The sequence below is a fragment of the Hamadaea sp. NPDC051192 genome, assembly GCF_040682475.1.
GTDB lineage: Bacteria > Actinomycetota > Actinomycetes > Mycobacteriales > Micromonosporaceae > Hamadaea > Hamadaea flava.
Genome location: NZ_JBFBAZ010000007.1, coordinates 1 through 57,671, shown reverse-complemented (window position 1 = coordinate 57,671; position 57,671 = coordinate 1). Strand labels below are relative to the sequence as shown.

Annotated in this window: 48 protein-coding genes and 1 pseudogene (1 of these 49 running past the window's edge); 32 read left to right on the top strand and 17 right to left on the bottom strand. The window is 67.0% G+C overall.

Going from position 1 to position 57,671, the window contains the following annotated elements; genetic code table 11:
• The 9 genes from fxlM to AB0M47_RS04850 form a co-directional block, all read left to right on the top strand.
• Positions 1-455: the end of a methyltransferase, FxLD system gene (gene fxlM / locus AB0M47_RS04890; RefSeq protein WP_363408479.1), read on the top strand. It extends 775 nt beyond the left edge of the window; only the last 455 of its 1,230 coding nucleotides appear in the window; the start codon falls outside the window, past its left edge; its stop codon occupies positions 453-455.
• Between the two features lie 57 nt (positions 456-512).
• A complete protein-coding gene (locus AB0M47_RS04885; RefSeq protein WP_363408476.1) occupies positions 513-704 on the top strand; it encodes an FxLD family lanthipeptide in 192 nt (63 codons plus the stop codon).
• Positions 705-784: 80 nt separating this feature from the next.
• Positions 785-3,877, top strand: coding sequence for a lantibiotic dehydratase (locus AB0M47_RS04880; protein WP_363408473.1), 3,093 nt, complete (start codon positions 785-787; stop codon positions 3,875-3,877).
• Positions 3,878-3,936: 59 nt separating this feature from the next.
• Positions 3,937-5,046, top strand: coding sequence for a lanthionine synthetase C family protein (locus AB0M47_RS04875; protein ID WP_363408471.1), 1,110 nt, complete (start codon positions 3,937-3,939; stop codon positions 5,044-5,046).
• A complete protein-coding gene (locus tag AB0M47_RS04870) occupies positions 5,028-5,987 on the top strand; it encodes a thiopeptide-type bacteriocin biosynthesis protein (RefSeq protein WP_363408468.1) in 960 nt (319 codons plus the stop codon). Before AB0M47_RS04875 ends, AB0M47_RS04870 begins: the two co-directional genes overlap by 19 nt.
• 4 nt (positions 5,988-5,991) lie before the next feature.
• On the top strand, positions 5,992-7,119 hold the full coding sequence (locus AB0M47_RS04865; protein ID WP_363408465.1) for a hypothetical protein: 1,128 nt from the start codon (positions 5,992-5,994) through the stop codon (positions 7,117-7,119).
• A 368-nt stretch (positions 7,120-7,487) separates the two neighbouring features.
• Positions 7,488-8,150: a helix-turn-helix domain-containing protein gene (locus AB0M47_RS04860; protein ID WP_363408462.1), complete on the top strand. Its 663-nt coding sequence runs from the start codon at positions 7,488-7,490 to the stop codon at positions 8,148-8,150.
• A 236-nt stretch (positions 8,151-8,386) separates the two neighbouring features.
• Positions 8,387-9,346, top strand: coding sequence for a hypothetical protein (locus tag AB0M47_RS04855; RefSeq protein ID WP_363408459.1), 960 nt, complete (start codon positions 8,387-8,389; stop codon positions 9,344-9,346).
• 55 nt (positions 9,347-9,401) lie between these two features.
• The gene (locus AB0M47_RS04850) at positions 9,402-9,854 is read left to right on the top strand and encodes a hypothetical protein (protein WP_363408456.1); all 453 of its coding nucleotides are present in this window, start codon (positions 9,402-9,404) and stop codon (positions 9,852-9,854) included.
• Positions 9,855-10,381: 527 nt separating this feature from the next.
• Here the strand turns inward: AB0M47_RS04850 and AB0M47_RS04845 are convergent.
• On the bottom strand, positions 10,382-11,272 hold the full coding sequence (locus AB0M47_RS04845; RefSeq protein ID WP_363408453.1) for an alpha/beta fold hydrolase: 891 nt from the start codon (positions 11,270-11,272) through the stop codon (positions 10,382-10,384).
• Between the two features lie 336 nt (positions 11,273-11,608).
• Between AB0M47_RS04845 and AB0M47_RS04840 the strand changes: the two genes are divergently transcribed.
• The 3 genes from AB0M47_RS04840 (at position 11,609) to AB0M47_RS04830 (ending at position 15,395) form a co-directional block, all read left to right on the top strand.
• Positions 11,609-12,763 carry a glutamate-cysteine ligase family protein gene (locus AB0M47_RS04840; protein WP_363408450.1) on the top strand — a complete coding sequence of 385 codons (1,155 nt, stop codon included), beginning with the start codon at positions 11,609-11,611 and terminating at the stop codon, positions 12,761-12,763.
• 404 nt (positions 12,764-13,167) lie between these two features.
• Positions 13,168-14,220 carry a hypothetical protein gene (locus AB0M47_RS04835; protein WP_363408447.1) on the top strand — a complete coding sequence of 351 codons (1,053 nt, stop codon included), beginning with the start codon at positions 13,168-13,170 and terminating at the stop codon, positions 14,218-14,220.
• Positions 14,217-15,395 carry an alpha/beta hydrolase gene (locus AB0M47_RS04830; RefSeq protein ID WP_363408444.1) on the top strand — a complete coding sequence of 393 codons (1,179 nt, stop codon included), beginning with the start codon at positions 14,217-14,219 and terminating at the stop codon, positions 15,393-15,395. Before AB0M47_RS04835 ends, AB0M47_RS04830 begins: the two co-directional genes overlap by 4 nt.
• Positions 15,396-15,617: 222 nt before the next feature.
• Here the strand turns inward: AB0M47_RS04830 and AB0M47_RS04825 are convergent, their stop codons facing one another.
• The gene (locus AB0M47_RS04825; protein ID WP_363408442.1) at positions 15,618-16,205 is read right to left on the bottom strand and encodes a hypothetical protein; all 588 of its coding nucleotides are present in this window, start codon (positions 16,203-16,205) and stop codon (positions 15,618-15,620) included.
• A gap of 427 nt (positions 16,206-16,632) precedes the next feature.
• On the opposite strand from AB0M47_RS04825, the gene AB0M47_RS04820 reads away from it, so the two are divergent.
• The 4 genes from AB0M47_RS04820 (at position 16,633) to AB0M47_RS04805 (ending at position 29,782) form a co-directional block, all read left to right on the top strand.
• A complete protein-coding gene (locus AB0M47_RS04820; RefSeq protein WP_363408439.1) occupies positions 16,633-17,148 on the top strand; it encodes a hypothetical protein in 516 nt (171 codons plus the stop codon).
• Between the two features lie 102 nt (positions 17,149-17,250).
• Complete coding sequence (locus tag AB0M47_RS04815; RefSeq protein WP_363408436.1) at positions 17,251-27,957, top strand: LamG-like jellyroll fold domain-containing protein; 10,707 nt, start codon at positions 17,251-17,253, stop codon at positions 27,955-27,957.
• A 185-nt stretch (positions 27,958-28,142) separates the two neighbouring features.
• Positions 28,143-28,571, top strand: coding sequence for a hypothetical protein (locus AB0M47_RS04810; RefSeq protein ID WP_363408433.1), 429 nt, complete (start codon positions 28,143-28,145; stop codon positions 28,569-28,571).
• A 644-nt stretch (positions 28,572-29,215) separates the two neighbouring features.
• Positions 29,216-29,782, top strand: coding sequence for a barstar family protein (locus AB0M47_RS04805; protein ID WP_363408654.1), 567 nt, complete (start codon positions 29,216-29,218; stop codon positions 29,780-29,782).
• Here the strand turns inward: AB0M47_RS04805 and AB0M47_RS04800 are convergent.
• Both AB0M47_RS04800 and AB0M47_RS04795 read right to left on the bottom strand, forming a co-directional pair.
• On the bottom strand, positions 29,735-30,547 hold the full coding sequence (locus tag AB0M47_RS04800; RefSeq protein ID WP_363408431.1) for a transposase family protein: 813 nt from the start codon (positions 30,545-30,547) through the stop codon (positions 29,735-29,737). The genes AB0M47_RS04805 and AB0M47_RS04800 overlap by 48 nt on opposite strands.
• 296 nt (positions 30,548-30,843) lie before the next feature.
• Positions 30,844-30,930: pseudogene (locus AB0M47_RS04795) on the bottom strand (GntR family transcriptional regulator); the annotation flags it as partial.
• Positions 30,931-30,959: 29 nt separating this feature from the next.
• Between AB0M47_RS04795 and AB0M47_RS04790 the strand changes: the two are divergent.
• From AB0M47_RS04790 to AB0M47_RS04775, 4 genes are all read left to right on the top strand, one after another.
• Entirely contained in the window at positions 30,960-31,601 is a 642-nt protein-coding gene (locus tag AB0M47_RS04790; protein WP_363408428.1) for a polymorphic toxin-type HINT domain-containing protein, read from the top strand.
• 54 nt (positions 31,602-31,655) lie between these two features.
• A complete protein-coding gene (locus AB0M47_RS04785; protein ID WP_363408425.1) occupies positions 31,656-32,390 on the top strand; it encodes a hypothetical protein in 735 nt (244 codons plus the stop codon).
• 1,314 nt (positions 32,391-33,704) lie between these two features.
• Complete coding sequence (locus tag AB0M47_RS04780) at positions 33,705-34,052, top strand: hypothetical protein (protein WP_363408422.1); 348 nt, start codon at positions 33,705-33,707, stop codon at positions 34,050-34,052.
• 74 nt (positions 34,053-34,126) lie between these two features.
• Positions 34,127-34,420, top strand: a complete 294-nt coding sequence (locus AB0M47_RS04775; protein ID WP_363408419.1) for a contact-dependent growth inhibition system immunity protein — start codon at positions 34,127-34,129, stop codon at positions 34,418-34,420.
• A gap of 293 nt (positions 34,421-34,713) precedes the next feature.
• Here AB0M47_RS04775 and AB0M47_RS04770 read toward each other — a convergent pair whose 3' ends face one another.
• The 4 genes from AB0M47_RS04770 to AB0M47_RS04755 form a co-directional block, all read right to left on the bottom strand.
• Positions 34,714-35,265, bottom strand: coding sequence for a hypothetical protein (locus AB0M47_RS04770; RefSeq protein WP_363408416.1), 552 nt, complete (start codon positions 35,263-35,265; stop codon positions 34,714-34,716).
• Between the two features lie 27 nt (positions 35,266-35,292).
• Entirely contained in the window at positions 35,293-35,709 is a 417-nt protein-coding gene (locus AB0M47_RS04765; protein ID WP_363408413.1) for a hypothetical protein, read from the bottom strand.
• Positions 35,710-35,831: 122 nt separating this feature from the next.
• Positions 35,832-37,409 (bottom strand): alpha/beta hydrolase, encoded by a 1,578-nt coding sequence (locus tag AB0M47_RS04760; protein WP_363408410.1) that lies wholly within the window; start codon positions 37,407-37,409, stop codon positions 35,832-35,834.
• A gap of 1 nt (position 37,410) precedes the next feature.
• Positions 37,411-37,734, bottom strand: coding sequence for a type VII secretion target (locus AB0M47_RS04755; protein ID WP_363408407.1), 324 nt, complete (start codon positions 37,732-37,734; stop codon positions 37,411-37,413).
• Between the two features lie 291 nt (positions 37,735-38,025).
• On the opposite strand from AB0M47_RS04755, the gene AB0M47_RS04750 reads away from it, so the two are divergent.
• A complete protein-coding gene (locus AB0M47_RS04750) occupies positions 38,026-38,310 on the top strand; it encodes a hypothetical protein (protein WP_363408404.1) in 285 nt (94 codons plus the stop codon).
• A gap of 464 nt (positions 38,311-38,774) precedes the next feature.
• Here AB0M47_RS04750 and AB0M47_RS04745 read toward each other — a convergent pair whose 3' ends face one another.
• Both AB0M47_RS04745 and AB0M47_RS04740 read right to left on the bottom strand, forming a co-directional pair.
• Positions 38,775-38,957 carry a hypothetical protein gene (locus AB0M47_RS04745; protein ID WP_363408401.1) on the bottom strand — a complete coding sequence of 61 codons (183 nt, stop codon included), beginning with the start codon at positions 38,955-38,957 and terminating at the stop codon, positions 38,775-38,777.
• Between the two features lie 79 nt (positions 38,958-39,036).
• Positions 39,037-40,248 carry a hypothetical protein gene (locus tag AB0M47_RS04740; protein ID WP_363408398.1) on the bottom strand — a complete coding sequence of 404 codons (1,212 nt, stop codon included), beginning with the start codon at positions 40,246-40,248 and terminating at the stop codon, positions 39,037-39,039.
• A gap of 406 nt (positions 40,249-40,654) precedes the next feature.
• On the opposite strand from AB0M47_RS04740, the gene AB0M47_RS04735 reads away from it, so the two are divergent.
• From AB0M47_RS04735 to AB0M47_RS04725, 3 genes are all read left to right on the top strand, one after another.
• A complete protein-coding gene (locus AB0M47_RS04735; protein WP_363408395.1) occupies positions 40,655-40,942 on the top strand; it encodes a hypothetical protein in 288 nt (95 codons plus the stop codon).
• A gap of 41 nt (positions 40,943-40,983) precedes the next feature.
• Positions 40,984-41,163, top strand: a complete 180-nt coding sequence (locus tag AB0M47_RS04730; protein ID WP_363408392.1) for a hypothetical protein — start codon at positions 40,984-40,986, stop codon at positions 41,161-41,163.
• Positions 41,164-41,313: 150 nt separating this feature from the next.
• On the top strand, positions 41,314-42,018 hold the full coding sequence (locus tag AB0M47_RS04725; protein ID WP_363408389.1) for a hypothetical protein: 705 nt from the start codon (positions 41,314-41,316) through the stop codon (positions 42,016-42,018).
• Between the two features lie 236 nt (positions 42,019-42,254).
• Here the strand turns inward: AB0M47_RS04725 and AB0M47_RS04720 are convergent, their stop codons facing one another.
• Positions 42,255-43,952 (bottom strand): DUF4127 family protein, encoded by a 1,698-nt coding sequence (locus tag AB0M47_RS04720; RefSeq protein ID WP_363408386.1) that lies wholly within the window; start codon positions 43,950-43,952, stop codon positions 42,255-42,257.
• A 229-nt stretch (positions 43,953-44,181) separates the two neighbouring features.
• Here AB0M47_RS04720 and AB0M47_RS04715 point away from each other — a divergent pair, with 229 nt between their 5' ends.
• From AB0M47_RS04715 to AB0M47_RS04685, 7 genes are read left to right on the top strand one after another with little or no spacing between them, the layout of a single operon-like run.
• Positions 44,182-45,783, top strand: a complete 1,602-nt coding sequence (locus AB0M47_RS04715) for an FAD-dependent oxidoreductase (RefSeq protein ID WP_363408383.1) — start codon at positions 44,182-44,184, stop codon at positions 45,781-45,783.
• Positions 45,784-45,815: 32 nt separating this feature from the next.
• On the top strand, positions 45,816-47,105 hold the full coding sequence (locus AB0M47_RS04710; protein WP_363408380.1) for a sugar ABC transporter substrate-binding protein: 1,290 nt from the start codon (positions 45,816-45,818) through the stop codon (positions 47,103-47,105).
• A gap of 5 nt (positions 47,106-47,110) precedes the next feature.
• On the top strand, positions 47,111-48,076 hold the full coding sequence (locus tag AB0M47_RS04705; protein ID WP_253762364.1) for a sugar ABC transporter permease: 966 nt from the start codon (positions 47,111-47,113) through the stop codon (positions 48,074-48,076).
• On the top strand, positions 48,069-48,968 hold the full coding sequence (locus tag AB0M47_RS04700) for a carbohydrate ABC transporter permease (RefSeq protein ID WP_363408376.1): 900 nt from the start codon (positions 48,069-48,071) through the stop codon (positions 48,966-48,968). Before AB0M47_RS04705 ends, AB0M47_RS04700 begins: the two co-directional genes overlap by 8 nt.
• Positions 48,965-49,738 carry a GntR family transcriptional regulator gene (locus AB0M47_RS04695; protein ID WP_363408373.1) on the top strand — a complete coding sequence of 258 codons (774 nt, stop codon included), beginning with the start codon at positions 48,965-48,967 and terminating at the stop codon, positions 49,736-49,738. The genes AB0M47_RS04700 and AB0M47_RS04695 overlap by 4 nt, the downstream gene beginning before the upstream one ends.
• Positions 49,735-50,673 (top strand): ROK family protein, encoded by a 939-nt coding sequence (locus AB0M47_RS04690; protein WP_363408370.1) that lies wholly within the window; start codon positions 49,735-49,737, stop codon positions 50,671-50,673. Before AB0M47_RS04695 ends, AB0M47_RS04690 begins: the two co-directional genes overlap by 4 nt.
• Complete coding sequence (locus AB0M47_RS04685; RefSeq protein ID WP_363408367.1) at positions 50,670-51,356, top strand: N-acetylmannosamine-6-phosphate 2-epimerase; 687 nt, start codon at positions 50,670-50,672, stop codon at positions 51,354-51,356. Before AB0M47_RS04690 ends, AB0M47_RS04685 begins: the two co-directional genes overlap by 4 nt.
• A 254-nt stretch (positions 51,357-51,610) precedes the next feature.
• Here AB0M47_RS04685 and AB0M47_RS04680 read toward each other — a convergent pair whose 3' ends face one another.
• The 4 genes from AB0M47_RS04680 to AB0M47_RS04665 form a co-directional block, all read right to left on the bottom strand.
• Positions 51,611-52,882, bottom strand: coding sequence for a DUF6596 domain-containing protein (locus tag AB0M47_RS04680; RefSeq protein WP_363408364.1), 1,272 nt, complete (start codon positions 52,880-52,882; stop codon positions 51,611-51,613).
• Entirely contained in the window at positions 52,879-53,298 is a 420-nt protein-coding gene (locus AB0M47_RS04675; protein WP_363408361.1) for a YciI family protein, read from the bottom strand. Before AB0M47_RS04675 ends, AB0M47_RS04680 begins: the two co-directional genes overlap by 4 nt.
• A gap of 40 nt (positions 53,299-53,338) precedes the next feature.
• On the bottom strand, positions 53,339-53,680 hold the full coding sequence (locus tag AB0M47_RS04670; RefSeq protein WP_363408358.1) for a DUF1801 domain-containing protein: 342 nt from the start codon (positions 53,678-53,680) through the stop codon (positions 53,339-53,341).
• A gap of 76 nt (positions 53,681-53,756) precedes the next feature.
• Complete coding sequence (locus tag AB0M47_RS04665) at positions 53,757-54,302, bottom strand: dihydrofolate reductase family protein (RefSeq protein ID WP_363408355.1); 546 nt, start codon at positions 54,300-54,302, stop codon at positions 53,757-53,759.
• A gap of 539 nt (positions 54,303-54,841) precedes the next feature.
• Between AB0M47_RS04665 and AB0M47_RS04660 the strand changes: the two genes are divergently transcribed.
• Positions 54,842-55,396 carry a class I SAM-dependent methyltransferase gene (locus tag AB0M47_RS04660; protein WP_363408353.1) on the top strand — a complete coding sequence of 185 codons (555 nt, stop codon included), beginning with the start codon at positions 54,842-54,844 and terminating at the stop codon, positions 55,394-55,396.
• Between the two features lie 399 nt (positions 55,397-55,795).
• Here AB0M47_RS04660 and AB0M47_RS04655 read toward each other — a convergent pair whose 3' ends face one another.
• Positions 55,796-56,641 carry a PHP domain-containing protein gene (locus tag AB0M47_RS04655; protein WP_363408651.1) on the bottom strand — a complete coding sequence of 282 codons (846 nt, stop codon included), beginning with the start codon at positions 56,639-56,641 and terminating at the stop codon, positions 55,796-55,798.
• 324 nt (positions 56,642-56,965) lie between these two features.
• Positions 56,966-57,671: transposase (locus AB0M47_RS04650; protein ID WP_363408350.1), on the bottom strand; the 706-nt coding region annotated here is incomplete at its 5' end.

Sequence of the window (57,671 nt, the reverse complement as noted above, 5' to 3'; positions counted from 1 at the left end):
AAGCAGTGCTGGCGACCGGCCGGGCCGAGGCGTGGTCTCACGTGACCATCGGGCACGGCATCTCCTTCGCGAGCCTGCATCTGTGGCTCGCCTGGCATCTGGACGGGTTCTGCCGCGTGGCCGCCGAGGAGGGCACCGAGCTGGCAGCGCTCCAGCGGGGGAGTTGGTTCCCGTTCGGGGTCGTCCGGGGCGCAGGGTTCGCCTACCTCGTGGTCCGACCCGTCGCCGACGGCACCGGTGTCGAGTTCGGAGCGCACGCCTACGGCCGTGACCGGCACACCGCGGCCGAAGCGATGGTGCAGCAGATCCAGGCGTGGAACCGGCACGGCCGGACCAGCGAACCGGTGTTCAGCTACTGGCCGCACGGCAGCGATCGCACCGGTATTCCCGACGACGCGACCGTCATGCGCAAGGCGAACGGCGTCGTCACGATCTCCTGGCCCGCCGGCGGCTGACCTTCGCATCGCCTACGGATCAGGTGACAGGAAACCCCCTTCTCACTAAGGAGAGTGATGTCGATGGTTCCGGTGATGGAGCTGCTCGAGAACATCCACAGCGCCGCTGTCGAGGACGACTTCGTCCTCGACATGCGCGTGATCGAGGCAGCCACGCCGATGGTGGAGATGATGTGCAGCACCAGCGACGGCTGCGGCTCCACATGCAGCACCAGCGCCTGCTCCACATCGTCGTACGACCCGGCCTGACCGGCCGCCGACCGGCGCTCTGACGCTGGAGCCCGCGCCGCTGGCGGGCTCCAGCCCACCCCGATCTGGAGGCAATCCCCGTGCCCGCCACCCCCAGCCGCCTACGGCCGCGCGGCCCGGTCCTCGTCCGCGCCAGCACCGCACCCGGCGACCTCGACCTCGACCTCGCCGACATTCCGGTCGACGACGGCCTGCCATGGCTGCACACGCAGTGGGCACGGCCGCAGATCCGCGAGTCGATCACCCTGGCCAGGCCCAACCTGGCCCGCCGTATCGGGCAGCTGCTCGCGCACACCCGGCCCGATCCCGCCGACGTCCGGCGCGCAGTCGCCACTGTCGGCTCCTATCTGCTGCGCTGGCAGAAGCGCAGCACACCGTTCGGCCTGTTCGCCGCCGTCACCACCGCCCGGATCGGCCCCGCCACGGCCACGATCGGCGACCGCCACAGCGCGCTCGCCCGCGTCGACGCGGAGTGGATCGCTGCCATCATCCAGCGTCTGGAACAGGATCACGATCTGCGGTGCGGCCTGCACGTCATCGCCGACAGCGGCGGGTTCGTCCGCGACGGGCGGTATGTCATCGCCGCCCGCCCGACGCCCGGAGCATCAACACCGGGACGTCTGCGGCACGCCTCGATTGCCCGCACGCCCGCCGTGCGACTCGCGTTGTCCCTCGCGCGAACACCGACGAGATTCGACCAGCTGACCACCGACATTGCCGCCGCCTACCCGAGCATCGCCGTCACCCGCGTGCAGGCGCTGCTGCATGGGCTCGTCGACGGCGGTTTCCTGATCACCAACCTGCGACCGCCCACCACGGCAGTCGATCCGCTGGCTCATCTGCTCGACGTCCTTGCCGCCGCACCGACTGCCGGCGACACCGCAGCCGTCGCTCTCGCCGGCCAGCTCCAGCATCTGCACGACGAGCTCACCCGGCACAACCACGCCACCGATCCACATGAAGCCGGGCAACTGCGCGTGCGGCTCGCGGAGGCGATGGCCGGTATCGAGCCATCCACCCAGCATCAGCTCGCCGTCGACCTGCGCCTCGACGCCGACATCACCATCCCGCAACGTGTCATCGACGACGCCACCGATGCGGCGCACGTGCTGCTGCGCCTGTCGACGCAACCGTTCGGATCGGCCGCCTGGCTGGACTACCATGCCCGGTTCCGCCGCCGCTACGGACCGGGCGCCCTCGTACCGGTCCGGGACCTGGTCGCCGACTCCGGCCTCGGCTACCCGACCGGCTACCTCGGCGCGCCCCGCGCCCGGCCCGCCTGGCGGGCGATCACCGAACGCGACGTGTACCTGCTGGCGCTGATCCAGCAGGCGATGATCGACGGCACAGACGAAATCGTCCTGACCGACGCCGACATCGAACGCCTCACGGTCGGCGACCACACCACCGCCGTATCACCGCCCCGAGTCGAGATGGGCTTCGTCATCCAGGCCGCAAGCCTGGCTGAGCTGGAACGCGGCCACTACACGCTGCAGATAACCGGAGTCCCCCGGGTGCCGACCAGCATGGCCGGCCGGTTCGCACACCTACTCGGCGCGGCCGACCGCCAAAACCTGATCCACTCCTACACCGCAGACGGCCAAGAGGGCGACGATCCGCTGGTCGTGCAGCTGTCGTTTCCGCCACGCCGCGTGCACAACGACAACGTCGTCCGCGTCGGCAGGCTGTTACCAGACGTGGTGGCCCTGTCCGAGTACCCGGACATGCCGACGATCACGGTGGACGATCTGGCTGTCACCGCCGACGCCGAGCAGATGTACCTGGTGCACCTGCCGACCGGCCGCAGGGCGATCCCGCACATCCCACACGCCCTGGACATCGTCGCCCAGACCCCGCCGCTCGCGCGTTTCCTGGCCGAGGTCGCCGACGCCCGCAGCGCCGTGTTCGGCCCGTTCGACCACGGTCCGGGTGCCCGGAACCTGCCCTACATCCCACGCATTCGCCACCGGCGGACGATCCTGACCCCTGCACGGTGGCTGCTGACCGCCGCCGACCTGACCGCCACGGCGGATGTCGCCGGATGGTCGAAGGCGCTGGACACGTGGCGGACCCGATGGCATGTTCCCGCGCGGGTCGTGGTCTGCGACGGCGAACTGCGGCAGCCGCTCGACCTCGAGCAGCCGTTCGACCGGCAGCTGCTGCGTACTCGTCTGGCCCGCGCTGGCCGGCTGGAGCTGCGCGAGGACGCCCCAGAGAGCGGGTTTGGCTGGATCGACCGTCCTACAGAGTTCCAGCTCACGCTGGTGCCGGCGGCGCCACCATCGCGGCCGCTGCCGACTACCGCACCGGCCGGACGCACGCTGTACCCCGGCGCGTCCGACGTGCTGCACATGCAACTGGTCGGCAACCCGGCCCACTTCGACCACATACTCACCGAACACCTGCCACGTCTCATAGAGGCGCTGATCCCGGACGGCGGTGTCTCCTGCTGGTGGGTGCGTCGCCACCGCGACGCCATCCGCGTCGAGGCCGACCAGCACCTGTCGGTGTTCCTCCGGCTTACCTCACCCGCGGCCTACGGCGCCATAGCGGCGAAGGTCGGCCAGTTCGCCGCCGGCCTGACCGGGCGCGGCTTGTCCGGCAATCTCCGGCTCGCTGCCTATCACGAACATCCCGGCCGCTACGGGCACGGCCCTGCCCAGCAAGCCATACAACTCGTGTCGTTCGCTGACACCGAGGCTGCGATCTGCCAACTGCGCGCCGCCGCCCACGTCGACACGGCGACAGGTGCGCAGGTGTGGGCGCAGGCGCTCGCGGCGGCGTCGATGACCCGGATCGCCGCCGCACTCGCCGACAACGCCGCGATCGGCTACCGGGCACTGCTGACATTGCTTCACCCAGACAGCGGACCCGCCGCCCGGATCCTCACCGACCTCGCCCGCACGCTCGCCGACCCTGCCGACGATCACCACAACCTCCGAGCGCTGCCTGGCGGCGCCACGGTGGCCGACGCCTGGCAGGCCCGTGACATCATGCTGCGGGCGTACCAATTGAGCCTGCGCCCGCAACGAGAACCACTCAGCGTGCTGCGCACACTGCTGCACGAACACCACATGCGCGCCGTGGGGCTCGAGCCCAGCTTCGAACGCGCCACCAACCACGCCGCCCGCACAGCCGCCCTGCTGTGCCTGGCCCGCATCGAGAAACCATGAACACCCCCGACACCGCGACGCCAACTGTCATCGGCAGCAGCGACGCGCGACGTCAGTCAATGACGAGCGGACCGATCGGCCTCGCGCTGCTGGCGATCGAGCAGGCGCACGACGGCACTGGCGACTGGGCCGCCGTACGGAAACAGATCAGGTTTGTGACCGACGGACCCATTGATGCGGGAACGCACGCCAGCCTCTTCTACGGTGCGCCTGCCGTCCTGTTCGTGCTCCACCAGGCGTCGGCAGACGACCACGGCCGCTACGCCACCGTCCGCACGGCGCTGACCGGGCACGTGCGCCGCATCATCCGTGACCGGCTTGCTGATGCGAGCCAACGGCTGCATGACCGCCGGCCCGCAGCCTTCGACGAGTACGACCTGTTCTACGGCCTCGCTGGGCTCGGCGCACTGCTCCTGCAATGCGCACCCGGCTGTGACGAGCTCGGCGACCTGCTCACCCACCTCGTGCTCCTCACGCAGCCGCGCGTCGACGACCACCAGACCGTGCCCGGCTGGTGGGTCGCCCACGATCCCGACCCGACCTTGCCCACACCCGGCGGCCACGCCAACCTCGGCATGGCCCACGGCGCCGCCGGACTCCTCGCCCTGCTCGCACTATCGATCCGGCACGGCCGACCCGTCGACGGATGCCACGAGGCGATCACCACCCTGACCGGCTGGTTCGACCGGTGGCGGCAGTACAGCCCGCACGGCCCGTGGTGGCCGCAATGGGTCACCCGCGCCCAACTGCGCAGCGGACGCATCGACAACAGCCCACCCGGCCGCCGGTCATGGTGCTACGGCACCCCCGGCATCGCCCGAGCCCTGCAACTCGCAGCCATCACCACCGGCCAAGCAGACCGGCAACGCGAGGCCGAAGCGGCACTGGCCGGCTGCCTGACCGGCCTCCGCCCCCATCCAGCAACCGACCTCGGGATCTGCCACGGCCTGGCTGGGCTCTACCAAACCGCCTACCGGGCCGCCCAAGACGCGCTCACACCCACCATCGGCAGCCGGCTCACAAGCCTGGCCGACCAGCTCACCCACATAAGGCCACCTGACGCGGCCGGCCTCCTGATCGGAAAGAGCGGCTTCGACCTTGTCCACCACAGCGTGCGCACCGGCGCACCGCCCCAATCCAGGTGGGACACATGCTTGCTCATCCACTAGGCCTAACCGCGGACAATGCCGCCGCACTCGTCGAAGCCGTCCTCGCCGGAGCCCCCACCGCCACAGTCGCCGCCGACGCGGGTATCGACGCCGTTGACCTCGACGTCGCCGTGCAGACCTACCGGATCGCCGGAACAGCGGCGCTGCTGAAGGTTCATGACGACCAGTGGTTCCACGCCTATGTCGAACCATCAGATTGGGAAACCGCCGAGGAGGTGCTCGCCAGGGAGCTCGCGCCCCGCCTGGAGCACCTTGACGGCGGCCGCGCACGCTGGTGGTTCCTGCGCAAACACCCGCACTGGCGGCTACGCGTCCACATCAGCAACCACCGCACCGTCGAGGCCACCCTCGACCTGCTCGTCGCGATGCGCCACATCGCCGGATGGCGACCAGGCGTCTACGAGCCCGAGCAGGCAGCATTCGGCGGCCCGACCGGGATGGCCATCGCCCACGACCTGTTCTGCGCCGACAGCCGCGGCCTACTCGCGCACAGCCGCGTCGACCCGGCGCCCAACGGCCGCCACCAACTCTCGCTGCTGCTGATCCGAACCCTTCAACACCATGCGGGGCTTGACTGGTACGAGATCGGCGACGTCTTCGCCAAGGTCGCCCAAATGCGACCCGCCCCAGGCGCCGCCGACCACCCCATCATCGGCCGACTCGCCGTCCAGCTACGGCCACTGCTCGCGCTACCCGACCAAGCCCGAACCGGGCTGTTCACCGCCCCCGGGCCACATGCCAACGCCGAAAGCTGGCATGACGCGTACGCCGTCGCCGGCCGTCGCCTCGCGACCGCGGCAGCGGGACTGCGCCTGGAACGCGGCCTCCGCGCCACCATCGCCCAACTGGTGATCTTCCACTGGAACCGGATCGGCCTGTCCGCCCACGCCCAAACCGTCCTCGCCCACGCCGCGACCACCACCATCCTGCCCCGGAGCTAACCTCGTGGACCACCACACCGCCCTTAACGCAGCCGCCAAACGGTTCCCGCTGCTCGGCCGCCCACGCCCCGACTGCCCACCGCTACGGGATCGCATCGCCGAAGTCACCAGGGCTGCCGACGACGCCGTCGCCCAAGGAGCCGCCGGGTTGCCGGACGCGGCGCACGCCCTCAACAAGGCCGCCCTCATCGCCAGCGACGGCGGCGAAACCGACCTCGCCCACACACTGTGCTGGCAGCACATCAACGCCTACCGCACCACCAACAGGCCGCTCACCACCGCCGAAGCACAATACATGCTCGAACCCGTCCTCAACCTTGCTCGGCTCCGACTCCGCGCTCACCAAGGCGAACCGGCCCTACACCTGCTCCACGACATGCACCAAGCCATCGCCCAGCACACCGACCTCACCATCGACGGAACCGTGCTCCCGATGGCCAACCTCGTCGGGGACCACGCCGACCGCCGGACGCTGCGCACATGGACCTGGCTCCAACTGCTCGGCGAAGGCATCCGCGCCCTCGTTCTGGCCGGTCGATGGAACGACGCCGCTCACCACGCCCACACCCTCAACGGAGTCGGCGCACACCTCATGGACGGACGCCAAGCCGCCATCGTCGCCGCCTGCCTCGACAGCAAACTGCACGACGCGCGGACGCTGCTCGCCGAGGCCACCCCGACCCAGCCCTGGGAAGTGCAGGTCGCCTCCTGTCTGCACGCGATGACCAGCGACCCCGCGAGCAGTCTCACCGCCCACCATCTGGCTATCGCCCGGCGAGGCCTCGACCAGCCCAGCCCCGGCGCCAACTACGCCTCCTATCGCGCCAAGCTCGGCCTCACCGTCGCCATCCTCACCAGTCCCATCGACGCAGGTGGGGCCGGCGAAATCGTGCACCGATTAGCCGTCGAAGCGATCGCCACGGCAGACGGCTACGCAGCCCGCGACGTGCTTCTGTTCCGCGAACCCATCGACGGCATCACCACCGACCAACATGCCGCCCTAGAAGGCATCGTCCAACGGGCAGGACTCGGTAAAGGCCAGTTACGCCCGGCACAGCAGCAGGACCTCGCCAGAGTCGCCGCGACCTCGGCCAACGTCATCCAGTACGCACTCAACGCGGCAGCGCCCTAACCCGGTTCCGCCGCAGCGCACGTTTCCGGGTCTCCTTCCGAGCCGTTCTCTACGTCCGGCTGCTCACCCCGGTTGAGCGCGATGCATTACCCCGTCTTTTGCCTCCGATGTGCAACGCCAGGACCGGCCTGCACAGTGCGGCCGACGCGCACCACTCATCGTGGCAATCGCTGACTGCACCGATCCCGCCAAGACCCATCCAACGACACAGGAGCCGACGTCATGACCGCCCTACCGCTGAACAGGCGGAATCACCGACTCCCAGCCACCCCAACCGTGCGGAGCGTGCTGTGAACCACGAGGAGCCTTCCGCTGGCACAATGGTCGCGACGGCGCGCAGTATGTGGTCGGCATATGTCCAGGCCTGCATGCAGCTTGGCCGGCAGCTGGCCGCTCATCGGAAGCACGCCGGATGGACGCAGAAACACCTCGCCGCCGTGATGCGGCGCAGTATCTCCGCGATCGGCGCCGCCGAGAACGGCCACAACCCCCACGACGCCGGCTTCTGGCGCACCGCCGACCTCCTCCTGGTCACCGGTGGCACCCTCGCCAAAGCCTGGGTTGCTGTCGCGCAACTCAAACAAGCAGCCAACGCCCAGGCCACCACCGAACGACTCCGCAAGCAGGCTGACCTCATGTCCAAGGAACTGGACAAGGAGTGCCGCAACCCAGCCGACTGCCTGTGCCTGGTCGCGGTCGCCTACTGGACCGGCCGCGAGATCCGCGCACTGCGCGTCGCACTGCGACACGGCTTCCCCGACTGGGCGAACCTGTTGGACGCCGATCTGGAGACCGTCTACGGCTGGGAGAAACCCCACGCCACCATGCCACGCCTCGAGCACCAGCTTCTGCTCGACCGGCTGCTCGCCGACGCGCCAGTAGACGCCCGCGCACGATTCCGGCAACTCGTTGCCGCCACCCCGCGACCGCGCATTCAGCCGCAGCAGCCCGGCGTGACCGCCGATCAACGCGCCCAACAACGCCGAGCGGTTCCGTCCGAAGGCGTACCGCACGAGTCGACCCGGCCCTGATCCGAGTCCGTCGCCCCACCCATCTGCGCATTCACTGCACCCGCCGCGAAAGCGCGGCGACGCCAGCACGCGCGTCACTCGCGCCGCCGGCACACGACCCCAACACCCCAGCGAGCTGAGCCGCGCCCACCACAACCTCGAGCGCCACGACGCCACGACGCCACGACGCCCCGGCGCCCCGCCGCTCGGCGGCGGTACTTCCTCATACCCAGCCGTTAACCAAGCCCGGAGTGCCGATGCCCACCGCCAATACGCCACCACCCGACCCTGCCGAGCAGCCACACAACCTCGGCAACCCCACGCCTCCCACCGCGCCCACCGTGTCCGGCTACCGCGTCCTGATCTGGGTACTGGCGGGGATCGCGACGGCTATGAGCGTGCTCGCCACCTGCACCGCGACGATCGCCATCACCCACCCCTGGACGTCCCGAATCACCCCCATCACCGTCGCGAGTCCGACCGTGGCAACCCGCGCCGCTGAATCCGTCCAAGCCGACACCGCTCGTCAGCTCGCCCAGATCATGACCGTCCTGATCACAGCCGCCGACTATCCCCAACCCACAACGGGCAGGGCACATTTCACCACCGCCCCGTGCCGCTACCACACCAGCATCTACCGGATCGCCGGCTTCGACGGCATCCCACTGCCGCTCAACCAGATCCCGACGGCAGCGACCGCCTTCCGCGACGGCATCACACACGCCGGATACATCGTGGACAGCACCACCTGGGGCGACCACAACATCATCCGCATCCACTTCCACACCCGAGGCTTCGAAGCCACCCTCGCCAACGGACCACCCGTCGCCAATATGGCAAGCCTGAGCATCTACCTCATGTCCGACTGCTACCGCAGCCCCGACGGCGTTTTCCCGCTGGTCGTTGGAGCTCCCGCTCGGGGCCGCCGCGCAGAACCGCAGGGTCACCAGAACGCGCCCAAGATTCTGCCGCGTCCGCGTCCGCGTCCGCATCCGACGGCGACGATCGTTGGACGGCAACCCTCGTACCCCGTGGTGCGCGGATCGTCAGCGGCTGCTGGCCGTCTGGATCCGCGACCTCGAATCGAGATGGTCCCACAGCGAGCGCGAAGACGAGCCGGAGGACGCTCGGGTGCTGGGCAGCTACGCCGAATATCGCCAGCTGGCTCGAGGGACACCTCAAGGCTTACATCTTCTGGCCCCAATTCCGGCGTCTGAGGCGGACAGACGAAGCTCTCCCTGATCTCCAAAGACGGATGGCATGATGGCAGCCATGCCGATCCCAGCCGCCGTTCCCATCGCAGGCGAAGGCAGCGACCACCTCGCCGAGCTGGGCCGGCACGCTCGCGGCCAGCATCTGGCCTACGTCGCTCACGGCTACCCCGACGATCACGATGGGGACTACCGGCGCCCAGGCTTCTGGATCGCCACACTCCACACCTTCACCTTTGACGGTGCGCACCTGTCGACCACAGTGATTCCCGTGCCCGCCGGTGAACTCGGACACAAGCGCGCATCCAGTTACGACACAGCGCGTAGCGAACTTGCGACGCTGCTCGAACAGCTCGGTGGACGGGAGAACGGACCAATCGCTGTTCAACCGTTCCTGGGCAGCCGTAGCGGGTTCAGCGTAGGCCTCATCGCGTACCCCGAATACGACTGCGCCGATATCAAGCACCTGGGGATCAGGTTCAGCGATCCGTGGGACGGCGGCTACGACACCTGACAACGGGCCCGCCTTGCCTTCGCGACCCGGTTCCTTTCCGGTGCTGATGAGATGCCGCCCGGAGGAAGCGCCTCATGGCTCGCCGGCTGAAGCGCCCAGCGGGCCATGATCATCCGCGTTGGATTCTTCGTTCCGCGGGTTGCCCTCCAGCAATGGCACACGCGCCCCACGCCGCCGCGTGCGGGTCCGCCGCCTCCGCGAGAAACTCTTCCACTGTCGCCACCGCATGATCTAACCAGTAGGTCTGGCCGTCCTCCATCTGACCTGCTCAGAGACAAAGCTGGACTGCCGTACTGGGGCCAATTGCCTGCGCGGGCCGCGTGTGCTCCGCCTGCGGCCGGTGCGCCTTAACCAGCTTTCAGGGATGCCATCCGGCAGGTGGTGGAGCATCGTTCCGACACCGAAGACGGGGGAGCGGCTGTCCGGCGGCGTCGCGGACCTCGCGGTACTGGCCCGTTTCTAAGGTTCTTCTCAGCCTGACTTTCCGCTGCCCTCGACGACGGTGGTGTTGACGCGGTGAATCGTCGTCAGTAGCGCATTACAGCGCGGGTGAGCTGCGGAAGCTCGTGAGTTCGCTCAGTAACGGAGGCGGTCAAACGCGGGTCGCAGGCTCGCGTGTCTGGCCCGGGTGCCGGCATCGGGTGATCGAGCGCCTGGGTCAGGTTCTCGATGTCGATCAAGTCGAAGTGGTCGCTTCCGGGGATGATCGCGAAGCTGAGCCGCTCGTCCTGAAAGTCCTGCAGCGCGTTCAGGTGCGGCTGATAGTCGTCGGACAGCAGAACGCGGATGTGGTCGGCGAAGTGTTTGACCGTTGCCAGTCGCTTGCCGAATAGCTCGTATCCGTCCGGTTGCCAGTAATTGACGGCGTCGGTGGACAGCCGATGCAGGTGGCGCATGTCCTTGCCAAGGATCTTGCCGAGGTAGGTGATGATCGCCTGGAACGATGCCATGCTGGCGGGCAGCGTGGCGATGCGCTTGAGGTCGGCCAGGGGATCGTCGGGGTTCGCGTTCGCCAGGACTCGGGAGATGGTCATCGTCGAGTGGTTGATGTTGGGGTCGAGCAGGACCGCTGAGGCGATGCGTGCCGGTTCGCCAGCGTGATGGGACCAGTAGTCGGCCAGCCGGATGATCATGTCCGCGCCGAGCGAGAAGCCGACGAGGACCAGCCGCGCGGCAGGGTGCTCGCGTTGCAGCTCCGCCAGCAGGGCCGACAGATACTCGGCATGCTGCTCGAAGGTGGCCGGTTCCAGGTCCTGTGTCGAGCCGCGGTCGAACCCGTAGAGCGTGACGGCGACACATCGCTGATGGCTTTCGCGCAGGTATGGCAGGTAGTCCTCGGCGTCGAGACCGAGGCCGTGTAGAAAGACGATCAGCGTGTCGGAGTCGACGTCGGTTCGTTCCAGCGTCCGAAGCGGCACCTTATTGGATCCCACTTGGCGAGTGAGTTCTACCGGCTCTGCTGCTGTTGCCATAGCGGCGACCTCTGTCGATTACTGATGCCCGACATTGTGCGTGACATGCACTGAGACGACGAGAGTGATGTCATGTGTAGTTTGCCAGTCGCGCTGAGCTGTGCAAACACCAAGGCGGGTGACGGAGTGTCGTCGTAACGTCGGACTATAGACATCGACAGGCCCAGTCTGGCACATTATTCAAACCCATGTATGTCAATGTAGCGCTCTGCTGTGGGGTCTGGCGCGAGGAGGATGCTGGTGTTAACTGCACTCCCCGAGCGTTACGCAGAGCAGTGGATCATGAGCGAAGCGTTCGGTACGTCGCATGTAGGGCGCACCGGCCTCGAACTCGAATGGATCGTCATCGACGACCACCGCCCCCACCATCGGCTCACCCCAGCCGAGATCACCGCCATGCTCGGCTCCCCGCACAACCTCGCCGGCAACGTCCTCACCTTCGAACCCGGCGGCCAACTAGAGCTGAGCACACCACCGGCGCCCTCGCTAGCCGACTGCATCGACATCGCATGGACCGGCGCCACCCGAGTGCGCGCCGCGTTGGCGCAACACGACGTACGCCTGGCCGACGAAGCCATCGACATCCGCCCACCGCGCAGGGTCGCCGAGACCGCCCGATACGCCGCACTGGAACGCCGCTACGACACGTTCGGCAGCTTCGGCCGGATCATGATGTGCAACTCGGCGTCCGTCCAGATCAACATCGACGCGGGGGACACCTCAGGCGGATGGAGCGATCGCCAGCGTCGATGGCACAAAGCCAACCTCCTCGGCCCGACCCTGGTCGCCATGTTCGCCAATTCGGCCCGCGCCCCCTGGGCGACCGGCCGGTCCGTGCGCCAGCTGCTGCGCATGCAAACCGACCCCAGCCGCACCGACCCGCCGGCGTTGTCGGGGGACTGCCTGCACGACTGGTCCCGGTACGCGCTCGACGCGCACATCATCGGGATCCTCGACGACGACGATCGGCAATGGCGCCCGCCGCCCGCCGGCCTGACCATGCGGTCCTGGCTACGCGACGCCACGCCACGGCCCGCGACACTGCAAGACCTGCAACGGCATCTGCACACCCTCATCCCACCCGTGCGGGCCCGCGGCTACCTGGAGCTGCGCATGATCGACGCTCAAGCGGGCGACAACTGGACGGTTCCCGCCACCGTCGTCGCCGCAGCGTTCGACCATCCCCCGACCGCCGAACTCGCCGACGACCTGGCAGCCAAGCTGGAGCCTGCCGATCGCGGCGGGTGGTCCGCTGCCGCCCGGGTAGGCCTGGCCGATCCCACGCTCGCGGCCACCGCGACGGCGCTCATGGACCTCACGCTGACAGCGCTGCCCGGCCTGCGGCTACCCGCACCCGTCGCCGACATCGTCAGGAGCTTCGCCCACCGATACACGTTCCGCGGCCGCAGCCCCGCCGACGATCGGATCACCCCATGACCCGCACCGCACCTGCCCACAGCGCGCCGAAGCGCCGACGATCCTCCGACTCCGCCAGCCGACACGTGGCAGGCGGTCATCCCCGCAGGAACGCCACCACCGACGGTCCGCGCGCCGGCCCGCCCCACGCCGACTGCGGGCAGATCACGATCACGAACCTGATCCGCATCCGCCGGCCCGACACCGCCTCCGCCACATGCCTTCCGCCGAACGGGCAGACCAGTGTCGACCCTGCCCCCGCCCGGGTTCGGAGCCGACGCCGGGCGGCCACCTGCCATGCGCGGTCGCGGCCCGTCGGTGCGCGACGCCGCTTGCCGGCGTGGGCCGGTGCCTGCGGCTCCCGCGCCGAACCGCCTCGTGTCGCGCACCCGGCGCCGGCCAACCAAACCTGACGGGGATTCGCCATGCTCACCCCTCACCACGCCTCGATGTCGGCCACCCTCGCCCAGATCGTCGGGCACCAGCAAGGCCACCACGGCTGGAGCCAGCTCTACGCAGCCCTGCACCACCTGCACCGGCTGCAGCATCCGCCACTGCGGCGGCTCCTGGAAACCTGCTGGCAGCGCCGCCCGCACATCAGCGACGTCCACCTGATCACCCTGCTCAGCATCGCGGTACGCGACCTCGCCCTACGCCACGGCGACCACATCAGCGTCTTCAGGCCGGACCTGACCATGCCGCAACGGTCGGACCTGCTCGCGAATCTCCTCACCGAACACGAGGACAGCCTGGCCGACGCCGCCAGCGACCACTCCAACTCGTTCACCGGCGCCCGCCGCTTCCTCGTCCCGCAACTGCTGCTCGGCCACTTCGCCGCCCGCCACAACCTGACCGATGTTCGCTACCTCGACCTGGGCACCAGCATCGGCCTCATGCCGCGGCAGCTCAACAGCCGCACCGTCTTCGAACAGTTCGCCCCCGACCTCACCTGGCGCCCCGGCCAACCCGCCTACGTGGACATCCCCCTCAGCGCCCGCTACGGCGTCGACGCCCACCCACTGCCCACCCTCGACTGGATCCGCAGCTGCTACGGCCCGTCCACCTACTACCAGGACCGGTTCAGCGAACTGCTCTGGTCACTCGACCAAACCGCCGACGTGCACGTCGACATCAACGCGCTCAACATCCTCGACCTGCCGCGCCTGGCCCGCCACATCCGCGACCGGCAGATCAACGCCGTCACCGTCAGCATGGTCCTGTACCAGTACGACGACATCACCCGCCGCCGCGTCATCGCCGCCGTCGTCGAAAGCCTCACCACCCCCGGCATCCTGCTCACCATGGAGCCCGCCCACGGACTGCTCCAACCCGGCTGCCACATCGACGCCTACCTCGCCGGCTCGCACAAGCCCATCCCGGTGGCCGCCGTCAGCGACGCCCACTTCATCGGCCACGCCACCGCCGAACCGGGCCTGGCCCACATCCTCGAACCCACCATCTCGAGGAGAAGCGCATGAACCCCCAACTGCCCGGCATTCCAGACCGCCGGCCACCGGGCAGCACCCGCTACATCTGGCTCGCGATCAGCGCCGCCGGCACCACCGCCAGCTTCTTCATCAACCTCTACATCGACACCGTGCGCCAGTGGGTCGAATGGACCTGGGCCCGCGTCGCGCTGCCCTGGGTGCTGTACTCGCTGATCCTCATCGGATGCTGCTTCGGCGTCTGGCGCGCCCGCGGCCGCATACTGCAACGCCGCTGGGATGCCCGCCGCATCGTCGAACGCAACCTGTCGATCTACCCGCACATCTTCGACGACGACCTGCCCGACGACACCAGCGTCATCGGCCGCAAAATCCACTACCTGGAACGGGTCACCGACTCGCCGATCCTCGTCATCTGCCTCCACGGACTCGGCCTCGACGCCAGCGACTACCGCCGCTACATGCACACCGCCACCGAACACACCGTCGCCATCACCCAATACGGCTTCAACGTCTTCGAAGCGAAAGACCCCCGGTACAAGCCGATAAGCCTCACCAGCCACGCCGAGCTCATCTCCGGCGTCATCCGCCACCTGCAGCACGCCAACCGCGCCAAGAAACTCATCCTCGTCGGCTTCTCCCTCGGCGCCGACCTGCTGCTGAGACTCACCGAACTATGGCGGGAAGAACCGGACCGCCAGCCCGCGGTGGCCGGCATGCTCCTGCTCGACCCCAACATCAACCACTCGACCATGATCGTGTCCTCCGGGGTGTCCCAACTGAGCACCGCCGACCCCCTGGCTGAACTCAAGCGCATCGCCAACCTGCCCCACACCCTGGTCGAGTTCCAGAACATCACCGAATATCTGCACAAGATCACCGTGAAGAACCTCGACCAGGTCCGCCAGTTCGCCGCCGACATGTACGCCTACTGGGAACCCGACGGGCACTACGACCGGTTCCTCGAACGCATCGGCCGGCTCAGATCCGTGTGCCCCAAGATCAAAGTCGTCTTCTCGGTCCACTACGAAGACCACTTCAACGACATCGTCTCCCTCGCGCGGCAGCGCAAACTCAACCGAGACCTGTTCACCGTCGAAGCCGTCGACCACTTCGACTTGCTCGACGAAACGCTGCTGCGACGCGAAGTGGCTGCCCTGGCCGCCACCGGTTTCGCCGGCCAGCGATCAGCCACGAGCCGCCCGTAGAGGCCATGAGGCCCGGACAGGATGACCGGCCCGGCAGCCTCGCGCGCGGTCCCGCCGCATGTGGCGGCACTCCTATCCCGACGAGGTCGGCGAGATGCTGCTTGGGCATCGAGAGAGCATCCTCGGCTCGTGGATCTACACGAGCCCGTCAGGCGTAAATCGGTCCAGAGCCGGCGCGACCAGTTCGCTCAGGAGTGGACGGCGACGACGCCCAGCTGGTGCTCACAGTTCTGGAACGCGTTCACCGGGGGCCGGGCTTGCGCCGCTGTCGAGGAAGTACATGTACGCCCGCAGGTAATCGGCGAGGCCGCCCTCGACGTAGGCAAGATAGTCTCTGAGCCCGCCTGCGGCCTCCCGCTCATCGGCGCGCGTCGAGGCACTCCACTGCCCATGCTTCACCGTGATCCACTCGCGAAGGCGCTCGCGCTCGCGCCACCACCCCCGCACCAGGCTCGGGCTCCACTGGGCATCGCCGTCGCACGCCCAACCGGCCCAGGGGTCCTGCTGCATGGCGACGACCACATCCCGGAGCTCTTCGACGGTCTGCGGCTGGCGATACAAGAACTCCTGCTCGTATTCGATGTCGTCGCCGTACAGAACGTGCTGGGGCGCGTGAAGCCGCCCGACCCAGCAGTTGTCTGTCATCGCGCCGTAGAACGGGCCAGGCACGTTGCGCCAGTTGCGTTCGCCCCAAACGCCCTTCAAGAAATCATCGCGTGAAGGCCGCAGACCGTGCGGGAGCAGCGAGCTGATGGCCGCGTCGAGATGGGGCATGGGATCCCAGTACCGCACGGTGTTCTCGGCGCTCATCATGGCATCGTAGAAGCTCCAACGTGGCGGCCGGCATGCGCACTGAGCGACGCACTCAGGCGAGTAGTTCCAGCGGACGCGCGTCGATGCCCCAGGTCCCGTGGCGTGCAGTGACCAGCGCAGATCGGCAGTTGCGCCTGGGGAGTACGACCGGCGTCGCGCGCGATCAAGTCGGCGAGTTCGTCCTCCGGTTCGGCAACCACGCCCCGCCGTCGCGTATGAGTTCCGTTCCGCTCGGTGGCGGCAGCGCTCCACGAACCGGCCGTCAGCCGATGCGGACGTTCCCATCGCCGCGCGGCACCGGGCAGCGAGCTTGCGGTGACGTCGGTGTGCAACGGAGGAGCGTGCACCGCGCCCCCACCGTCACGCTCCATCGCGTTGCGCCCCCCGGTGGGGCGCCGGGTCGGGTTCGTCTACCCTTCCGCGTGTGTTTGAGGGTGTGCGTCGTTGGTTTTGGCTGGCCGGTGCGGGTGTGGTCCTGATCGTGGTCAGCGTCTTCCTGCTGTGGCCGGATGGGGGCGAGGAGCCGCGGGCGCGGGAGTATCGCGACGTGACCGCTTGCCTGCTGACCGATTCCGCCGGAGTGCAGTCGGCGGAAGTGAACCCGGTGTGGGCGGGGATGCAGGACGCGTCGCTGAAGACTCTCGGTCAGGCGCGGTACCTGTCGATCGGTGGCGATCAGGACGTGGCTAATGCGCGTTCGTACGTCAATACGCTGATTCTGGGCAACTGCGCGGTCATCGTCGCCGCCGGAAGGCTGCCGGTGCAGGCGGTCGCCGCCGTGGCGCGTGAGCATCCGAACCAGCGGTTTGTGATCGTCGTGTCCGGCGGCTCGACGCCGGCGTCCGATACTGGCAATGTGTCCGTGATTTCCGCCTTGGACCCCGATGCGACGAGGGTGGCAGTGAGCAGCAGCGTCGCGCAGACGCTGAGCCGACCGTGATCAAATCGTAGTCCCGGCGGCCTGAACAGCTCTTGTGCGCCGGCTGTGTGAGGCCGAAGAATCTCCTCCGCCAGTCTTGGTTGATCATGGGGGAGTCGCGTCATGCGATCTTGGCCGCGTCGTGTCGTCTTTGTGGCGCTGGTGCTGTTCGGGCTGTCGGTCGGTGTGCCGTCCGGCGTGGTGCCGGAGAACGGTGGCTTTCCCCTCGGCTGGCTGACCTCCTGGATGTCCCAGCGCCCCGTGTGGGCCTACGGGTCGCCGACAGCAGGCCTGCCCGCCCTGGTCCAGGGCAACGGTGCCAAGGGCGGCCACGTGTCGGCCGAGGAGACGGACTCGCACACCGGCACCGGGCGCGCGCCGAAGAGGGTCGCCAACGGCCTGGACGGCTACCAGCCGAGCAAGGCCGACAGCAGCCCGGCGAAGCAGACGGTCGTATCGCCGAAAGGGTTCGACGAGAAGTCGAAGGTCCGCGTGCCGCAGGCCTCGTCGGCGACCTCGACGATGTGGCGCGACCGCAACGGAATCCTGGCCCGGCAAGTGTTCCAGGAGCCGGTGAACTACAAGGCGGCCGACGGCACATGGCAGCCCATCGACGCAACGTTCACACGCGCCACGAGCGGTCGGTGGGAAACCACCGCCAACAGCTGGAAACTCTCCGTCGCCGGCAGCGCCCCGACGGCGACGAGCACCGCAGCAGGCGCAGGCGAGACAGTGCCACTCGCCCTGGCCGGCGCGACCAGCCAGGATCTGGTCACCGTGACGGTCCCGACCGGTGAGGTCATCGGCTACTCGCTCGAAGGCGCGAGGCTCGGCGACCCGGCCGTGTCGGACGGCTCCGCCCTGTACACCGGCGTGCTGCCCTCGACAGACGTGCGTATCGAGTCGCAGGCGATGGCGGCGAAGGAGACGCTGATCCTGCACTCGGCATCGGCGCCGGCGAGCTGGACCTATCCGCTGAACCTGTCCGGCGTCACGCCGTCGATCAACGCCGACGGCGAAGTCGTGTTCACCAACCAGGCAGGCACGATCGTGGCGCGAATGCCCCGCGGATACGTCAAAGACTCGTCGTTCAACCCGCAGTCCGGCGAGCCGGCCTACTCGCACGATGTGACCTACGAACTGGTCGACGTGGACGGCCAGCCGGCGGTTCGCGTCACGTCCAGTGCCGCGTGGCTGGCGGATCCGGCGCGTGTGTTCCCGGTCTATGTGGACCCGGTGCTGCGGCTGGACACCGACGGCGACACCTACGTGATGTACGGCGACGACGTCGATCACTCAGGGGAGGACACCCTCAAGATCGGCACCGCGAACGGTGGGACGACACGGGCCAAGTCGCTGCTGCACTTCGGTGACTTCGCCACCACCTACGGCGGCAAGCACCTGACGTACGTGACGCTGAACCTGTTCATGACCTGGCAGTACAACTGCACCGCGCAGCCGTTCTCCGTCTACGCCGTGGGCCAGTCGTGGGCGGCGACCTCCGTGCGATGGGGCAGCAGCACAACATACGGCGGCCCCACGCTGCGCAGCCCGGCGCTGGGCACGGCGTCGCCGAACTCGTCGGCCGCGTGCGGCAACACCGGCAGCAGCGCCACCGTCGGTGACTGGGTCCCGGTGATCCTCAGCGTCGACGAGTTCAACGCCTGGACGACCGGCGGTTCGACGAACTACGGCCTGGCGGTCTCTGCCAACTCCGACACCACCAACGCCCAGTGGAAGCGTTTCACCTCGAAGAACGGACCCTCAGGCGACACCGCGTGCGGTGGGCGGACCTGCGCACCGTACATCTACGCGATCTACACCGACGACGTGCTGCCGCAGGTCGACACGCGGTACCCGGCCAACGGCGCGACCGTGGACACGCTGACCCCGGAGCTGACCACGCGGGCCCACGACCCGGACAACTGGCCAGCCAAGGGTTTGAAATACCAGTACGTGGTCTACAACGACGTGTGGACCCGCCTGTGGACCTCGACCTGGTCGACGACGCCCAGCGTCACGGTTCCCGCCGGCATCCTGGCCTGGAACAAGACCTACAACTACACCGTCCTGCTCGACGACTACTCGCTGAAATCAGCCGAGCGACCATTCGCTTTCACCACGCCGGTTCCGCAGCCAGCCATCGCATCGCAGTTCTCGCAGAACTCCGGCAAGGGCTTCGACCCGTCCACCGGCAACTACACGACCTCGGCCACCGACGCGTCGATCGCCGGAGTCGGACCCGGTCTGGACATCACCCGGTACTACAACAGCACCAACCGCAACCGTGACACCGCCTCGTTCGGCGAGGGCTGGACGTCGGCGATCGACATGCGCGCGACCCAGGTCACCGACGTCGCGGGAACCGTGCAGACGGTATCGGTAAGCTACCCGACCGGGCAGGAAGTCGCCTTCGGCCGTAACAGCGACGGGTCGTTCACGGCACCGATGGGCCGCTACGCCATCTTCAAGCCGATCCTGTCAGGCACGACTGTCGTGGGCTATTCGCTGACCGACAAAGACGCGACGACCTACACCTTCGGCCAAGCCAGCGGCACCACGGCGTGGAAGATCAGCTCGATCACCGATGCCAACGGCCGCGCCCTGACGTTCACCTACAACGCCACGAGCGGGCTGCTGGCAACGATGACGTCGGCGTCGGGCCGGTCGCTGCACTTCGAGTGGACCACCTCCTCCTCGGCCCGGGACTACATCTCGCGGATCTTCACCGACCCCGCCACCCCAGGCGATGCGTCCACGGCCAAATCGTGGACCTACACGGTCAACGGACTCAACCTGACATCGGTCTGCGGCCCGATCACCGCCCAATGCATCACCTACGCCTACACATCCATCTCCCAAGGTGCGAACACGGTCCTGAACACCGGGGCGTACTCATACTGGCGTCTCGGTGACGCGGCGACCCCCATCGCCAAGAGCAGCGTGCTCACGCGTGCCGGAGCGGACAACGGCCTCTACAACAACGTGACCGTCGGCGCGGACACCCTGTTCAACCAGACATCGACCTCAGCGGCGTTCAACGGCACCTCGTCGTCGGTACAACTGCCGGGCAAACTGGTCACCGACGGCACCTACCAAACGATCAGCCTGTGGTTCAAGACCACCACCGCCGGCGGCGTGCTGTTCTCCTACAGCGCAGGCGCGATCAGCGGCGGCACGACCGCCAGCAACTACACACCCGCACTGTACATCGATGCCAATGGTTACCTGCGTGGCGAGTTCTGGCAGGGCGCGACCACACCCATCAAGTCCCTGAACACCGTCACCGACGACGCATGGCACAACGTGATCCTCACCGCCGCCGGCAACACGCAAACGATGTACCTCGACAACACCAAACAGGGCACGCTGGCCGGCACGATCAGCATCTCCCAGAGCGGCGGCGCATCCTACGAGTACCTGGGCGCGGGGTTCATCGGCCACGGCTGGCCCGACCACGTCAACAGCGGCGCAGCCCCCGCGAAGGCCACCTACTTCACCGGGCAGATCTCCGACGCCGCGTTCTTCACCAAAGCCCTGACCCGGTCCGAGGTGACTTCCGTATACGACGCAGCACGCTGGTCGTCGTCCGAGCTGAAGAAGATCACCCGACCCTCCGGCCGGGTGACCGCCGAGATCACCTACGACACCGCGACGGCCAAGGTCCAAACGGTCACCGACGAGAACGGCGGCACATGGACCCTCAACCCGCCGACCATCGCCGGCGACAGCGACGTCTACGCCGCGTCAGTGCTGGGCAGCAAACCTGCGAACTACTGGCGCCTGGACGAGCCGGCTGACACGACCGACGCCGTCAACGAAGTCGCCGGCGGAACAGCCACCTACGCCGGCACAGTGACCTTCAGCGAGAAGGGGCCGTTCGCCGACCGGACAGCAGTCAAGCTCGACGGCAGCAGCGCGAACCTGCTCCTGCCGACGTCCAACATCAACCTCGGCGGCCCAGCCAGCGTCAGCCTCTGGTTCAAGCTGCCATCAGGCAGTACCGCAGGCGGCGTCCTGTACGGCTACCAGAACGGGCCGGTCACCGACCCGGCGGCAACCACCAGCGCCGTCCCCGCGCTATACGTCGGCACCGACGGCAAGCTGCGCGGCGGTTTCTGGACGACAGCTGGCGGCACGCCCATCACCACCACCACCTCCGTGGCGGACGGCAACTGGCACCAAGCCACGCTCGCGGCGACGAGCGCGTCGCAGATCCTCTACCTGGACGGCGTCGCGATCGGCACCAAGAACGTCGCGCTGTCCGTGCCCGCCAACAGCTACTCGTACCTCGGTGCGGGCAAATGGGCCAACTGGATCGGATCCAATGCCGCCAACCCCGTGGGCTACTTCCCGGGCTGGATCGCCGAGGCGGCGTTCTTCGGCAGCACCCTGTCCGCGCAGGAGATCGCCGCACAGTTCGCTGCCAGCAAGGCGTCGCTGCCACAGGTGCTGACCACCGTCGACACCACGATCACCACGATCTCCATGCCCGTGCAGACCGTCACCGTGACCGACCCCGGCGGCCAGAGCATCTCCTACGCCTACGACCTGGCCAACGGCAGCCGGATGGTGTCGCAGACCGACGCGATCGGCAAGACCACCCGATACGGCTACGACACCGGTGGCTTCTCCAGCCTGGAATACGACGAGAACGGGTACTGGACCCAGTCCATCCAAGACAGCCGCGGCAACACGATCCAGCAGATCAGCTGTCAGGACCAGGATCAGAACAAGTGCTCCAGCGTCTACTTCGAGCACTACCTCAACGCCACCGACCCGGTGGACCCGCGCAACGACCAGATCGTGTCCAGCCGGGACGCCCGCTCCACGTCGGCGACGGACAACACCTATAAGACCACCAACGCGTACGACGCCAAGGGGAACGCCACCACCGTCACCGACCCCCTCGGACGCGTCACCACGACGGTATACACCGACGGCACCACGACCGCCGCATACCTCGGCGGGTTAGCTCCAGCCGGACTACCGGCATCAGTGACCAAGCCATCCGGGGCGACCGAGACGATCGAGTACTACGCCAACGGCGACGTCGGCCGAGTAACCACCCCAGCCGGCAAGGTCACCACATACGAGTTCGACAACCTCGGCCGCAAGCTCTCCGAGACCGAGGTGACCACGACCTTCCCCAACGGGCTGAAGACGACCTACACCTACGACGACGCCGGGCGAGTCCTCGTCCAGTCCGATCCGCCGGTCACCAACCAAGCCACGTCCGCCATCCACACCTCGGTCACCACCAACGTGTACGACACCGACGGCAACATGACGTCGCAGACCATCAGCGACAGCACCGGCGGCGACATCGCCCGCACCGAAACAGTCGCATTCAACCAATACGGGCAGAAGGCCTCGCAGACCGACGCGGTCGGCAAGACCACCCAGTTCGCCTACGACGCGTACGGCAACGTGACCCTCGAGACCGAGGCGGACGGCGGACAGACCCGCTACGAGCTCGACGCCAACGGCAACGTCCTCAACGTCTACCTGGTCGGCTACACCGGCGACCCCAACGGCGCCCCGCAAGCTCCCACGGACAAGCTGATCCAGTCCAAGAAGTACGACCCGGCCGGCCGCCTGCAGTCCGAAACCGACGCCATGGGTTACGTCACCGCATACGACTACACCAATAACGGCCTCGTCGCGAAGATCACCCGCACTGACGGCGCTACATCGAACCCCAAGACCTACGTGGTCCAGACCAACACCTACGACAGCGCAGGCAACCTGACACAGCAGGTCACCGGCAATGGTGCAACAACGACCGTCTACGAATACGACGCCGCCGGCCGGCAATGGCGCACGACGCTCGACCCGAACGGGCTCAACCGCGTCACAACCAACGTGTTCGCCGCCGACGACACCGTCGTATCGACGCGCTCGTCATCCGGCACGGCCGGAACCCTCATGGCGCGTTCGGACACGATGTACGACCCCGACGGCACCATCCTTGCCCAGACCGCGTACGCGACCGATCCGGCGACCACGCCGGTCGCCTGGTGGAAACTGAACGAAGCGTCCGGCACCCTGGCCAAGGACACGTCAGGCAACGCCACGGCCAGCGTCACGGGGGGCGTCACCTGGAACGCGACGGCGGCGACCTTCGACGGTTCCACCGGCTACATGAGCGTGGCCGATCCAGTGGTGGACACCTCGCAATCGTTCACGGTCTCAGCGTGGGTCACCCTGGCAGACAAGACCGCCAACCACCCCGTCGTCCTGAAATCCTCCAACAGCTCGTCATCGTTCTACCTGATGTACGAGGCGGCCACCGACAAGTGGTATGCGACCGGTTCGCAGACCACCTACGGCGCAAGCTGGAAGTCTCTACGCTCCACTTCCAGCCCGACAGTCGGAACGGCCACCCACCTCGCCGTCGTCTACGACGCGACGGCGCAGACCTACAGCATGTACGTCAACGGCACCCTCGAGGCCACAGCCACCGGCGTCAACAACCGCCAAGACCCGCGAGGCAAGTTCTACATCGGCAAATACTCCTCGTACTACATGTCGGGCACCATCCGTGATGTCGAGGTGTACCAGGACGCGCTGGCCCCGACCCAGATCACCGCGATCAAGGGCGGCAGCGCGCCAGCCGCGGGGGCAGCCGTTTCCCGGACCATGATGACCACCGACAACGGTGGCCTGGTCCTCAGCACGAAGGACCCGAACGGCAACACCACCGACATCCAGAATGACGAGGCCGGCCGCCCGTCGGTGCTCAAAGGCACCGAAGTGACGGCCGAGACTTACAGCGGTGTTGTGTCGTCGGTGAACCCGGTGACCCTGATGGGCTACAACACGTTCGGCGACAAGACCGAGACAGTCGACGGCTACGGCAGGAAGACCGTCCACGTCTTCGACCGCGCCGGCCGTGAGTACGAGACGCACCTGCCGGCCTACACCCCGCCCGGCTCGTCCACGGCGATCAACCCGGTGGCGTCACAAACCTACGACGTCCTCAGCCAGGTGACATCGTCCACGGACGCCCTCGGCAAAACCACCAACTACCACTACGACCAGCTCGGGCGGGTCTGGAAGACCGAAGCGCCCGACGGTGGAATCAGCTACGCGTCATACGACCTCAACGGCAACCAGACGTGGTCCAAGGACCCGACCGGCAAAGTCTCCGGCGCGACCTACGACTACCTCGGACGCCAGACGACGTCGTACCAGCACATGAACGCGGCCAACGTCGACTACACCACCACCTATGGCTACGACACGTACGGGCGTCTGCAAACAGTCGCCACCCCTGGCGGCTCGACCACCGCATACACGTACAACGCGGCCGGTGAGACGCTGACGACAGTGCTGAACTCGGGGCGGACAACGAAGGTCGAATACGACGCCGCTGGCCGCCCATTGAAGACCACCAACCCGGACGAGACCTACTCACAGGTCAGCTACGACATGCTCGGCCGAGTGAAGCTCACGAGTTCGTATAAGTCTGTTACGACGCCGACCCTGCTGGCGTCCACCTCGGCGACCTACGACAGAGCTGGCAACCAGCTGACCTCGACCGACGCTGAGAACAATACGATCACCTACACGTATGACCCGACCGGCATGATCCTGTCGGAGACCCAGCCGATCAGCGCCACCGACTCGATCACGACGACCTTCGGCTATGACCTGAACGGTAACCGCACCCGGTTCACCGACGGCCGGGGCAACAAATTCTGGACCACCTACAACACGCTAGGGCTGCCCGAGTCGCAGATAGAACCGGCGACGACGGCGTACACGGCAGTTGCTGACCGGACCTTCACGGTCGCGTACAACGCGGCAGGTCAGGCCGTCACGCAGACACAGCCTGGCGGTGTCACGCAAACCTTCGCTTACGACGACGCAGGCCGGCTGACCTCGCAGTCCGGCTCCGGCGCCGAGGCGGCCACCGGCACGCGCACCTTCGGCTACGACCTGGCCGGCCGGATGACCTCGTTCGCCACGCCCGCAGGCACGAACACGATCACCTACGAGGATCGCGGCCTGACAGCGTCCATCAGCGGCCCGTCCGGCGACTCGTCGTTCGAGTACGACCTGAACGGGTCGATGACCAAGCGCACCGACGCCGCGGGAACGACCACCTACTCGTACTACGCCTCCGGCCGCGACAGCGGCCTGCTCAGCCAGGTCGTGAACACCAGCGCCGGCCTGGACATCCGATTCGACCCCTACAACGACATGGGGTCGGCCGTGAAGCTGACCTACTACAGCGGAACGACCCAGGGCGACACCCGCAACTTCGCGTACAACGACCTGCACCAGATGACCTCCGACGAGGTGAAAACCTCCGGCGGCGCGACCGTCGCGAAGATCGTCTACGACTGGTACAAGAACGGCAACGAGAAGTCGAAGACGACCACGAACTACGCCGGCGTCACCAAAACCAACACCTACGGCTACGACAAAGCCAACCGGCTAGTCACGTGGAACGACGGCACCACCACCACGACGTACGCCTACGACAAGTCCGGCAACCGGACCCAGAACGGCACCCGCCTGTTCGTCTACGACGAACGCAACCGGCTCGTCGGCGACGGCGCGACCACCTACAACTACACCGCCCGCGGCAACCTGTCGTCCACCCAAACCGGGACGACCACCTACACGACCACAGCCGACGCGTACGGGCAGATCGCATCCCAAGGCGCCGCCAGCGGAACCCAGACCTACACCTACGACGCCCTCGGCCGGGCACTCAAGACCGGCTTCGCATACACCGGCCTGGACAACGACCTCGCCGCAGACAGCGAAACCACCTACGTCCGCGACACATCCGCAGACCTCCTCGGCGAAGTCCGCACCGGCGACCAGACCAAACGCCTCACCCTGACCGACCTGCACGACGACGTCGTCGGCCAGCTCACAGCAACGGCCGCGACCCTCGACGGATCAGTCAACTACGACCCGCTCGGCAAAGTCCTGGCCTCCGCCGGCGCCGTCATCGGCCACCTGGGCTACCAGTCGGAGTGGACCGAAACCGTCACCGGCCGCGTCAACATGCTGGCCCGCTGGTACAACACCGACACCGGCCAGTTCGACTCCCGAGACACCGCCTCCAACAGCCCCACCCCGGACTCCATCAACGCCAACCGGTACCAATACGGCAACGCCAACCCGATGACCGTCACCGACCCGTCCGGCCACTGGCCGAGCTGGATCAAAAAGGCGACCTCGGCCGTATCGAACACGTTCTCCAGCGCCTACAACTCGGCCAAGTCCTACGCCTCCAGCGCATACAGCTACGCGTCGAGCAGCATGAGCGCCGCCAGGTCATGGGCCGCAGACCGATTCGACACCGCCCGCAACTTCGTCGACAAGAAGGTCAGCCAGGCCAAGAACTACGTCAAGAAGAAAGTCGAGCAGGGCCGCAAGTACGTCCAGAAGAAAGCACAACAGCTCAAACACAAGGTCAAGAACACCTACAACAAGGCCAAGCAAGCCGCCAAACACGTCACGGCCAAGGCCGCCCGGCATGTTGCCAAGGCCGTAAAGAACGTCAAGGACGCGGCCAAAGCCACCGGAAAGTGGATCAAAGACCACAAGGACCAGATCATCGAAGTCGCCGCGATCGTGGCCACCGTCGCCGCGTCGGTCGCGCTCGGCCCGGTCGGGGGACTACTCGTCGGTATCGCGATCAGCGTCGCTAAGGACGCCGCGACCGGCAAGATCCACAGCCTGGCCGACCTCGGACGCAGCGTCCTATCCGGAGCTATCACCGGAACCATTGGAGCCGTCACTGGCGGCGTTGGCGGCGCCATTGGCGGCAAGATCGCCGGAATGGTCGCCGGCAAGATCGGCACCGGCATCCTCGCGCGCGCCGCCACCGGCGCGATCGGCGGTGCCATCTCCGGTGGCGTCGGTGGCGGAGTCGGTGACGCCGCCACTCAGTACGTCCAAAACGGCCATGTCGACTGGGGCCGTGCCGGAGCTGCGGCCCTGACAGGGGCCGTTGTCGGTGGTGCTATGGGTGCAGGCGGGGGAGCGCTTGCCAAGTCGTCGTGCCACAGCTTCGATCCCAAGACCAAGGTCCTCATGGCCAACGGCTCAACCAAGCCGATCGAGGATGTCAAGGTCGGAGACAAGGTCAAGGCGACCGAGCCGACCACCGGTAAGACCGAGGCGAAACCAGTAACAGCTCTGCATAACAACAACGACCGTGATCTTGCCGACGTGACAGTGAAGGACGTCAAGACCGGCAAGTCGACAACCCTGCACACCACCTGGCATCACCCGTTCTGGAACACGACGACCAAACAGTGGACCGACGCCAAGGACCTCAAAGCAGGAGACCGCCTGCGCGACGCCAACGGCAACACTGCTCAAATTGTCACCGCGATCAAGATCTGGACCGGCCTGCACTGGATGCGTGACCTCACGGTCGAGGACATCCACACCTACTATGTGGTAGCAGGCGGTACGCCCGTCCTGGTGCACAATAACAACAACGAATTCTGCGACATTTCAAAGCTCAAGGACTATGCGAAGCAGATTCGGGAGGCGGGCGACCACGACGCGTCCATCAATCAGCGGACGATCGGAGTCGGCCAAGATTCGGCTGGTAATCTTACCGCCGGGTCGAGTAATGGCTTCGACGCTGGTCAGCGAGCGATGACGGATAAGCTTGGAATCCGGCGAGTTCCAAGCCTGGCCGACCAACATGCCGAGGAGAACCTTGCATCGGACAACGCGGGTTCCTTGTGGCCGCTTGAACGGGTAGGCACAGACGCGAGAAGTCCATGTGGCCCTGACGAACACAACTGTGCTGGCCTACTGGACAGACTTGGAATTGAACACGAATGACAAACAATGGTGAAAGCCTATACTCGGCGATTCAGGAGTTGTCGAGTTCTGTCGGACGTCTTAGGCCACATGCGCAGGCTGCGATCTTTGGTGCGTGTGCACGTGGTCTGGCTCCGCTGCTTAAGGGGGTTGAGCGGCGGACCGGCCGGAGCGGCGCAATCCCAGATTTCGATCAAGCCGTAGACATGATCGACTCATTCGCGACTGGTGTCAGTGGCAAGTCTGACCACGGCGATCTGCGTGCTCGATTGTCGGCGGCGATACCCCATGGAGACGACCTTGGCGCGCCCTGGAGCACTTATGCGCAGGACGCCATCATATGCGCGGATGCAGGTCTCGTGGCGGCGTCGATTGAAGCCACTCTCAAGCCGATCTGGATTCAGTACGCGCTTGAACCGCAGATGGCATCAATGCAGATACGAGACATGGATCTCATTCGCTCGCGTGGTGATGACTATTGGGCAAGTGCGGTGATGAATGACCCGACGATGATGGCGGCGGTGGCGTTTCTGCGTGAGTCGATAGCAGAGCTTGAGCACGGCGATTCTGTCGGCCAGGCGGCATACCAGAGGATGATTGCAGATGCTTCGGTTCTGCGCCCCGCTGACAGTTGACCGCCCGGCAGCCACGGTCTGGAAGGTCGGGATTGTGCGGTGACGGCCGCCAGGGTTGCCGTCACCGTTGCCGCCAAATAGACGCATCGCATCCGGATCTGTCAATGTGATTGACCACTGTGGACTTGCTGACGCATGGTGGCTGGTGGCGACCGGAACGAGCAGCGTCGGCGACTCGGGTGCCCAGTTCGGTGGCGTGCCGTGTCAGTAGTGCGGCGTCGATCGCCGGGAGCCGGGTCGCGGCTTGACCGTCCTGGCGATCGCCACGGCCTTGCCTGGAGTGTGGCGCAGCCTCGGCCTGTCTGGTGCCTTGTTGCGTGGGCGCGTGCGCGCGGGTCGGGACGGCTGTAGCGCGTGCGCGTGCGTCCGGCGTAGCCGGGCGCTCTTGATTTCCGTGAAGCGTTTTTGGACCAGGCCGGTCAGCTGGGTTGGTCGTCGGGTCAGTGCATGTCGCCGTGGAAGTCGGGTCCGGCGGGCGGGTGTTCGATGTGCGTGTCGGCGGCGCGGGCGAGTTGGGCGAGTAGGCCGGCATTGGCGTGGGCGTGCTCGGCTAGTTCGCGGGCGGCGGCGTTCTTAGAACGTCATTCAACTCGCAGGTGTCGATGAGACGGCAAGCGGGGCCGCCGCACTATCCTGGCACTGTGATGAGCCCGCCTTCGCTCATAGAGCGCCGCGCGCCGTGGGTGATCTTCACCGGGTGCGATGATCCCTGGGTGGGCGCCGAGACGGCCGAGCTGTTGAAGCGGGGCGGAAGCGTGTTCCGGCTGGATGGTCGGAAACTGCGGGATCGCGGCTCGCTGTTCACCGCGTTCGCCCGTGAGCTGAGCTTTCCGAGCTATTTTGGGCACAATTGGGACGCGCTTGTGGACTGCCTGCATGACTGGCACAGCCACGCGAACCTCACGGACGACGTCGCGATCATGATCGACGATGCCGACGAGCTGCTCTATGTCGACTTCCTGGGGATCCTTGTCTCAGTGCTGTGCCAAGCAGCGTGGAGGGCCAACCTCCAGTTCGATGCCGACGGCGAGCTTCACAACGACGAGCGCTGGAAGCCACGCGCCCTGCATACGACGTTCCTCCTCCGCCAGACGCCGCCGGCCGTCTTCGCCAGGCGTGCGGGGAGCGATCTGGATGTCGCGGTTGTCCTGGACGGTGGACGTCTATTGGCGGCCCTCACTGGCCCGGACTGGCCCGGCGGCGAGGTATGAGGTTCGGTAGATCTCCAGCTTCGCCACGGCGTCGAGATAGGCCGGGAACCGGTCGAGCATGCCACGGTAGCCAGTCGACAGAATCCTCCAGTTCTTCACATGCGCGATGACACGCTCGACGCTGGCCCGGTGCGAGGCGATCATCCGATTGAACTCGCGGGCGGACGCGGTCAGGGGTTGGCCCTTCGGTTTGCGGTCGGGTACGCACAGGCCGGTGCCGATGTAGGCGGTGTCAGCGAAGCCGCCCGGCCCGCCGTCCGTGTGTAGCCGGCCCGCAAAGCGTTGCGCCAGACCACTTTCGTGCCATGCCTTGGCGTCGTGGGTCGCGCCGGGCAGTGGTTGGCCGATCAGCGTCAGGGTGCCGCGGACCGAGCGAACGACCTGGATGTTGAACCCGCATCGGTGACGTTTCCCCGAATACATGCCCGAGGTGAAGGAGTGAGCACGCCGGTCGCCAGTTGGAGCGAGGAAGCCGTCGACACGCACTGTGGAGTTCAGTTCTTTCGCGGCAACGTGCTCGGCCAGCGGCGCGAGCGCTGTTGTGATGACCGGCAGGAAGCGGTCGACCAGTCGCGACACCGTGGGCTGAGAGCAGCCGAACAGCTCGGCCAGAAGGGCCTGCGACACGTTGTGGCGTAGGTACAGCAGCACCACGATCACCGCCGGGTATGGGCCGACCGCCCGTCTCCGGCCGGCTACGAAGCCGACGTCGGCGTATACAAGGCGCACCAGTTGGTCGACTTGATCAGTGGCGAGGCCCGTCATAACCTCCACCCGCGGGGGCCGGTCCGCGAGGATCTTCTGAGTGGTCACAGACCAGGAGGTCTACCCGTCCCCAGCCATCGCGTCCATCTGCGACACATTACAAACTGATCACTGCTCCGGCAAACCAACCCATCGATGCCCGCCTGTTGAATGGCTCACTTAGCCTTGGTGCTCTCGGCGGTCTCGCATCGCTCGAGTATGGCGGTCTGCTGGGCGAGATAATCGCCGAGGCCGCGGAGCCGAGTGGGGTCGGCGAGGGCCTTGCGGAGTGGGGCTTCGTCGCGGCGGTCGACGGTGTCGGGGTGGACGAAGGTGCCTTTGCCGGCGATCGAGTAGGTGGTGCGCATCTGCTGGAGTTCGCGCAGGGCGCGTTGGACGGTCATGACGCCGACGCCGTCGTGATCTTGCCGACGTGACAGTGAAGGACGTCAAGACCGGCAAGTCGACAACCCTGCACACCACCTGGCATCACCCGTTCTGGAACACGACGACCAAACGGTGGACCGACGCCAAGGACCTCAAAGCAGGAGACCGCCTGCGCGACGCCAACGGCAGCACTGCTCAAATTGTCACCGCGATCAAGATCTGGACCGGCCCGCACTGGATGCGTGACCTCACGGTCGAGGACATCCACACCTACTATGTTCTGGCCGGTGACCAGCCGGTTCTCGTCCACAACTGCAATACGCGCCTGACTCAGGACCAAGCCGACACGTTGAGGGTGGGACCGCAAGCGAATGAAAGCGTTCCAGCCACCGGGCCGACTGTCACCGGCGAACAGAGCGCTGCAATGCAAGGACTACCCTGTCACACATGTGGAGAGGTCAATCCGAACGTAACGATGGTCGGCGACCACCAGCCACCTTCCGGGCTGTCTCCGATCGGCGGCCCACAAGACCTTTATCCGCAGTGCCCGGGAACTTGTATCGCAGGGCAAGGAACGGCGGTTCAGCGAGCGCAACAAATTCTTCGAAATCACGGCGTATATAATCCGAATGCGCTTGGAGCATATGAGACGCTATTGGAACTCTTGCCCGGCCATACAGAAGGTTGACGAAACTCCCGGTGTCCCTGTTGCTGCCAGCATAAATGTCGGGTAAGGAGTGAAATGAAAATCGGCTCTGCGGATGTCTACGCTAACCATCCGGTCATTGTGATTGGCTCGTCCGCCTGCGTCGATGATCAATTGGCTCTCGACGGAACCGCTGCGGTGGCGTCTGATGCTCATGTTATGGTCGCCACGCGGGGGCAGGCTGCGCTGGTCAGGGTATCGGTCTGGAAGGAAGTCGGCCCACGAACCGGTCAGATCGTGTTTGATGGCGGCATAGTATTGGCGGACCGCGCCGTCGCAGTCTTCGATGTCGAAGGGCTTTCGCGCTTCACCGCGACTATTGGTGCTAGTGGTCATCATCATGTCACGATTTCCGTGGATGGCCCCGGCGTCGCGTCGCGAATTGACGTGATTTTTGAGGCTGGATCAGAAACAAGAGCTTTGACGGCCGCACATGGATATCCCTTGTTCGATGTCTCGGTTCCGCTGAGTAGTGGACTTGGGGTGTCCGACGAGCTGGCGCTGATTCTGTCGGGCCACGACTCTCCGATGAATCGGTTGGCGGCAGCCATTAAGCTCATCGGCGAATCATCAGCGCCTCGCCCGGCGATTAGATCATTCTGGGTTCGAATGATTGTTGAGTGGATAAGATGGTTGAGTCCTCAGCAATCGCACGCCGAGAGCCGCCTGCTGGGAGCCATGATCGAGGAGCGATTGACGGGTGACGCAGCTCATGAAATGGACGCGTTAGCAGTGGAGCTTGCTTCTGAACTCCTCCGGCGAACGGCGTGACCTACGGCGAATCGCCCCACTCCGGCGGGTGATATCGCGGTTACGTTGTGCGCTGGAGGGCGTGGCTGTTCGCCTGGGTTGCTGTCATGGTTGCTGTCAGATACTTAGCACGCATATCAATGATTGGATGTGGGTCAATGTGGACAGTCCGCGCCGATGACCTTGGTGCGACGTGACCGGCTGAGGGTGTGGTCTGCTGGTTCGCTCGGCGGGCGGCAGATTGCTCGTGGGCTCGTTGCGTAGCGGCGGGGCGTCGATCCCCGGAAGTCGCGATCGGGCTGACCCGTGAAGGGATCGTCACGGGCTCGGCCGCCTGGCTTGATCGCCTTCATCGGATGCTGAGGCTGTTGCGTGGGCGCGTGCGCGCGGGCCGGAACGGCATAGCGCGTGCGCGTGCGTCCGGCGTAGCCGGGCGCTCTTGATCCTGTATGGACGTTTTGAGCCAGCCTATGATCTTGGACAGTGCTGGCCGTCTATTTTGTGGTCTTGCGGGCGCGCTTGGCTGGCTTCGGCTGGTCGGCGTCGTCGCCGTTCTCTCGGCGGTCGGCGAACGGGTCCTTGGCGAAGTTGCCATGGCTGGTCTGGTAGCGGGTGGCTTCCTCGACTCACGCCGCACCGGACGACCTGACTGACGCTGCCGATATCCTTGCGCGGCAAGCAAAAGCGCATTGATCGATAGGTGTCGCTGAGCGTGGAATGGTCTGTCGCGGCGTGCGCCCATGTTGCTGTCACGGTTGCTGTCGCCATCGCCAACCATCGATGAATCTGCTGGACGTGTGGGCGGAACAAGCAGCTCAATGGCATGATCAGCGCCATGCGCTCACCGCGACCGCCGTAAAGATCCCACACCTACTATGTAGTGCGGTACGCCGGTCCTCGTCCACAACAACGGCGAGTTCTGCGAACGTCCAGGGGCCGCCGCGACGGCACTCGGACAGCCGGGTCTAGCCCAGATTAATCACTATCCCGGTGTCGGTCCGAGTGGACACTTCAGCATCGAGGTAACTGACGGTTCTGACCTGTCGCACATGCACCTCATGCCATACAACGGAACGGCCATGGTTAGCAACGTGAGGGCGGGTCAACTGCCGGCCGCATCGATGTCCATTACGCTTGAGCTTCCGAACGCCTCCGCCGCGCTGGATCACATGCGCTCGATGGTTGGAGCTCAAGGCACCTATAACCCTTTGAATAACAGCTGCCTGACTTTCTGTACAGGTACCCTGAATGCTGGCGGGCTGAGTGCACCAACCGATAAGGGCGCAATCCCATGGATTCGGAAATAGTTCTCTGGAGACTAAATTGACTAACAGAGTGGAGATTCGCAACTCGAAGATGCTAGCGATCTTCGTTGAGATTGTCTGCGGCCCGCAGGGGACCCTGCGGGCCGTGGAGATCGCCGGCGGCGGGATTGCTGCGGAGGCGCGTTGCACGCTCTCTACTCTCGCTGACAAGATGGAATCGACGGGGGAGTCTGAAACTGCGGCGCCGCAGGATGCTCTTGCTTTCGCGGATCGCCTGGAGGTCCTGGGGCAAATAGAAGACGACCTAGATGCACTATGGAAAAGCCGTCAGTCGGACGTGCTGGGCGATTTGGAATTTGAGGCGGCATTGGCTAGAGTTGTTGACCGTCTTCGCGACTGGCCGGTGGACAAGGGGTAGCCGGGCCGCCGGATTCGGGCTGTGGTGCGCCCGGATATCACGTTGAAACTTCTCTCCCGATCCTGGACTTTCTGATGGAGTTCGATACGATCACCTATCTCGCCCGCGCTTATTTTCACCAAGATTTTGACCTCATCGCTTCAACCCCGGAAGGAATCTTGGAGGAGTTTCGACGTCGCGAGGACGTGGCCACCGTGGAGCAGTTGCGCCGCGAACTCGACGTACTGGCAGCCAGGCGGCCGTCGGACGAACGCATCAAGACCGTCTGGATGGCGTCAGGTGGCTCATCCTTTGAACCAGACCGCCATGGTATGAACTATGGTGAATGGCTGGAGAAGATGCAAAGAGTGTTTGATGCGAATCGCTAGCGCGACAGAAGTTGGTCGTCGGAGCGATGATAGAAGCAGAATGCGCCCGAATTCGCTGCGACCATCTCCACAGCCGGATGGTGCGTCGATCGACAAGTTGAAACCAGCCCCGCGCTAGCTGCGTGGACCGATCGCGGCTACGTGGCCAGCGAGACGGCTGAAGGATTCGTTGCCAACTTCGATTGAACCCGCTTCGAGCATCAGGTGGTCGCGGCGGCTCGGCCTGCTGCGCCGCTGAACTCGGGCAGAGCCGGGAACAGCCCAAACATCTGCTCTCCCTAGCGGCGCGGGCGTCACAGGAACGGGTAGTGGTAGCGCAGCGCGGCGATGGCGAACATGGCGAGCTGGCCGGCGCTGGCCAGCAGCAGGTAGATAGTGATCTGACGTGTGGTGATCAGATCGAGAATGGTGTGGCGCAGCCGGGTGGCCCGGGGCGGCCGGGTGGCAATGACCAGTGGGAACACTGCGATGGCGACGCGCGGGACCTGTACAGGCAGGGCGTCCTCGCAGGCGATGGCGAGCTCGAGCAGCGGGCGAGCGCGACGCCCGGTGTTGCGGATCGCCGCCCAGATCACCAGCGGTGTCAGGCCGGCGCCGAGGATCAGGGCGCCTTTGTTGCTGCCGACGCCGTAGCCGAGGATCAGCAGGTCGACGGTAAGCAGGATGGTGATCGCCCGGCTGAGCAGTTCCAGCAGGTGGCGGATCCCTTCGTGGAGGCGTTCGAGCTGGAAGTAGGTGCCTGCCAGTTCGACGGTACTTAGGTCGTCCGCGACGAGCTGCCCGTCGGGGTGGTCTTCGGCGACGGCCGGTGTGTGGTCGATGGACGTGTCAGGGGCGAGCGTCACGGGAGCCTCCGGGGTGCTGGTCGCTGGTCAGGCGAGCGGGAATTGGCTGTCAGGGGTGATTTGGCATGCGGACATGAGGTAGACGCTGATGCTGTCGTTGCCGGCGCCGCTGGCGATGGTGGCTTCGTAGTCCTGGTTGTGGAAGCTGAGCTGGATGCCGCCGCTGGGGGTGGTGTCTAGGCGGTCGACGGTGTAGCCGGCGTCGGCGAGCGTGTGGCGCAGGATCTCAGCCACCGTCAAGTGCTGGTCGGGTGGCAGGAGGAAGCCGTCGAAGGCGGCGATCTTGTAGCCGCCTTTCTGCCCGCACGGAGCGGTGGTCATGTGGGCACGGTTCGGGTCGTGGGTGTGGTCGGCCGCGGCCGCGACCATGATCGCGACGATGGCGGCGAGTTCGGCGGTGACCCGGCTACGGGCCTGCTCCACGGTGCGCACCGGCAATGTCACGGAACCCTCCTGCGAACTCGGAGTGTCAGAGGTAGAGCGATCTAGTGCGTGACAGGCAGCGCAGGTCGCAAGCGTTACGGCCGCGAGCGCGATGGCGGCCTGGGTCCACCTGCGGGGGAGTCTCACGGCAGGATCCCGTGGACCACAGTGACGTGGTCGTAGCGGCCGGTGATGATGGCGCCGATGTTGGTGGCGCTGCGGCTGCCCAGCTGCCAGTAGTCGTGGTGGCCCGACGTGTCGACGTCGAACTGGTTCGCGCCGAACCCCGGATCGGTCGGATCGGAGCCGCCGATGGCTCCGCTGGCGACCAGGACCGCAGGATCGTCGGAGGCGGTGCCCGCCCACACGTGATGCGGGTCGAGGTTGAGTTCGGAGGCGTTGTCGACGCCGAGCCCCAGGCTGCCGGCCACGATCACGTCGTCCACGGCCAGTCCCTGCTGGGCGGCGAGCCCGACCAGGGCGCTGCCGTAGCTGTGGCCGACCACGCTGGTGTGCTCCGGGGTCATCGTGTGGCTGGTGTGCAGGCCGTCGACGAACCGGTCCAGCAGCGGCGCGCCCTGTTCGTCGGAGTCGCTGAACGGCGCGTCGACGAGTGCTGGCGGGTCGTAGCCGAGCCAGGCGATGACGCTCACCGACTGTTCCGGGTGGAACGCGGTGAACTCGGAAGCCGCCTGCTCGACCAGCGATGCCTGACCGATGACCGTGGGCATGTCGTCCAGGTCCAGTGTCGCGCCGGGGACGAACACGCAGGTGTCAGTGGCGGTGTCCGGGTTGCCGATGGCCACGATCGCCCGTCCCTGCCCGTTCGGGTCGAAGCCAAGCAGGAGCATCGGCGGCGGGCTGGACTCGGATCCCTCGAGGCGGGCCAGGATGCTGCGGACCGATTGCATCCGGGCCGCTAGCTCCGTCAACTCTGGGGACGAGAAGCCATGTGTGGCCAGGTAGCTGCGCAGCCGGATGCGGTTGGCTATGTCCCGGTCGGTCGCCGGCAGGCCGTCCAGCGCCCCGATCAGGTCTGGGTAGGTGCTGATGTAGAGGCTGCGCTGACCGTCTGACAGCGACCCCCACCATGCTGCCGCATCCGCCGGGCTCGCGGTGCTCGGAACACATCCGATGAGGCCAAGCCGCCCGGCGACCGACTCCGCCGCCCGCCGCAGCGCCAGCCAATCCTGGTCCCCGGTGTCGCCGCGGTCGCCGTTGGGCTGCAGCTGATCGAACGCGTCCGCGACATCCTCGTCGGCGCCGGCCGCCCGCCGCAGCACGTCGGCGATCCGCAGAGTCAGGAAGTCAGCCGATGCGACCAGCTCGGCGTAATCGGCCGACGTGCCGACGCGGCGGGTCGTCACCAGCACCCTGCCGTCGTCGGTCACGGCCAGGCCCGCCGGTGCAGCAGCGTCGATCAGGTCCAGCAACTCCTGCTGCAGCGCGGTGAACCGGACCTGCGCATCCAGGAAGATAGCCTCCGCCAGGCGGCCGAGCTGGCGTCGCAAAGCGAAACCCTCGTCAAGGGCGCTCGCCTGGCCGCGTGCTGCGATGGCGGCCTGCCCCGCCCACCGGGAGGTCTGCATCGGCCGGACCACGGTCAGGGTGACCTGCTGCTCCAGCATGGTCATGGCGCGCGCGAACAGCGCCCAGGCGTCGGCGGCCTGACCGAACACGGTTGGGCGCAGGTCGCGCAGCTCGGCGAACGGCACGCCCATCTCAGCACGCGCCGATCCTGGCGGCGGCAGCAGCATCGGCCTGCTCGTACCGGTTCGCGGAGATCCACACCTTGTCACGCAGATCCGCCAAGGTGTTCTGGAACCGGTGCTCCTCGTCCTGCCACAGGCGCGACAGCGCCCGCAGGGCGGTGCCCATCCGCCACACCGACACCACGCCCGTGACGTAGCCGATCTCGTCGTCGATGACGTTGTCGGCCCGCACCAGGTCCCGCCGAAGATCGTCGAGGGCCGCGCCGGTCGCGCGCAGCCCTTGCGGATCCACCGAGACTTCACCATGTGTAATGGTCTCTTCGCACTGGGTCATGACCTGACGGTAAGAATCCACATCCAGCAATCCGGAGGTGTTCCGTATGGCCGGCGCGGGATATTGGTAATGATCGAAGCATTGAGGAATTGAAATGGCATACAACGTGTCGTGGTCTGAGTAACCCGTGTGGCCGATGCGAGTCCCGTCGATAGCCACCGGAGTGATCGACGAAGAGAAGACTTCTCGCGTCGACCTTCCCGAGGGGCACGAACTAACCCATTGCCGGCGTGCCACATGACACGCGAGGCGATGCTTGACGGATTCGCACGCCCGTTCGATAGTTGACTGGTGGTGGAATCAGCACGTCAGCAGGTCACACCGTGGTCGGTCGGATCCCGGCCACTGCGCAGATGGATCAGCCAACACCGTCCCGAATGGCAGAAAGCCACCGTCACCCTCGGTGTCCTTGCCGACGGCCGCTGGTACCTGCAGTCCGCCCGCCACTGCTGGAACATCTGGCAGCCGTATCACGCCGAACGCGACGCGATCCGCGTTGCCGAACGCCTCGCCTACGGCATGCACGAGGAGCCGGTCTACCGGCCCGTCCGCCTGCACGACCGGACCAACCTCTGACGGACCCGATCAGGGTCCAGCCCAGAACCACCATCGCGCTGACCGCACACTCCGCGTCTGCGACTCGCCGCCCAGCGCACGTCAGCCGAACGAACGATGCAAGACGTCAGGTTTCGGCGTCGAGCGCATGAGCGTCATCCGGTCGACGGCGAGCCCTCGCCGGGCCACGGCGAGTTCCCGCCTGCGGTCAGTAGCAATGGAAGCTCGCCAACGGACGCCGGCATCAGCGAGGTCGTGTCGTCACCAGCCAAGACGGCAAAGCAGCCGGCAGACCTTGCCTGCTGGCCCGCCCGTTCCGGCTGGAGTGCCTGGCACTCGCGGCCGGGCATCACCAAATGCCTCGACTGCGACGCCGGGGCTGCGTGCCCACGGTTGATCGCGTAAGCCAGGGCAATGTGGTTGGGGTCGAGCCCGTCGTCGAGGTCAGAGTTGTACTCGATGTATCCGCAGAGTCGCCCGAACTTCTAGATCCCGAACCCGCGCTTGCCCGGTCCCGCATCGGCATTGCCTGCGAGCCACTCGAAGACTTCGATGGTCCCTTCGACAGTGCGGTAGCTGCCCGCCAGCCAGCGAACGGTCAGCTCGTCATCCCCTGCACAGCGTGCTTGCGTGTCCGCTGCCGAATACGGTCTGAGTTCGATCGTCACCCGGCAGGCCGCATCTCGCGGAAATTTGCACGTCCAACGGCTTTCGGCGCGGGCCTCGAGCGGCCATCGGCCAACGCAGTTAGAAGTTTCGCCCGCCGTCGAACCAGCGATGAGCATCAACAGACGCCACGCCGAGCCGGTGAGCCAAGTCGTGAAACGCATCCCCGGCTGTCTCGCGGTTATGGGTGTCAATCAGGTGATACTTGTTCTCGATCGCGTTGAGGTCGGCTACGAGCCCACGAAGGACCTCCTCCGCCAATGCGAGGCGTTGCGGGTCGTCCGCGCCGATGGCGTCGGCTGATCGCCGGGCGCGGTCATAGGCGGCGCAGGCCGCTCGCCCGAAAGCCTTGGAGTCGTGGACCCAGTCGCGGAAGGGGTTGTCCATATGAAGTGAGAGCCACTGGTCAGTCTTGGCGCCCGACACGTTCACTGAGACCGCACTGCCGCGATAGCGGGCCTTGACTGCATGCGCTGTGACGCGTCGAGTGCCGTTCAGTTCCAGCGCCCGCAGGGCCGGAAGATCCGGGAGTTCCTCCACCGTCAGGCCGTACGCCTCATCGAGCTGGAGCCTGCACAGCGCGGTGAGGGTTCGCAGCCCGGCAAGGTCGGTGATCGCGCCTGGAGGGCGATCGAAGGAGAGCCTGAGAGTCTCCATGTCGCACAGGCCAAGCAGCACCGATGCCGACACCTGCCCACTGAGCCACAGCCACAGGCTGGACGCACGACGCACGCCCTCCGGAATGACGACGTCGGCATCGTAGTGAAACATCCTCAGGTCCAACCGGTGCCCACCATCTGGAGCGTCGACGCGAAGCGTTCTGCTCACCGTGGGCCTGGGTGGCTGCACATCGAAGTGCGCCGGCGCCCGTCCGAGCGACAGCGACTCGATCGAACGCGGCAATCGGATACTGCGCATATTCAGGCCGTCGAGGCGAACCGTGCCCACGCGCGTCGAACTGAGGTCGATGTCGCCTTCGGCGTCAAACCAATACAGGAACTTGATGTTCGGACGCGCCGCGACGGCCTCGACGATGCCCCGGTCAGGGCCAGCCCACTCCACAGTCAGCAGCTGTGGCAGCGCATCCAACGCTTCCCACCTCACCGGACCATCGGCTGGCACGATGCCACGCTTACGGGGACGCAGGTCGAGCACTCTGGTCCCTTTGCCGAGCGCGGTCATTCCCGCACCGAAATCAACCTCGACAACCGAGTTGCCTGCACCAACGTCGCGCACGCTCTGGAGTTGCCGTGCAAGGCCATCCACGTGCGCATCCTGCCATGGCAACGTCATCGCCCGAAGACCAACGGCATTGGCTGTGACGAGGCTCGGACAGTCGGACTTTGGTTGTCCGCCAGCTCGAACTCGCTGGGCTGCCGGGTGTTGGCTGCGCGTCGGGCACAATGCGGTTCGCGCACTGCCCCCATATCAAACGATCTCTAACCGCACACAAGCAGGGGAGAAGCATGATCAAATGCTCGGTGAGCAGGCATACGGCAGATTCGGAACGGCAATCCAGGTGCTCACGGCCGAGCGTGACGGTTCCGGCGGTCCGGACGCGTCGAATGTAGCCCAGTCCGAGGTGATGAGCGTCTTTGATCTCCGCTGCGGGTCACCGGACGTCAGCACTGGCACGGCAGGTCGCCGCGATGTGTTTTGATCTCGGCGTCAGGCCGCCGTCTACCGGAGGAGAGGCCGTATGGGTTCATCGGGCTGGATCTCATGGACGTCCTATCAGCAGGACATCGAGGCCGCGCTGCAGCAGGTCCGTCAGGACGCCTACAACCGGGGCGAGCATTACCGGCAGGCACCGAACATGCAGGCCAAGACGATGAGCGAGGAGGAGTACGTCGCTTGGGAGGTGGCCGAGATGCGCCGTAGTTGGGATGAGGCGTTCGGCGACGGCAAGGACCCTGTTGTGCTGACCGGCCCGGACAGCCTGCTGCAGGCGCGATCTTTTCGGGCGCGCATTCGGTCATCGATATGATGGGTGTGGCGCTATCGCCCGAGCGGGGCAAGGTGGCGCCCGTGCCGGGCACGGTGCTGGATGAGGTGTTCGGCACGCGTCGACCGACGGCTGACGCGATCGCCGAGGCCGTCGCGGATGGGAGTTTGGAAGACTTCGGTCGCTGGTGCGGCGTGTACGTCGTGGCCTACGACGCCCAGGATGCGGTTTCGGTCGCCTTCTTCGGGCACAGCGGCGACTGATGAATCGCGCGAGGCCGGCCCTCCGAACGCAATGCTGTGGCCGCCGAGGGTGCGCCGTGGCTGGGCGCAAGCCTCCAACATGTATTGACCGTCCGCTCGGGCGCGGCGGGTTGTCCGGGTGGATACGCTGGCGGCCTATCCCTTGTCACGATGGAAGTCCGCGTGCACGTGCTCGACGATCTGGATGGCTTGTCGCCGCGGGCGCAGGCGTTCCTGGACCGTGGCGGCCGACGAGCCCCAGATCCTAAGCCGCGGCTGCCTACGGACTATGTGCGTCTGCCGGACCGATCAGGACGGTTGATCTTCGCCCCGACGGAACTGATCGTGCGCCGTGAAGGGTTCGCAAACCGGTTCGGTGGCTTGCGATATGCCGTACGACGAAGTGCCGTGCTCAACGGGCAACGTGTCGACACAGTCCGTTGCTGGGAGTTCGATCTGTCCGACTGGATCTGCCGTGAGCCCGACGGTTGGTCGTTCGGATGGACCGGTGAGCGAGTGTCTTCCCCGGTCCGGTATCTGGTCCATACCGACGGCCGGTTCGGCGTGACTCTTGGCGGTGGGTTCCTCGACGTCAGCCCGTCGCTCTATCACATGATCGAGGCGCACGCGTTGATGGACGAGCTGGCCGACTGGTACCCGCTTGCCGAGTCCGCCTTGGAACCGTGGGCGGCAAGCCAAGACACTGAACCCGATACCGATCAGACTCTCGCACTGGAGCCAGTGCCGGAGGCTTCCGGGCCATGTGACCGCTGGCTTCGCTCAGACACCCTGACTGTTCGGGTGTTCGACCGCTGGACCGACGGGCGCCCTCGCCCAACCGGGGTCATGGCATGGACCCGCTACCCGCCAGATTGAATCGGGGGCAGCAGCGCTTTGGATGCCATCCGGCCGATTATGACGACAACGGCGGTTCGGATGCGCCGAATGTAGCCCGCCAGTGCTGTCGCCGTAGCGTCCGAGGCGGTGTGTGGCGTCTGACCACGACGCTGTGAACCAGATCGGTGCTGGCTCGATCCCCAGCTGACGAAAGGGCCCCCGCCGGCAATGGCGGAGGCCCTTCGGTTGTTGTCAGGCGCGGCTGACCATGCGGTTCAGATCAGCTTCAGGCTCGTCGAGACCTGGAGTTCGGTCTCGAACAGGCGCGGCCACGGCAGGTGCACCGTCACCGAGTCGAGGCTGGCGACGCGGGCGGTGACCGGGTGGCCGAGCAGGTAGCCCACCAGGACCCGGCGGCCGCCGAAGTATCGGTCGAAGTAGTCCTGGGTGACCGGCGTCAAATGATCGACCACCCATTGGTTCATCGGCGCGTACTGGTCGTCGGTCAGGTTGTTGGTGTTCCAGCCCTGCGACTGCCCGTACGCGATGGCCGCCGGCTGGACGTCGTTCTTCCAGCGGTCATCGATGATGAAGCGCTTGAGCAGGTACTCGACATGCGCGTTGGCTGCGGAAAGCGCGATCGCCGGGGTGATGCCGTGGCGTAGCGGCTGCCGCGTCGACTCCAGGAAGGCGTACCGGGACAGGCCTTCGGCCAGGGTGAGGCCGAGCGAGTTGCCGCCGGTGTTCCAGCCGGAGTAGCCGAGCAGATCCAGCAACGGCAGGCGGTCCTGCATCCGCGTCACAAGGTCGTGGTCGGCCTTGTTGACGATGATCGGGTCGTCCACGATCACGCCCTTGCCCTGGGCCAGCAGGTCCGCGGCCTGGGCGACGAGCTTGTCGAGATCGCCGCCGCGATCGGCGCCGGCCGCCGAAGGCGTGTTCACCAGCAGGTGGACCGGAGACGCTGGATCGACCTTCAGGCCGAGCGCCGCCAGGTGCCGCGTGATGTTGTCGGCGAACGGGATGTCTTCCAGCGCCGCGGTCCACGCGCTGCCGTTGACGCCGGCGTACTGGACGGCCACTGACGGGTGCACGTTCAGCTTGGTCAGCACGTAGCGCGCGACCAGGAGGGCGTCGATCTCGTCGGCGCCCGGGAAGATCTGCACCCGGTCGCCGACGCCGAGCTGGGCCACGAGCTGTTCGAGCTGGACGCGCTCGGCTCGTTCCAGGCCGTAGGGCGCGGTGTCGTCCTCGCCGAGAACGAGGTCGTCGATCGTGCCGTCGGCCACCCAGCGGACCATCTGCTCGTTGATGTCGTGGTTGCGTTGCCGCGCCGCGAGGTAGTCGGCGAGGACCTCGTCCGGGATCTGGGCCCGCTTGGCGTCGAGCTGCGCCTGGTACTGGGTCATTCCCAGGTTGACGACCTGGTCGTAGAGGATCGCCCATTCGCGTACGAGGGTGGCGTAGTCGGTGCCGCCGACGGTCAGGCCGGTCAGGGCGAGCCGCTGGATGGTGTCGAAGACATAGAGCGGCTTGTCCGGATGGGCCTGCCGCACTGCCTTGATCGGCTGGATGTGAGACCGGGCGTCGGCCTCGGACATCGCCGCCGTACGCGAAGCGACCAGCCCGCCGTACGCGAGCATGCTCGTCGACACCACGTACGCGTCGGCGTCCTTCTGGCTGGTGAGCCACTGGCCGACGGCCACCGGGTCGCCAGGTGTCGTGAAGCGGCCGAGCAGGTCGCGAGGCGGCGTCGTGACCGCCAGCCCGGCGAGGGACGCCGTGGCGGCCGGTGCGAGCAGGTTGACCGGTCGGTCGTCCAGCGGTACGAGCGCGACGCGGGCCAGCGGGTGGGCTTCGCCCGGGCGCGCGGCCGACGGTCCGCTCGCGGAGGCGGGAGGCGCGGCGGCCAGTACGGCGACGGCGAGCGTCGCGGCACCGGTCATCGCGCCGAGGGATCGGGTGATGCGCACGGATCCTCCGTTCATGGGGGGTGCATACCGGAGATTCTGTGGTCTAGTCCTATAGGTGACTGGTCTAGACCTACGGCGACCGACGCTAGACCCGGATTTCCCGCGAAGTCAAGCTGTGCTCCGGGTCACAGCCGCCGAGGATGGCCTTGACAAGGGCAGTTTTGCTGGCGACTGTGGTCTAGACCTGAGCAGATGAGGTCTAGAACTCTGGGGGCCAATCGTGGTGGAAATGTCGAGCGAAGTCCTCGTCGTCGGCGGCGGACTGGGCGGGGTCGCGGCCGCCCTCGCGGCCCTGCGCCGCGGACGGCGCGTGCTGCTGACGGAGGAGTACCCGTGGCTCGGCGGCCAGCTCACGAGCCAGGCGGTCCCGCCGGACGAGCACCCCTGGGTGGAGCGCTTCGGCGTGACGGCGAGCTACCGGGCCCTCCGCGAAGGCATCCGTGAGCACTACCGGCGCTGGTACCCGCTGACCGCAGCCGCTCGCGCGCGGCCAGACCTCAACCCGGGCGCCGGCTGGGTCAGCAAGCTGTGCCACGAGCCCCGAGCTGCGGCGGCCGTCATCGACGCGATGCTCGCCCCGTACGAGAGCGGCGGCGCGTTGCGGATCCTGCGCGGCTACCGCCCGGTGGCCGCCGACGTCGACGGCGACCGGATCAGCGCGGTCACCTTGCGGCACATTCACACCGGCGCCCAGCTGACCGCGACCGCGCCATACACTCTCGATGCCACCGAGGCGGGCGATCTGCTGCCGCTGGCCGGGGTCGAGTACGTCACCGGATCCGAGGCGCGCTCCGAGACCGGCGAACCCAGCGCGCCGCTCGAGGCCCAGCCCACCAACTGGCAAGGCCTGTCCTGGTGCTTCGCACTCGACCACGTCGACGGCGACCACACCATCGACCGCCCCGCCACGTACGCCCGCTGGCGCGACTACCAGCCCGACTGCTGGCCCGACCGGATGCTGTCGCTGAGCTGGCCCGACCCCCGCACACTCGAACAGGTGACGGGCGCGTTCGTCCCGAACCCCGGCGATGACCCGCTCAACGTGGTGGCCGACCAGAGCCAGGTGGCCAGCGGGCCCAACCTGTGGACCTACCGGCGGATCGCAGCCCGCGGACTGTTCACCCCCGGGGCCTACGCCAGCGACATCACCCTCGTCAACTGGCCGCAGATGGACTACTTCGTGCGGCCCGTCATCGACGTGCCCGAAGACGAGGCCCGGCTCGCGTACGCCGAGTCCCGTGAGCTGTCGCTGTCCCTGCTCTACTGGCTGCAAACCGAGGCACCCCGCCCGGACGGCGGCACCGGCTACCCCGGCCTGCGCCTGCGCGGCGACGTCGTGGGCACAGACGACGGCTTCGCCCAGGCCCCCTATCTGCGCGAATCCCGGCGGATCCGGGCCCTGACCACGGTCGTGGAGCAGGACCTCTCCCTGGCCGTACGCGAAGACCGGGGCGCCGTGTCCTATCCGGACTCGATCGGCGTCGGCATGTACCGCATCGACCTGCATCCGACCACGGACGGCGACACCTACCTCGACGTCGGCAGCTGCCCCTTCGAAATTCCGTTGGGCGCGCTGATTCCGCAGCGGACCACCAACCTGCTGGCCGCCGCGAAGAACATCGGCACCACCCACATCACCAACGGCTGCTATCGGCTGCACCCGGTCGAGTGGAACGTCGGGGAGGCGGCCGGCGCGCTGGCCGCCTACTGCCTCGACAACGCCACCACCCCGACCGCGGTGCACACCGATGCCGGTCTCCTCGACGACTTCCGGGCCGGCCTGGCCCGCGAAGGCGTCGAACTCGCCTGGCCCCGGATCACGGGCTACTAGGAACCCCCACCAATTCCCTGGAGGACAAGGATATGAAGCGCCTGCGCTGGATGTCCGGCGTACTCGCGGCTGGTCTGGCCCTCGCGGCCGCCGGCTGCGGCGGCGGTGACAAGGCCGAAGACGACAACGGCCCGGTCTCGCTGCGGATGACGGTCTGGACGGCGAACAAGGACCAGCTGGCCCTGTTCGACAAGATCGCCGCCGACTACAAGAGCACCCACCCGAACGTCACCGTGAAGTTCGACGCGCTGCCGTTCGACAGCTACACCACGGCGCTGACCACCCAGGTGGCCGGCGGCAACCCGCCGGACCTCGCGTGGATCTTCGAGAAGGACGCCCCCGACTTCGTCTCCTCCGGCGCGCTGACCGACCTGACCCCGACCCTCAAGGGCACGGCCGGCTACGACTACGACGACCTCGCCCCGGCCACCACCAAACTGTGGACCGCCGGCGACAAGCTCTACGGCTACCCGTTCTCGACGTCGCCGTTCGTCGTGTTCTACAACGCCGACATGCTCACCAAGGCCGGCGCGCAGACCCCCGACCAGCTGGTCGCGGCCAACCAGTGGACCTGGACCGCCGCCGAGCAGGCGGCCGCGAAGGTGCCGGCCGCCGAGCCCGGCAAGTTCGGCCTGGTGATCCGCGACTTCGACTACAAGGTGTGGGACAACCTGGCCTCCCTGTGGGCGGGCTACGGCGCGGCGCCGTGGTCGGCCGACGGCAAGACCTGCCAGTTCACCAGCCAGCCGATGATCGACGCGATGACGTTCCTGCACAACGCGGTCTACACCGACAAGGCGATGCCGCCGCCCGGCACGGCGGCGGACTTCTTCGCCGGCGACTCGGCGATGACCATCACGCAGATCTCCCGCGCCGCCACCCTCAAGGACGCCAAGTTCAAGTGGGGCGTCGCTCCGCTGCCGGCCGGCCCCGCCGGCGCGCAGCAGCTGTTCGGGCAGGCCGGCATCGGCGCCTTCGGCAAGGGTAAGCACCCGCAGGCGGCCGCCGACTTCCTCGCCTTCTTCAGCAACCCGGCCAACTCGGCGAAACTGGCGCAGTACTTCCCGCCGCCGCGTACGTCGCTGCTGAACGCTGCCAGCCTGAAGGCAGCCAACCCGCTGCTGACCGCGGAGCAGCTGGACAGCGTCGTCGTCAACGGCATCAAGAACGGCACCGTCAAAGCCAGCCACCTCGGCTACGCCAAGATCGACGAGGCCGTCCGCGCCGCGATGGACACCTACTACCAGCCGGGAGCCGACGTTCCCGCCGCGCTCGCCGGCGTCTGCAAGGCCGTCGAGCCGCTGTTGAGCACGGGTAGCTGAGAGCCATGAGCGTCTCGACCGCATCCGCGGCCGACACCCAGGGCGGCGGCCGGGGACACCGGCCGCCGCCCGGGCGGGGCCGCCGGGACCACCGGATGACCGCCCGACGCCGCGACGCGGTCGCCGGTTACCTTTTCGTCGCACCGCAACTGCTGGGCTGGGCCGCGTTCGTCGGCTGGCCGGTCGTCGCGGTGGTCTGGTACAGCCTGCACAGCTGGAACCTGCTCGCCGGTACCTTCGACTGGGCCGGGCTGGCCAACTACCGGCAGTTGGCACACGATCCGGCGCTGGGGGCGGTGCTGCGCGCGACGCTGTTCTTCTCCGTCGGACTGGTCGTCCTCAACCTCGCCCTGGCACTGCTGCTGGCCGTGCTGCTCAACCAGCGGCTACGCGGCACGGCCGTGTTCCGCACCATCTTCTTCTCCCCGGTCGTGGTCTCCCTCGTCGCGTGGGCGATCGTCTCCGGCACCCTGCTGCAGGGCACCGGCGGCATCAACGCACTGCTGTCCAAGGTCGGCATCACCGGACCGAACTGGCTGCACGAGCCGGGCGCGGCCCTGATCGCCGTCATCGTCACCCAGACGATCAAGAACGTCGGCCTCAACATGGTGCTGTTCCTGGCCGCGCTGCAGGGCGTACCGGAGGAGCTGTACGAGGCGGCCGCCCTCGACGGGGCGTCGCGGTGGCGGACCTTCTGGCGGATCACGTTCCCGCTGATCACCCCGACCGTGCTCCTCACCTCGATCATCACGGTGGTGGGCTCGCTGCAGGTCTTCGCACCGATCCAGGTGCTCACGGCCGGTGGCCCGGGCAACTCCACCAACGTCCTCGTCTACGACCTCTACAAGCAGGGTTTCGTGGCCCACGACCTGAGCTACGCCAGCACCCTGGGGGTCCTGCTGTTCGTCATCGTGCTGGCACTGACCGCGATCCAGTGGCAGATGCGCAAGAAGTGGGTCGTCAATGAGTAGCAAGAGCGACAGCGGCAAGCCCAACCAAGACCGCGCCAATAACCGCAGCCGCGCGCTGTCCCTGCCACGCTGGGCGAAGATCGCCCTGTACGCGCTCATGACCGTGCTGGCGATCCCGTTCCTGTTCCCCACGTGGTGGATGGTGACCGCCTCGCTGTCACCGGCCAACGACATCTACAGCCAATCACCGAAGCTGTTCCCGACACATCCGCTGTGGTCGGACTACAAGCAGGTGTTCGAGCTGCAGCCGTTCGCGCACCAGTACATGAACAGCCTCTACATCGCCGTCCTGGTCACCATCGGCACCATGGCGGTCTCGGCCCTGTCCGGGTACGCCTTTGCCCGCATCCGGTTCCCGGGGGCCAACGCGTTGTTCTTCGTCGTGCTGACCGGCATGCTCGTGCCGGCCGAGGTGACCATCGTGCCGCTGTTCCGGATGGTGCAGTCGCTTGGCCTCATCAACACCCACTGGCCGCTGATCATCATCCCGATCTTCGGCGCGCCCAGCGTGCTCGGCACCTTCGTCATGCGCCAGTTCTTCCTGGCCCTGCCGGCCGAACTGGAAGAGGCCGGCCGCTTGGACGGACTGGGCCGGTTCGGGCTGTTCCGCAGCATCGCGCTGCCACTCGCCCGGCCGGCGCTGGCGGCGGTGGCGATCTTCACGTTCCTGCGCACGTGGGACAGCTATCTGGAACCGCTCGTCTACCTGTCCTCCAAGGACAAGTTCACCCTGCCGCTCGCCCTGACCCAGTACACCGACGCGTACGGCGGCAACATCTGGAATATTCAGCTCGCCGCGACGACGCTGACGGTCCTGCCCGTACTGGCGGTGTTTATCATCGCGCAACGCCAGTTCGTAGCCGGCCTCGCCCAGACAGGGTTGAAGGGATGAGCGCGCCGACGGCCGCCAACGGCCAGGTGGGAGCAGTGTCGATGGAACAGACCGATGGACCGGCGGTCGCCAAGCACGCCTGGTTGCGCCAGGTGCTGCGCCAAGAGGTCTCCGAGCGGATGGCCCCGCACGAAATGCTGCCGCCGGAACGGGAACTCGCCGCCCGCTTCGAGGTCAGCCGGATGACCATCCGCCAGGCGTTGCGCGCGCTCACCGACGACGGCCTGATCTACGCCGTGCGCGGGGTGGGCACCTTCGTCACCGAGCCCAAGGTGTCGAAGGACCTGGCACTGTCCTCCTTCTCCGAGGACATGCGCGCCCGCGGCCTGCGCCCCGGCTCCCGGGTCATCGCCGCCGAAGCCGTCGACGCCGACGCGGCCATCGCCAAGGACCTCGGCATCGAGCCCGGTGCGCCCGCGTACCGGATCGAGCGACTGCGCTCCGCCGACGACATCCCCGTCGCGCACGAACAGTCCTTCCTGCCGGCCCGGCTGTTCCCCAAACTGCTCGACCAAGACCTGGACGGCTCCCTGTACGAGCTCATGGAACGCCGGTACCGCATCCGCGTCGAGCGCGCCCAACAGACCACCAGCGCGGTCAACCTGGGCAAGCACCTCGCCGACCTGCTCGGCGTACCGGCCCGCACGGCCGCGCTGCACGTGCGGCGCATCGGCATCGACAACCAGGGCCGCATCGTCGAGCGCGCCGACACCCTCTACCGCGGTGACCGCTACGACTTCTCCGCGACCATCCGACGAGTACGCCGATGACGGGCGGACCGGGTCACGATCTGGTTCTCGGCATCGACATCGGCGGCACCAAGACGGCCGTAGCGGCGGTGGACCGCGACGGGCGGACCTACGCCACCCGCGTCGCACCGACGCCGGCGGCTGAGGGAGCCGCGGCGATCCTGGAAGTCGCCGCGCGTCTGGCCGACGAGGTACGCCACGACGTCGGCGGATCCGTGTCGGCCGCCGGTGTCGGGGCGCCCGGCGTCGTGGACCCTCGGCGCGGAGTCGTCGTCTCGGCCACCGACCTGCTACGCGGATGGGCCGGCACCCCGATCGTGGACCTGCTCTCCCAACGGCTCGCTCTGCCGGTCGCCGTCGACAACGACGTACGCGCGGCGGGCCTCGGCGAGGCCCGCCACGGCGCCGGCCGGACAGCCGATCTCGCCGTCGTCGTGGCCGTCGGGACCGGCATCGGCGCGGCGGTGATCCGCGAAGGCGTACTCCTGCCGGGATCCTGCGGGGTGGCCGGGCACCTGGGCCACATTCCCGTCCCCGGCACCGGGGACGACCTGTGCTCGTGCGGCCGCAGCGACCACCTCGAGGCAGCCGCGGCCGGACCGGCGATCCTGCGCGCCGCCCACCGCGCAGGTCTGGCGGCGAGCTCGACCGTCGAAGTGATGGCGCTCGCCGAGACCGATCCCCGGGCCGCAGCCGCCGTGACGAACGCCGCCACGGTCTTAGGCCGGGCACTCGGCGGCGTGGTGAACATGCTCGACCCCGATGTGATCGTGGTGGGCGGAGGCGTGTCCGAAGCCGGTGCCGTGTGGTGGCGGCCGCTGCGCGCCGCCTTCGACGCGGAACTGCTGCCGCCGGCCGCGCCCGCGCTCGTCCCCGCGACCCTCGGCACACACGCGGGCGTCATCGGCGCCGCCACCCTGGCCCGCGATCTCGTCAACGGAAGGAACCCGCGATGACCGACGCCGCAGCCCCAGTGCTGGCCGCGATCCGAGGCGGCCTGGTCGTCTCCTGCCAGGCCCCGCCCGGCGACCCCCTGCGCGACCCGGAGGTGCTGGCCCGCATGGCCGCCTCGGTGGTACGCGCGGGCGCGATCGGCGTACGCGTCAACGGCGTCGAGGTCGTCCGCCGGACCCGTGCCCTCGTCACCACCCCCGTGATCGGGCTATGGAAGGACGGCGACGAAGGCGTCTACATCACCCCGACGGCCCGACACGCACTGGACGTCGCTGCGGCGGGCGCCGACATCGTGGCCGTCGACGCCACGGCCCGACCCCGTCCGGACGGGCGTACGCTCGCCGACACCGTAGCGGCCATCCATCAGCAGACCAAGGCGCTCGTCCTCGCCGACGTATCCACCGTGGATGAAGGCGCGGCCGCCGTCGACGCGGGCGCCGACGCGGTCGCCACCACGCTGTCCGGCTACACGGGTCCGGGGGCACCGCCGGCCGGCCCGGATCTGGAACTCGTCGCGGCACTGGCGGGGAAACTCGGCGTACCCGTGATCGCGGAGGGTCGGATCCACTCGCCGGAGCAAGCCCGCGCGGCTTTGGACGCGGGGGCCTGGGCCGTGGTGGTCGGAACGGCGATCACCTCTCCCGCGTGGCTGACGGGTCAATACCGGGCCGCGCTGGCGGCGTGACCCGAAGATCCCCAGTCCTCGCGATGTCTCACGGCGGCTTTCAACGCTTCGGCCAAGTCGGCTTGACCCGGGCCGGCACGGTGCAGGTTCTGTGCCAGCGCCGCTCGCAACCAATCACCTCCGACTAACTGCGATGCTCGTATCGCCGGCTATTCGGTGGTGTGAGCTACGACGGCGTCGCGCATCAGGTGGACGAGCGGCGTCGAGTTCGCCGTGATGAAGTCACGACCGGGTTCTCGTGGTGAGTCGTGGAGTCAACGCGCGCTGTCGGTGGCTTCGTCGGCGAGGGCGTCGGCCATCCGTCGGCGGAGCAGTTGCCGCTCGTGGCGCGTCGGCGCGAGGTCGGCGGCGCGTTCGAGCTCCGCTGCGGCCTCGGCTGCGCGACCCAGGCGGATCAGGATGTCGGCTCGGACGGCGCCGAGCAGGTGATATCGAGCCAGGCGTGGGTCGTCCCGGATCGCGTCGACCGCATCGAGGGCCTCCTGAGGCCCGTCCGCGTAGAGCAACGCGACCGCACGGTTCAGATCGACGACGGGTGAGGGGGCGACCTGGGCGAGTGCGTCGTACAACGCGACGACCGCAGCCCAGTCGGTGTCGGCGAAGGTTCTCGCGCGGGAGTGATGGCCGGCGATCGCGGCCTGGATGGCGTAGGGTCCGAGCGGCCGGTTGAGCTTGGCCGCCCGGTCGAGCATCGACAGACCGTGGGCGATGAGGATGCGGTCCCAGCGCGACCGGTCCTGGCGGTCCAGCAGGACCGGTGTCCCGTCTAGCTCGGCGCGCGTGGCGAATCGTGACGCATGCAGCTCCATGAGCGCCAGCAGCCCGAAGACCTCTGGCTCCGTCGGCAGCAGGCCCGCCAGCACCCGGCCCAGCCGCATCGCCTCCTGCGCCAGGTCACGGCGGATCCAGCCGTCGCCGGAGGACGCGGAGTAGCCCTCGTTGAAGATCAGATAGACAACTTCCAGGACAGTGCCGACCCGGGCCGGCAGGTCGTCGGCGCTGGGTGGCTCGAACGGAACCTGCGCTTCGCTGAGGGTGCGTTTGGCCCGCGAGATCCGCTGGCCGAGCGTCGCTGAGGGAACCAGGAACGCCCGGGCGATCTCGTCGGTACTCAGACCGCCGATGAGCCGCAGGGTCAGCGCCACCCGCGCCTCCCGGGGCAGGATCGGATGACAAGCGATGAAGATCAGCGTAAGGACGTCGTCGGAGAGCGGGTCGGGCAGGTCGTCGGCGACGTCGGGCGTGTACAGCTGCGTTTCCACTGCGATCAGGGCGGCCTTGCGACGGCCCGCTTCCTCGCGGCGTGCTCGGTCGATCGCCTTGTGCCGGGCCGTGGCCATCAGCCAGGCGCCGGGCCTGGGCGGGATGCCCTCAGCCGGCCACTGCTCCAGCGCGGCGACGAACGCCTCGGAGGCGAGGTCCTCGGCGATCCCCACATCCCCGATCTGACGGGCGAGGGTGGCGATCAGCCGGGGCGCTTCCATCCGCCACAGCGCCTCGATCGTGCGCCGCACGTCCATGGTCATCCGTCTTCCCGCGGCGCCAGGCTCTCCGTTTCGTAGCCGGCGAAGAGGCTGGCGTCGAAGTCTGCCATTTCATAGAACGGCCGGATCTCGAGGACCTGGTCCGCGCCGTACCGGGGGTCGTACGGACAACGCTTTGCCCACTCGACCGCCTCCTCCAGCGAGCGGACCTCCCAGATCCAATAGCCGGCGATGAGCTCCTTCGACTCCGCGAACGGCCCGTCGACGACCGACGTGCCGGTACCGGTGAAGACCACCTGCGCGCCCTTGGCGCTGGGCTGCAGTCCCTCGCCGCCGAGCATGATGCCGGCGTTGACCAGTTGCTCGTTGTACGCCCTCATCTGCTCGAACATCTCCGCCGTCGGTGTGGCCTTCTCCTCGTCGGCGCCGGAACCCTTCGTCATCACCAGAACCCGCACGTGATCCCCTCCTGTCTTCGCGGTTTTGCGTTTCGTAACGTTATCGGGCGCTGGTCTTGGCCAGGACGTCGGCGAGAAGCTCGTAGTCGACGGCCTGACCTTCGCTGATGTCAGCGGTCTTCCGCTCGCCGTTGCCCAACGACCGCAGAACCCCCTTGACGGCATCGACGCTGCCGGCGTTGAAGATCAAGAATGAGATTTTGTCCCGCGCGACGTGGATCGCCGCCACGTGCCGACCGTCGCTCGCGAAGTGCGGCTTGCCGTACTCCAGCCGTTCTGTTACGTCCGGGACCGTCCGGTGCACGAGCTGCCGCAGCTTCTGGCAAACCTCGACCTGCCACGGCGATCCCTTGTTGATGTAGGCCGTTACGTCGTTATCCACGTCGATCTCCTCTGGCTTCGTTCTGGGCATCTTGCGAGTTCGTGCGTCACATCACGCTCTGATGTGATGGGTCAGATCAGCGGACCGGGCGGTAGGTGATCACGACGACGCCGCTGCCGAAAGTGGTGCAGTCGACCAGTTCCAGCGCGGTGGCGCTCTCCGGCCGGAACAACGGCTCCCCGTTCCCCTTGATCACCGGGTAGACCCAGACCCGGTACTCGTCGAGCAGCCCTGCCGCGGCGAGCGCGTCGGTCAGGCGTCCGGTCCCCCAGATGAGGATGTCCTCGCCGTCCTGCTTTTTGAGTTGTGCGACCTCGGCGACGAGATCGGCACCGGCGATGACCGTCGCGGGTCCCCATGCGGAGGTGTCCACCGGCCCGTTGGCGACCACGTACTTGCTGATGGAGTTGACGTGGTCGGCGTAGGGATTGCCGCCCATGCCCGGCCACGCCTGCGCCATGCCCTCGTAGGTCACCCGGCCGAGCAGCAGCGAGTCCGCCTTCAGCGTCATCTCGAACGCGTGCTGCTGGGACCGCTCATCGGAGTACTGGAACGTCCACTCGTGGGGGTTGTCGATGTAGCCGTCGAGGGTGGCATAGGTCGAGGCGATGATCTTGCGCATGGAACTCTCCTGTAGATGTCTGTCCGGGCTGGCCGGGGACGCCGGGCTTGGCTTCCGTACAGACTTCGAACAGGAGAACGCGATTTCGACAACCGCCGGCAAGTTTCTTCCAGCGCTTACGAGCACCCGAAAACGGGCCGGCCCGGCGTTGTCGGCCGACTGCACCGCCCACGACGTGACCACGCCTTTCGCCGACGTCCGGCGAGCGATCGGCGTTCGCCCCACGGATCCCAGTAGACCGGGGCTCCGGCCGCTCCGTTGTTGTTGGTTTTAGGGTCGCCCAGGACTGAACGACGTAGCCGTCGGCGCAGTGGTCAGCCCGACAGCCCCTGCGCGTCCCGAGCGGGGAACTCGTCGGTCAAGGTGGCCGCCCAAAGCCGACCCTGGGTGACCGCCGACCGCCACCTACCTGCCCGGCCAGGTCTGTGGCGGTCCAGACCACATCCGATGACGGATCGATGACATCCGCGCATCGGACGCTCAGCCGCCGATAGCCTGCCCCGCGACCAACAAATCGGCGGGCAAAGGGCGGTGGCATCGTGTGGCAGCATCCTCAGCTCGGCAGGCAGGCTGACAGCTCGAGACAGCGGCCGCCGTTTGACCAGTTGTCGGCCCTGCTGCTGCTGGAACGGCTGGCTCGAATCCGCCCACAGCCGACGACGTTGCTCGACATCGGCTGTGGCGCAGGCGATCTACTGCGGTGGGCGCTGAGTTTCTTCCCCAGCACCAGGATGACCGGCGTGGACTCGGCCCCGTGGCTGTTGGCGCACGCATCGGCCAACGTGCACGGTGCCCGATTCCTGCATGGAGCGCCGCCCAACCTGCCGCTGCCTGCGGCGTCGATGGAGATGGCGACGTGCCGCCAGCACACCCCGAACGAGCGGCCGATGGTGGATCTGGGGGAGGCCCGCCGGGTGCTGGCACCGGGTGGGCTGCTGGGGCTGGCGGGCGTGGTGACATCGTCCCCTGGCGAGTTGGTGGCCTACGGGTTCGCGATTGCCGATACCCAGTTTCTGCCGGCCACCGAGCAGGAGCCTAGCCTGACGGTGGTGATCGCTCGCCTGGTCGACCAGCTGCCTGGTCGCGTTCTATAGCGGCATCGGGTGCGCCGTCAGCCGAGTTCGCACTCGAGCCAGAGGCGATGCGTGCCGTCGCCGTCGACTCCGCCGCCGGCGATGACCTTATTAAGGTCTGGGCGCCGCTGGCCGGCAAGCACATAGCGCAGCAAGCGGACGGGTCGAGGATGCCATCCCGTCCCATCCCCGCCCTGGTCTGTCGCGGCCGTAGTGGTCGTCGACACGTAATGTCGGCTATGCGTGCCGGAGCGGCCGCAGCTGGAGCATGTGCTACGCGGACGCCGACTGCCTCGTAGTCCGATGCAGTTCAGGTGATGGTGAACCCCATGGCCTGGGCCAGCCGCTGGGAGGCGTCGGGCGTGGTCGAGCATCGCCGCAGCGCGCGCGTTGGCGTCCATCCGCTCGGCGCGCGGCGGGTTAATCGATGCGGCCCCATAGGTCGTGAGGGTTCTTGCCGGGGCGGAAGCCGTGCGCCTGGGCCATCTGCGCCGCTTCGGCGAACCCGTGGGCGACGAACGAGGGCAGATGGGCGTCGCTTCCGAAGGTGATCGCGTTGCCGCCTTCTTCATGCCACCAGGTCAGAATGGTCGCGTGCAGCGGCAGGCGGGTGTTGATCTCCAATGCGCGGCCGGACTGCGCGTTGGCCCGCAGGGCGTGGCGGAACTCCTCCTCGAACACCTTCGGGTCGAACGCCCCCGCCTGCTCCGCCGGCCAGAAGCGGACCGCATAGTCGATGTGCGCCAGCACGGAGAACATGCCGCTTGTGGACATCATCGTGGCCACACCGGCCAGGTATTCGCGCATCACCTCGTGCGCGTCGCGGTGCGGATAGATGCCCCACGGCTCGGCGAAGGCACCCTGATCAGGAAGAGTGTGCAGGGAGCCGAGGACCCGGTCGAACCGGCCCGTTGCCAGGACCTGGGCGCATTGCTCGGCGTGGCGGTGTGGTTCTCCCATTTCCAGCCCGCTCAGGACGCGCAATTGCGGGAAGCGTTCGCGGCAACGCTCGATCGCGTCCAGGTAACCGGTGGCGTCGAACGCGGGAGGCGTCAGGATCCCCTCCGGGTCCGCAATCGACGTGAGGTGGTCCATGACATACGGACCCTCTAACGCTATCCGCCATGCTGTGTGATCGAGATGCTCCGTGAAGGCGATCGCCGGCAGCCCGAGTTCCACCGCCCGAGCACACGACCCTTCCATGTCGCCCACCGCTGTGTCCCAGGACCACTCGCTGTGCACATGGCTATCGCACGGCAGCGACATCTCACACCACCCATCGGCCGACGTCACCGCCAACACGGCCTCCATCTACATCCCGGACGCCAGGGGCGGGGGCGACCGGCCCGCCGGCCCGTCAAGATCAGAGCAATCGTACGGCGAGCGACCTCGACCCGGTCTGACAGCCTGTTGTATAACCCGGTTGGGTGGTACAACAGCGCCCTTCTCGGGCGTCCTTGCCGCCGGCCGCACCCTGCTGGGTTGGTCGGCGTTGGGGTTCCTGCGTCAACGGGACGGGTTTCACCGGCGGGCTGATGTCCGCCGGTCAGAGCCGTCCCTCGGCAAGGCATTGATAACCGGGCCTCGCACTTAGGGGTCCCGGATCTGGGCATCATGCTGCTCGCCCCAGACAGCGAGATTCACGGCGGCATTCAGATCCCGATCCGCCTCAAACCCACACACGGCGCAGGCGAACACCCGCTGCGACAACAACAGGCTGGCAGCCACAGCCCCACACGCCGAGCAGGTCTTGCTGGAGGCGAACCACCGATCGGCGATCATGACCTGCCCGCCCGCCCACAGCTGCTTGTAGCCGACCATCCGCGCCAGCCCCGCCCAACTCGCATCGCTGATCGACCGGGCCAGCCGCCGATTCTTCACCATGCCTGCCGTGTTGAGATCCTCCAACACCAGCCGGTCGTGGGTTTTGACCAACTGGTTGGCGACCTCATGCAGCGCGTGGGCGCGAATGTCTCTGATCCGCCGGTGACAGCGGGCCAGCCGCGCCACCGCCTTGCCCCGGTTGATCGACCCACGCCGAGCCCGCGACACCCGCCGCGACAAGCGCCGCAACCTCGGCAAACTCGTACCCAACGGCCGTAGCGGCTCCACCCGCAGCCTCTGCCGACCCTCACGGTCGGCCGCCACCACCAGCGCGGTCAACCCACGATCCACACCCACCCACCCCCGGTGCTGATCTACGGCACGCGTGGGGTGACGGCGGGCCGGATGCAGATCCGCGGCCTCCACCGTGACACTGACCGTCCACCGGCCCGCACGGTGCGACACCGTGGCG

Excerpts from the sequence above, each read along its gene's own strand:
- AB0M47_RS04870 (WP_363408468.1), top strand. The coding sequence starts at position 5,028 with ATGCTTGCTCATCCACTAGGCCTAACCGCGGACAATGCCGCCGCACTC.
- AB0M47_RS04830 (WP_363408444.1), top strand. The coding sequence starts at position 14,217 with ATGAACCCCCAACTGCCCGGCATTCCAGACCGCCGGCCACCGGGCAGC.
- AB0M47_RS04685 (WP_363408367.1), top strand. The coding sequence starts at position 50,670 with ATGACCGACGCCGCAGCCCCAGTGCTGGCCGCGATCCGAGGCGGCCTG.
- AB0M47_RS04695 (WP_363408373.1), top strand. The coding sequence starts at position 48,965 with ATGAGCGCGCCGACGGCCGCCAACGGCCAGGTGGGAGCAGTGTCGATG.
- AB0M47_RS04740 (WP_363408398.1), bottom strand. The coding sequence starts at position 40,248 with ATGACGTTGCCATGGCAGGATGCGCACGTGGATGGCCTTGCACGGCAA.
- AB0M47_RS04705 (WP_253762364.1), top strand. The coding sequence starts at position 47,111 with ATGAGCGTCTCGACCGCATCCGCGGCCGACACCCAGGGCGGCGGCCGG.
- AB0M47_RS04855 (WP_363408459.1), top strand. The coding sequence starts at position 8,387 with ATGCCCACCGCCAATACGCCACCACCCGACCCTGCCGAGCAGCCACAC.
- AB0M47_RS04715 (WP_363408383.1), top strand. The coding sequence starts at position 44,182 with ATGTCGAGCGAAGTCCTCGTCGTCGGCGGCGGACTGGGCGGGGTCGCG.
- AB0M47_RS04810 (WP_363408433.1), top strand. The coding sequence starts at position 28,143 with ATGATCGACTCATTCGCGACTGGTGTCAGTGGCAAGTCTGACCACGGC.
- AB0M47_RS04760 (WP_363408410.1), bottom strand. The coding sequence starts at position 37,409 with ATGGGCGTGCCGTTCGCCGAGCTGCGCGACCTGCGCCCAACCGTGTTC.
- AB0M47_RS04835 (WP_363408447.1), top strand. The coding sequence starts at position 13,168 with ATGCTCACCCCTCACCACGCCTCGATGTCGGCCACCCTCGCCCAGATC.
- AB0M47_RS04665 (WP_363408355.1), bottom strand. The coding sequence starts at position 54,302 with ATGCGCAAGATCATCGCCTCGACCTATGCCACCCTCGACGGCTACATC.
- AB0M47_RS04885 (WP_363408476.1), top strand. The coding sequence starts at position 513 with ATGTCGATGGTTCCGGTGATGGAGCTGCTCGAGAACATCCACAGCGCC.
- AB0M47_RS04735 (WP_363408395.1), top strand. The coding sequence starts at position 40,655 with ATGGGTTCATCGGGCTGGATCTCATGGACGTCCTATCAGCAGGACATC.
- AB0M47_RS04875 (WP_363408471.1), top strand. The coding sequence starts at position 3,937 with ATGACGAGCGGACCGATCGGCCTCGCGCTGCTGGCGATCGAGCAGGCG.
- AB0M47_RS04860 (WP_363408462.1), top strand. The coding sequence starts at position 7,488 with ATGCAGCTTGGCCGGCAGCTGGCCGCTCATCGGAAGCACGCCGGATGG.
- AB0M47_RS04725 (WP_363408389.1), top strand. The coding sequence starts at position 41,314 with ATGGAAGTCCGCGTGCACGTGCTCGACGATCTGGATGGCTTGTCGCCG.
- AB0M47_RS04800 (WP_363408431.1), bottom strand. The coding sequence starts at position 30,547 with ATGACGGGCCTCGCCACTGATCAAGTCGACCAACTGGTGCGCCTTGTA.
- AB0M47_RS04850 (WP_363408456.1), top strand. The coding sequence starts at position 9,402 with ATGCCGATCCCAGCCGCCGTTCCCATCGCAGGCGAAGGCAGCGACCAC.
- AB0M47_RS04655 (WP_363408651.1), bottom strand. The coding sequence starts at position 56,641 with ATGTCGCTGCCGTGCGATAGCCATGTGCACAGCGAGTGGTCCTGGGAC.
- AB0M47_RS04710 (WP_363408380.1), top strand. The coding sequence starts at position 45,816 with ATGAAGCGCCTGCGCTGGATGTCCGGCGTACTCGCGGCTGGTCTGGCC.
- AB0M47_RS04690 (WP_363408370.1), top strand. The coding sequence starts at position 49,735 with ATGACGGGCGGACCGGGTCACGATCTGGTTCTCGGCATCGACATCGGC.
- AB0M47_RS04840 (WP_363408450.1), top strand. The coding sequence starts at position 11,609 with ATGAGCGAAGCGTTCGGTACGTCGCATGTAGGGCGCACCGGCCTCGAA.
- AB0M47_RS04680 (WP_363408364.1), bottom strand. The coding sequence starts at position 52,882 with ATGACCATGGACGTGCGGCGCACGATCGAGGCGCTGTGGCGGATGGAA.
- AB0M47_RS04805 (WP_363408654.1), top strand. The coding sequence starts at position 29,216 with ATGAGCCCGCCTTCGCTCATAGAGCGCCGCGCGCCGTGGGTGATCTTC.
- AB0M47_RS04775 (WP_363408419.1), top strand. The coding sequence starts at position 34,127 with ATGGAGTTCGATACGATCACCTATCTCGCCCGCGCTTATTTTCACCAA.
- AB0M47_RS04825 (WP_363408442.1), bottom strand. The coding sequence starts at position 16,205 with ATGAGCGCCGAGAACACCGTGCGGTACTGGGATCCCATGCCCCATCTC.
- AB0M47_RS04700 (WP_363408376.1), top strand. The coding sequence starts at position 48,069 with ATGAGTAGCAAGAGCGACAGCGGCAAGCCCAACCAAGACCGCGCCAAT.
- AB0M47_RS04755 (WP_363408407.1), bottom strand. The coding sequence starts at position 37,734 with ATGACCCAGTGCGAAGAGACCATTACACATGGTGAAGTCTCGGTGGAT.
- AB0M47_RS04815 (WP_363408436.1), top strand. The coding sequence starts at position 17,251 with ATGCGATCTTGGCCGCGTCGTGTCGTCTTTGTGGCGCTGGTGCTGTTC.
- AB0M47_RS04785 (WP_363408425.1), top strand. The coding sequence starts at position 31,656 with ATGAAAATCGGCTCTGCGGATGTCTACGCTAACCATCCGGTCATTGTG.